Raw genomic sequence first — 55109 nt, forward strand, 5'->3', positions numbered from 1 at the left:
CCGGCGCGGTGCTCAGCTGAGTTAATGGAGGTGCCCACCTTCATTTCCGGCTATCTCTATGACGCGCTGGTGGCCGATGGCCATGCCGCATGGGGCTATCTGTCGATGACGGCGGTGAGCGTGGTTGGCCTGGTGCTGGCGATCATGCTCTGGGTGACGCGGGAACGGCCGACAGCGGCGATGGCCGCAGCCTGATCCCGGGCCTCAACTGCGCAATTCCTGTTCCGGCTGGCTGGCATATTGCGGCAGCGGGATGGCGGCGGCGGCGGCGCGCAGGGCGTTCGACCAGCGGTTGTTGAGCTCGGAATAATAGGCGTCATCGGCCTCGATGCGGTGGATCAGTTCCAGATCGGACACGCCGGTGCGGATGGTGGCAATGTCGATCGGCAGGCCGACCGCCAGGTTGGAGCGCATGGTGGCGCTGAACGAGATCAGCGCGATCTTCATCGCTTCGGCGATCGGCGTTTCATAGGTGAGCATGCGATCGAGCACCGGCTTGCCATATTTGGTCTCGCCAATCTGCAGGAACGGCGTGTCGGACTGGCATTCGATGAAATTGCCGGCGCCATAGATCAGGAACAGCCGCGGTCGCCGCCCGCCGATGCTGCCAGCCAGCAGCAGCGTGGCATCGGTGTAGACATTGTCATCCTTCACCACCCGCTCAATCTCGGCCTTGGCGTCAGACAGCGCCTGGCCGACCAGCTGGGCGGCGCGGAACACGGTGGGCACATCGGCCAGCGTTTCCTTCTCGCCAGTGTCGGGCATCACCACGCCCAGCGCGACGCGGGACAAGGCGCTTTGCGTGACCGAAAGGGAGCCGGCCGATGCGCACATGATCACCCGGTCGGGCCCATGCTCCATCACCCGCAACTTGCGGTAGCTGCTGATATTGTCGACGCCGGCGTTGGTGCGGGTGTCGGCCATCAAGACCAGCCCTTCGCGCACCAGGATGCCGATGCAATAGGTCATGTGGAATCCCCCAAAGCGATTTGCCCGAGTTTGCGCCGGCCGCGCCGGCCCGGCAAGGGGCTCAGGCCTGCGACTGCAGCTGGGTCTGGTTCGGCGCGGCCGCCGTGGTGGTGACAGCCACCGCCATGGTTTCCAGGCCGCCACCGCGCCGGGCGCCGCGCACCGGGGCGGCGTCGCGATAGTCCAGGCCCACGGCGACGCGCAGATAGGCTTCGGTGGCGCACATGCCGTTGGTGGGATCAAAGGCGACCCAGCCCAGATCGGGGATCAGCGCTTCGGCCCAGGCGTGGGCGGCCGGCTGGGTGATCAGGCCATCGCTGCGCACGAGATGGCCAGAGACATAGCGGGCCGGGATGCCAAGCGTGCGCACCACGCTGAGGAAGACATGGGCATAATCCTGGCACACCCCGGCCTTCAGTGCGAAGGCATGGGCGGCATCGCTGTGGCTGTGGGTGACATCGGGATCAAAGCTGAACTGTTCATAAAGCAGGGTGGTGAGCCGGTGGCAGGTGGCCAGCGCATCGCCGGCATCGACCTGGCGGGCGAGGGCCTGCAGCGCATCATCGGGCCGGGTGAGATCGGTCTGGCGCAGGAACACCTGGAACGGCAGCGGTTCATAGCCGCCCGACAGCACGCCATGGCTTTCCACCGTGTCCACCTCCCCCGCAACATGGAGGGACAGGCGCTTTACCGGGCCATCGGGATAGAACATGTAGGTGATGTTGCCGAACGCATCCTCGGCGCGCTTCAGATGGCCATCGACATCGGTGTCGATCCGCCAATGGACGATATGCTGCCCCTCGTGCCCCGCCGGCTGCACGCGCAGCAGCTGCAGCACGTCGCTGGCCGCATGGGCATATTCATAGACAGTGCGGTAATCGACCTTGATGCGCATCTTCGCTCTTCAGAACAGATATTGTTCGGCGATGGCCTCGCCCAGGCGGTTGTTGTCGATGATGAACTGGGTCAGGAACTCGTGCAGGCCCTGGCCAAAGATCGCATCGATGTTGCCGCCGGCCAGCCGGGCATGACCGGCACTGGCGAGGCGATGCGCCGGGCCGCGCCGGCCGCTGTGGCTGGCCAAAAGATCAAGGTGGCGCAGGATTTCGTCATAACAGGCGGCGAGGCTGCGCGGGATCTGCCGGTTGAGAATGAGCAGATCGGCGACCAGCCAGGGCTTCACACTGTCATTGTACACCCAGCGATAGGCCGTCATCGCCGAAACCGTGCGCAGGATCGTCGTCCACTGGAAATAATCCAGGCTGCCGCCCACCGGCTCGTCGCGCGGCAGCAGCAGATGATATTTCACGTCGAGCAGCCGGGCAGAATTGTCGGCGCGTTCGATGGCGGCGCCCAGATTGATGAACCAGAAGGCATCGCCGCGCAGCATGGTGCGGTTGGCGGCGCCGTCAAAGGCGGCCACAGCATGCTTCACATATTCGATCAGCTGCGCCAGCGTTTCACGGCTGGAAAGATGGGTGCCATAACGGCTGACCTCCAGCCAGGCCGTGTTGATCGCCTCCCAGGCTTCCTCGGTCAGCGCGGTGCGCACCGCCCGGGCGTTGGAGCGCGCGGCTTCGAGGCAGGAGCGGATGGAGGAGGGGTTGCCGGCGTTGAGGGTGAGAAACTCGGTTACCTCATGCTCGTCGATGGCAAGGCCGGTGGCGGCAAAGGCATCGATCTGGCAGGCGGCAGCCAGCGCCGATTCCCAGGCGTTGGACGCGCCGCCGTAAGAGGAGGGCAGGGCGGCCAGCCGCTGCGTCGCCTCGATCAAGCGGGCAGAAAAATCGGCCCGCTCCAGATAGCGGCCGATCCAGAACAGGTTTCCGGCGGTGCGGCTCAGCATGGCATCAACCGTCTATGATCCAGGTGTCTTTGGTGCCGCCGCCCTGGCTTGAATTCACCACCAGGCTGCCAGCGGTCATCGCCACGCGGGTGAGGCCGCCCGGCACGATGCGCACGCCGTCGCTGCCGGTGAGCACGAAGGGCCTGAGATCGACATGGCGGGCGGCGATGCCGCCATCGGTGGCGGTGGGGCAGGTGGAGAGCGCCAGCGTGGGCTGGGCGATGAATTTTTCCGGATTGGCCTTCAGCTTGGCGGCAAAGGCGGCGATCGTGGTTTTCGATGCGTGCGGGCCAACCAGCATGCCATAGCCGCCGGAGCCATCCACTTCCTTCACGACCAGTTCGGGCAGGTGATCGAGCACATACATCAGCGCTTCGGGCTCGCGGCAGCGCCAGGTCGGCACATTGGCCAGAATCGGTTCCTCGCCCGTGTAGAAGCGCACGATATCGGGCATGTAGCTGTAGATCGCCTTGTCGTCGGCGATGCCGGTGCCGACCGCGTTGGCCAGCGTGACATTGCCGGCGGCATAGGCCGACATCAGGCCCGGCACCCCCAGCATGGAGCCGGGGTTGAACACCAGCGGATCGATGAAATCATCATCCAGCCGGCGATAGATCACGTCCACCCGTTGCGGGCCTTCGGTGGTGCGCATGAACACGATATCGTCGCGCACGAACAGGTCGTTGCCTTCCACCAGTTCGATGCCCAGCTTGTCGGCCAGGAAGCTGTGTTCATAAAAGGCGCTGTTGTATTGGCCCGGCGTGAGCAGCACGCAGGTGGGGTGGCTGCCGCGCTGCTTGCGGGGGGACACGCTGGCCAGCGTTTCCAATAGCTTTTCCGGATAGGTTTCAACCGGCGCCACCTTCACCTGATCGAACAGGTCGGGCACCAGTTTCAGCATCACCTCGCGGTTTTCCAGCATGTAGGACACGCCGGACGGGGTGCGGGCATTGTCTTCCAGCACGAAGAATTCATCCGGGCCGGTGCGCACCAGATCGATGCCGGCGATATGCACCCACACGCCGCCCGGCGGCTGACGGCCAACCATGTGCAGGCAATAGGCCGGGTTCATCAGCACCAGCTCGGCCGGAACGATGCCAGCCTTCAGAATCTCCTGCGCGCCATAGACATCGGCCAGGAACATGTTGAGCGCTGCCACCCGCTGCTTCAGACCCTTTTCCAGCCGCTGCCATTCCGGCCGGGTGATGATGCGCGGCACGATATCGAAGGGGATCAGCCGCTCGGTCGCCTGGGCATCGCCATAGACGGCAAAGGTGATGCCGATGCGGCGGAAGAACAATTCCGCCTGTGCCCGCCGCGCCGCCATCAGTTCGGCCGGGCTGTCGGCCAGCCATTGCCGGATGGCGCGATAGGCGGCCGTCACGCCATCGGGCGACTGGCTGTTATAACCTTCGCCGGTGCCGAACATTTCATCAAAGGCTGGCAGCGCCTGCATTGCCCCTCCCGCCATGGTCTCGCCACTTTAGTGCGAAGATGAAGGCCGCAACGCAAGGATATTATTGCGTATGGTTCAGATAGCAGCTGGCTCAGATCAGGCCGGCCGCGCGCATCGAACTGTGGCCGGATGCGCCGATGATGACATGATCATGGACGGCGAGGCCCAGATGCCGCCCGGCCTCGATGATGGCGCGTGTCATCTGGATATCGTCCCGGCTGGGCTGCGGATCGCCCGATGGATGGTTGTGCACCAGCACCATGGCGGCAGCGCCCAGATCGAGCGCGCGCTTGACGATCTCACGCGGATAGACGGGGGCGGCGTTCACGGTGCCATCGTTCATCACCTCGTCGCGGATCATGATGTTGCGGTTGTTGAGGAAAATCACCCGGAATTGCTCGGTGGGCCGCTGCGCCAGGCTGGCATGGAGATAATCGAGCAGCGCCTGCCAGCCGCTGAGCACCGGTCGGTCGAGCGCCCTTGTCTTCAGTGCCCGCAGCATGACCGCCTCGACAAACTTGATCGCCGCCGCCGCGCCGTCCCCCAGGCCGTCCACCCGCTTCAGCTCTTCGGGTGTGGCGGCGATCAGCGCGGCCAGGCTGCCGAATTCATCGATCAACCGCTTGGCCAGCGGCTTGGTGTCCTGCCGCGGGATGGCGAGGGCGAGCAGATATTCCAGCAGCTCATAATCATGAAACCCATCGCCGCCGGCAGTCAGCAGGCGCTGGCGCAACCGCTCACGATGGCCGGCGGCGGAGGGGGCGTCGCTGGCCATGGCTCAGGGCGTCGCGGCTGCCGGCATCAGATCTTCGGCCAGCACCGCATCCACCAGGGCGCCGGCCTTCAACCGGGCATTGTTGCCACGGGCAAACGGCCCCCAGGGCGTGAGCGCGGCCGTGGCCAGAACGATCTGCAGCGAACCATCGCGGCCCTTGTCAGCCAGAGCATCGGGCTTCGCCGGCGCGATCCTGATCGGCCGGCCATCCACTTCGATGTGCAGCAGCCGGGTTTCCAGCTTGCCGGCCTTGCCACCCATGCCGCTGCCGCTGGCACTCACCACCTCGCCCCAGGCCTGGGCACCGCGTGGGATCACCACGGCCTCGCCTGCCACAACCGCAGTTTCAAGGCGCAACAGGAACCGGTCACCGGGCTTTGCCGTCCGTGTGCTCACCTCGTTCCACACCATGAGTTTCAAAGGCGTGCCGGTGGTGGCCAACGGGGCAGGCTGGGCGCTGGCCATGCCGGCCATCAGGGCGAGGCCTGGAACAATGAAGAATCGCATGACGAAATATTGCCCCAAGCCGGCGAAGCTGTCAGCAATTCCCTGCCGCATTGGCCAAACAGGAGAACAACATGGGATCGCATATTCGTGCCGCCCTGGCTGCAATCGCTGTCGTGATTGCTGCACCGGTGGTTGCCAAGGCACCGGCCAAGAACTTCGTGGTGGTGAATGAAACCGTTGGCGTGCCCGTGTTTCCGGGCGATTTCACCGATCGTCCCTATGATGTGATCGGCGAAGTCCAGGCCGGGGTGCGCAAGGCCACCATCTTCAGCAAGGAAGCCAGCCAGGAAAAAATCTACAAGGAGCTGTGGGAACGCGCCGAAAAGCTGGGCGCCGATGCAGTGATCAAGGCCCAATATGGCAATTCGCACGTGACGGCGATGAGCTGGGGCAAGACCAACGCCACCGGCGTTGCCATCAAATTCAAGCCTGCTCCGGCGACGCCGGCCACCCCGGCCACCCCGGCCACGCCAAACCCCTGACCTGTGCCGGCGGCGATGGCGGCGCCGCACAGGGCGCCCACCAGCACGCCGCCCGGCCCGGTGATGAAGATGCCCAGCAGCGGGCCCAGATTGCCGCCATCAAACAGCATCGGGCCGATATAGCCGCCCAGAAAGCCGATCAGGCCGCACCAGCCGGCGCCCAGCACCGCACCGCGCACGATCGGGTGCCGGCTGCCGCTGCCCAGCCAGGTCACGGCGGCCAACCCGGCGGCTGCCGCGCTGCCGACCGAGGGGCCGAGCACGATGTTGAACGCCACAAATCCGGCCAGCGCAGCCAGCAGGGAAAGGGCAAAGCGTCCAAAGCCGTGCATCGGTGCAGCATAACCGCAACGGCCGGCCGGGCCAATGCTTGCCGTCGGGAATGATCAATGCCAGTCTTGCCCGCCCGGAAAAGGAGAGCCGCCATGCACAAGGTGGACCGCGTGTTTGGGGAGAAGTTCCTCACCGCGATTGATGATTTCTATCGCTATGGCGTGCATCTGCTGTTCAACGAATGGTGGGAACAGGCGCCACAAGACGCCATCGACAAATATGTGGCGGCGATTGTCGATCATCCCGAGCAGGGCCCGCTGGCGGCGGCCGGCTGGATGGCGCCGGATTTCAGCCTCGCCATGGTTGCCGATTGCGCGCCGGGCACGCTGGGGGCGGCCTGGCATGAGCATATGATGGTGAACGGCCTGGCCGAGAAACTCGCCGCCGGCTATGCCGGGCTCATCGCCGATTTCGAAGCCAGCGGCAAGCTCAATCGGTTGCCGCCCGTGCTGAAATACAAGGTGCTGCGTGGGTATCAGACGCACGATCTTCACCATGTCCTCACCGGCTATACCACCCAGCCGCTGAACGAACTGGCGCTTCAGGCCTTTGGTCTCGCCCAATCCGATTATCCCTATGCCGCCATGACCCTGTCGGTGATCATGGGCCACGCCACGCTGGTCGATCCCTGGCTGATCCAGCCGGCGATGGATGCCATCACCGATGGCTGGGCGCTGGGCCGCCGGGCGCGCTCCATCCAGTTCGTCGATTTCGAAAACCAGATCCATCGCCCGCTGGCCGACATCCGCGCCGAATATGGCCTCACCCGCGATGCGCCGTTCGTGCCGCTGATGCCACGCGTGTCGGAACTGGTCGCGGGCGAGCTGGAGGTGCAGGAACGGATGCGCGCGGCGGCCAGCGCGGCCTGATCAGGCCGGCGGCACCTTTTTCAGCAGCCGGCACGCGCCCCCTTTCCGCAACGGCCCGGCCTTCAGCATCTCAACAACATAAGGCGCCATGCCGCCATTGTCGTGCGCCACATCGGGCACCAGCACGCAGCTCCAGCCAAAGCTGACCTTCGCGTCGGCGGCAGCGCTCGGCGCGGCGGCGAAAAACGCCATGCCGCGGGCCAGCCGGTGCGGGCCCTGGGCCATGGCTTCGGGCTGGCGCGGCAGGCTGCTGTGGTTGGGATCATTGTCGGCCGTGCCCTGCATCAGCAGCATCGGCGCCGACAGCGCCCTGGCCGGTTGCCACAGGCCATCGGGCAGGCCGGCAACGCCAAACGGCCAGCGGCCAGGGCCGGTTGGCAAGGTGTAGCTGCCGGAATTGGCCGAAATCGCGCGGCTCATCTTGGCGCCGACGCCCAGCAGCACAAAGCGGTGCACGAACTGCGCGCCAGCCGAATGGCCAAGCAGCACATAGGATTTGGCCGCCAGTGCCTCGCGCGCCACCACCCGGTCAAAGATGATGTCGATCGCCGAATAGCTCCACCGCTCACGCGGACGCAGTTTGCCCTGCTCATCGAACACGGCGCCAAAATTATAATTCAGCGTGTCGGGAAAGGCGGCGCGGGTGAACTCCGGCACCACGATCACGATGCCGGCGCGGGCCGCAATCTCCACCCATTCGGCGATGTAGCGATCGGCATCGCGGCCGATACCATGCATCACGAACATCACCGGGGCATCGGCCTTCGCGCCGGCCGGGCGCAGCAGCCACACCGGAATGGCGGCGCCGCCCCAATCATCCACCACAAACCGCTGCACCCCCGCTCTCGCCAGCGCCGCCGGCACCGCCGCAATGCCGCTATCAGGCACCCGCCGGGCCGCCGGCACCTTCTCGAAATCCTGCAGCAAGGCCTTGATATCGGCCGGTTCCGCCATGGCAGGCGCAGCAGTGAGCAACAGGGACAACATCAACAGGCGGCGCATCATCTCATTGTCCTTTCCGAACGGGCGCTGGCCATCAGGGCCAGGGCGGCGGCTTCGGCCAGCCGCCGGGTCCGTTCCGCAGGGCTGTCATCCCCCACTTCCCAGGTCAGCGCGCCAACCCCAAACCGGTCGCGCGCCGAGCTTTTCAGCACGCCATTGCCGGGATTGTGGGCCCGGTCGATGCGGATGCTGGCCCCATCCAGATCACTTGCGATGGCCTGCAGCATCGCCTCGCCCAGATCGGGCCCGCTGGGCCGTGGCGGCGCATAGACGACATCGCGCTGGGTCGAATGAAAATCGATCACCGCCAGGATCGGTGCCACCCCGGCGGCGCGCACCATCGCCTCACCCAGCGCCCGCGTTTCCGGCTGGGTGAACGGGCCCCAATCGCGGTTCAGGTCCACGCCGCCCAGATTGTGGCGCCAATGCCCCAGCACAAAACCATCGGGATTGGCCAGCGGCACGATCATCAGGGCATGGTTGGCCCGAAACGCCCGCGCCGCCACGCTGTCGCCCAGGATGAGATCGGTGAAATGGGCAAAGGCCTGGGGGCCGGTGGTTTCCGGCGGATGCTGGCGGGTGATCAGCACGATGGTGCCGCGCGCGGCCGGCGGGCGGTGCCAATAGCTGGCAATCGGCCGGCGCGCGAGGCTGTGGCCCACATCCACGCGCTGCAACTGCCCGGCGCGCACCCGCGCCTCGAACGGGGCGAGCACGTCGTCCAAGCTTTCCGGTGGCTGCGCGATGAGCAATTGCACTGGCGCTGCGGGCAGGCGGATCGTGGCGGCTTGGCCGTCGGGTGCCAGCGTCACCTGATCGGGTGCCAGACGCTGCACCGGGCTGCCCGGCTGGGCCTGCCACGGCGCATAGCGATGGCGGCCACCGTCATAATGCAGCGTCACCCGCGTTTCGCCGCCGGCGCTGTTGGCCACCACCAGGCCATATCAGGGGCTGGGGTTGATCGGGCGATTTTCGGGCCGGATCGTCACCTCGACATGGCCATCGGCACCGATCCGGCATTCGGCCAGACCGGCCCGTTCAAAGCCGGCATGCACGGCCCGGCCCTGGCCTTCACAGGCTGGCCGGCCGGCAGTGGCAGCGGCAAACCAGCTGTCGGGCAAGGGCTGGGCCGCCGTTGGCAGCGCCAGCCCCAGTGCCAGCAGCAAGGCCGCCACCCGCCGCATCAGAAGGTGCCGCGCAGCTGCACGTGGAATTCGCGGCCCCCATCTGGTGGAAATCGGGGCGATAGCCCAGCGATTCATCCACCAGCGGCGGCGGCGCATCCAGCACATTGTTCACGCCCACGCGCAGGCGCAGAACCTGGCCCTTCTTGATCACCATCTTCACATCGCCAAACAGGTTCACCCGCCAATCCTCGCGCACCTGCCAGAACTGGGTGGCGCCATTGACCAGGATATCGGCATTGGTGTCGGTGAAGCCATCAATATAGCGCACCGAGCCGCCCAGGCCGAAAATGCCCTTGTTCCAGCTGAAGGTGGCGCTGCCGCGCCAGCGCTGGTTGCCATCCAGCCGCACGCGATCCACCTGCAGAATCGTGAAATCATTGCCAAAGGCGCCGGTCGGGTTGGTGGCCAGCGAATTCAGCAGCTCGTTGCGCTGCACATCAAGGGTCATCAGATAGGTGGCTTCGACATTCAGGCGGAAATTGCCCAGCTTGCCGGCGTTGAAGCTGGTGTTCAGGCTGAAATCAAAGCCGTCTGCGACCTGCTTGTCGAGATTGATATAGGGATCGCGGATGAACAGCACGGCGCCGGCCACGGTGCGCTGATCATTGGGGTTGGCCGCGTTCCAGGCGGCAAAGGCGGCAATGTCATCGGCGGTGGGATCGGCGCGCACGACATTGGGGTTGTTGCGGCCCTGCTTGCGTTCCAGGAAGTCCAGCGCCAGCGCCTCGCGGTCACCAAAGGCGCCCACCAGGCCGGTCTGTTCAAAGCGCCAGTAATCCACGCTGAAGGTGAAGCGCTTCACGCTGGGGCTGTCGAAGACCTTGGCCAGATCCAGCACGCCGCCGACCACGATGGTCTTGGTATCCTCATTGCGCAGATTGGGGTTGGACTGGCGCACCGACGGCAGATAGGCATCCCCGGTCGACCCCGGATCGCGCGTTACGTCCGACCGCCAATAATCCTCCACGCCCAGGTTCAGGCGGGAGATGTCGCCCCGGTTCAGCTGCACCATGTTGGGCACGCGGAAGCCTTCCGAATAGGCGGCGCGCAGATTGAAGGCGCGCACCGGGAACCAGCTCAGCGCCACCTTTGGCTTGACCGCGCTTGCCTTCAGATCATCGAAATGCTCGGCGCGCACCGCCATCTGCAGGTTGAGCTTGTTGTAGAACCAGCCGTCATTGCCCTCGATCAGCGGCACCAGCGCTTCGGCAAAGGCGGCATAGGCATTGCGGCTGGCCGAGCTGTCGTTGGTGGGCGAAACCCCCACCACGTCGGATCGGCCGGACACATTGGCGGTGTTGAAGATGATGGTGCCATCCAGGCGCGGGTCGCGATCCTCCAGATAGGATTCGCGCCGCCATTCGACACCGGCGGCGATGCCCACCGGCCCGGCCCACAATTCAAAGGCATTGTTGTTCGAAATGCGGAAATCGCCGGTGGTCAGCGTGGTGCGGCCGCGGTTCAGGCTGGAAATCCGCACCCGGTCCCACTGCGCCTGGCTGTTGGCGTTGGGCCCGCCAAACGGATTGATGGCATCAGGCGTGGACTTGGCCAGTTCGGCCTGCAGCAACGTCTTGGAAATGCAGTTACTTTCCTCGTCCGTCGTCAGGTTCGAGCTGTTGGCGATGGCGCCTTCCCATTCCCAGCTGCCGAAATTGCCGCGCAGGCCGGCCATCACGCGATAGGTTTCGGTGAAGGTGGAAATGAAGCGCGGGCCAAGCTCGGTCGGCCGCCAGTTCTGCAGCAGCACATTGACGCCGCCGGTTGGCACATCGGTGGTGTTCAGGCCGGGCAGCCGGTTCGGGCTGGTGGTGGCGCCAAACGGGTTCCAATAGTTGGAGGCCGGCACGATCAGGAAGGCGAGGCCCGAATCCAGCGGCTGGGTGGCGCGGTTGGAATTGGTGGTGGCGCGATAATAAAGGCCTTCGGCAAAGAACTGCAGATTGCTCGAGAATTCATGTTCGAACTGGCTGTAGACGTTGATGCGCTCCGCATCGGAAATCAGCTAGCGGCCGCGTGCCGAAACCGCGTCATTCTGGATGCGCACCCCTTCGTTCAGGGCGTTGTTGGGCTGGTTGGCGTTGAAGTCATAACGCAGCGCGGTGTCCAGCGAGCCATCGTCAATGCCCATGCAGCCTTCTGGCCGGCTGCCCAGTTCCGCCAGCGTGCCGGCAAAGCCGCAGGGCTGGATGTGGAACACGCCCGTCGTGCTCGTCAGGTTGCGGGTGCCTTGGCGGATGCGCCGGCCGACGAACACGCCCTGGGCGTTGACCGCGCCGGCCTGATACTGGCCAAACGGCGAGGAGGTGGAGGTGTTGCGGCAATCGGTGGTGGTGGTGGCAAACGGGCTGTCACCCAGCACGCCGCGTTTGTCGACCGTGTTGAACTGGCCATCCAGTTCCTGGGCATAAAGCCCGTTGCGGCGGAAATAGCCGCCGGTGAACATCAGCCGGGTCTTGCCCTGGTTGCACTTGAAGCCAAAGGCAACATCGGCCTGCAGTTCGTCGCTCCCGGTGCCTTCCACACCCGAATAGCGGATGGTGGCGCGCAGCTTGTCGAACTTGGCATCCAGAATGGTGTTCACCACACCGGCCGTGGCATCCGAACCATAAAGCGCCGAGGCGCCGTCGCGCAGCACTTCCACCCGGTCGATCCCGGCGGCGGGAAAGGCGTTGACGTTGGTGATCTGGCGCGGCGTGGAGCCGATATCCTGGTTGACCGCGTGGGCGGCGATGCGGCGGCCGTTCAACAGCACCAGCGTGTTGCCGGTGCCCAGCCCGCGCAGGTTGATGGTGGCGACATCGCCGCGCGCATCATTGGGGCCATCGGCCGCGCCATTGATTTCGGCCGCGCCGGCCTGGGCAATATTTTCAAAGATTTCGCCAGTGCTGTCACGCCAAAGGCGGCCAACTGATCGGCATCCAGAACCGTCACCGCAATCGCGCCGCTGTCGGTGGCGCCACGGATGTTGGACCCGGTGACGATGATCATCTCGCTTTCCTTGGCCTCCACCACGGCGGTGGCGGCCGGCGCGGGGGCTGGCGCGGTTTGGGCCAGGGCTGGCCCGGCCCACAGCGCCACGGCAAGGGCGGAAAGGCTGGTGCTGGAATTGATGCGCATCGTTGGTCTCCCCATTGGTGTCGGGCCGGCTGGCCTCAATCCGGATCGGCTTCGGGGCCCGGCGTGGTGCCATCGGGCCCGAACTGGTGGTTGGTGAACACGGCGGCAAAGCGCGCCTCGTCGATGCCACGCTCCCAGCGCGACACGACGATGGTGGCAACCGCATTGCCGATGAAGTTGGTCAGGGCGCGGCACTCGCTCATGAACCGGTCGATGCCCAGGATCAGTGCCATGCCGGCAATCGGCACGCTGGGCACGATCGACAGGGTGGCCGCCAGCGTGATGAAGCCCGCGCCGGTCACCCCGGCGGCGCCCTTGGAGCTCAGCATGGCCACCCCGAGCAGCAGGAGCTGGTCAGCGAGGCTCAATTCGATGCCGGTGGCCTGCGCGATGAACAGCGCGGCCAATGTCATGTAGATGTTGGTGCCATCCAGGTTGAAGCTGTAGCCGGTGGGTACCACCAGCCCGACAATCGGGCGCGGGCAGCCGGCGCGCTCCATCTTGTCCATCAGGCTGGGCAGGGCCGATTCGGAACTCGAGGTGCCCAGCACCAGCAGCAGCTCCGCCTTCAGATAGCGGATCAGCGTGAAGATGGAAAAGCCGGCGCCGCGTGCCACCAGCCCCAGCACCACCACCACAAACAGGATGGAGGTGAGGTAGAAAGTGGCGACCAGCGCGGCGAGATTGGCAATGGAATCAATGCCATATTTCCCGATGGTGAAGGCGAACGCCCCCAGTGCGCCAATCGGTGCCGCCCGCATGAAGATGGCCACCAGTGTGAACATGGCGGCGCCCACCGCCTCCAGCAATTTCACCACCGGTTGCGCCGCGGCACCGCCCATCGCCAGCGCAATGCCGAAGCTGATGGCGATGAACAGCACCTGCAGCAGATTGCCGTCGACAAAGGCGCCCAGCATGGTTTCCGGGATGATGCCCATCAGGAAGGCCGTGATGGTCTGGTCCTTCGCCTTGCTGACATAGTCATTGACCGCACCCGTCTCCAGGCTGGCCGGATCGATGTTCATGCCGTGGCCGGGCTGCACTAGATTGGCCACGATCAGGCCGACCACCAGCGCCAGGCTGGAAAAGCACAGGAAATAGGCAAAGGCCTTGCCGGCCACGCGGCCCACCGATCCCAGATCGCGCATCCCGGCAATGCCGGTGACGATGGTGAGAAAGATCACCGGCGCAATGATCATCTTCACCAGCCGGATGAAGGCATCGCCCAGCGGCTTCATTGCCACGCCGGTTTCGGGCGCGAAATGGCCGATCAGGCCGCCCACCGTGATGGCAAGCAGCACCTGGGCATAAAGCTGGGCATAGACCGGCTTGGTGCGTGCCGGGCTGCCCGTCGAGGCCGACGGCGTGATGATGATTTGCTCCCCGTGACCAGCCCACCCCCAGCGCCGGTCATCCCCCTCAATCGCGCGAGCAGCCATCCCCTGCAACCGGCCGGTCGCATCCGCCAAACCGGCCCAAATCAGGCAGTTGCGCCACCACAGCCTGCAATTATGTGCGGAAATCCGCACAAATGACGCAATTCCTGTGCGGAAATCCGCACATTTTGCTTGCGCGCCGGCGGCCGCCTGCCATGCTGCCGCCATGTCGCCGTCGTCCGGTTTTCCGGCTCTCACCCCCGCCCGGCGCTGGTTGCTGCTGGCCATCCTGGTTGGCCTGGCGGCCAGCTGGGCCGCTGCCATCCTTGCCACCGGCCGCGAGGATGCGGCCCTGCGCCGGGAAGCAAGCGTGGCCGCCAATCTGTTCGAGGCGGTGCTGGGCAACGAGCTGGAACGCTATCGCGCCCTGCCGCTGGTGCTGGCCGGCGATGCCGCGGTCGATGCCGCGCTGCGCGATCCGGCGGCCCGTCCCGCGCTCAATGCCCGGCTGGCCAGCCTGGCGGCCCGCACCCGCGCCGCGGCCATCTATGTCATCGCCGCCAACGGCCGCACCATCGCGGCCTCCAACGCCGGCCAGCCGCTCAGCTTTGTCGGCCGCGATTTCACCTATCGCGACTATTTTGCCCGCGCCATGGCCAGCGGGCGCGGCGAACAATTCGCGTTGGGCACCACCACCAACCAGCCAGGCCTCTATCTCTCGGCTCGGGTCGATGCCGGCGGGCGCCCGCTGGGCGTGGTGGTGACCAAGATCGATTTTTCCGAAGTGGAACGCCAGTGGCGCCAATCGGCCACCCCGGTGTTCGTCACCGATCGGGCCGGCATCGTCATCATCACCGGCGTGGAGGCCTGGCGCTTCCGCCAGGAGGCATCGCTGGGCCTGGCGGCCAATTCCAGCCATCCTGCCCATGTGGATGCCCGCCTGCCGGGCGTCGGCGAGGCGGAATATGTGCGGGTGCGGGTGCCCACCGGCATGGCGGGCTGGACGCTCAACCTGTTGCAGCCGGCCGGCCCGGCGGTGGCGGCGGCGGCCACGGCGGCCAGCACCCTCACGCTCATCATCGCCAGCCTGATCATCGCGGCCGGCTGGTGGATCAACCGCCGCCGCACCCGTGATGCCCGGGCCGCTGCGGCCCGCGCCGCCGCCCAGGCCCAGCTGGAAGCGATGGTGGCTGATCGCACCGCCAAGCTGACCGCCGAGATGGACGAACGCCGCCGCGCCGAAGCCGCGCTGTTGCAGCTGCACCTGGAACTGGAACAGGCCAACCGGCTGACCACGCTGGGCCAGATCGCCGCCGGCGTCACCCACGAGATCAACCAGCCGGTGGCGGCCATCGCCACCTGGGCCCACACCGCCACCAGCCACCTGGCGCGCGGCCAGCCCGATCAGGCCGGAAAGGCCCTGGCCACCATCCAGCAGTTGACGGAGCGTATCGGCCATATCACCGGCGAGCTGCGCGATTTCGCCCGCAAATCCGATGGGCCGCCGGTGCGCGTGGTGCTGGCCGATGCCATTGCCGGCGCCCGTCTGCTGGTGCCCGACGGCAAGGGCCGCAACCGGCCCCGCATCGACAGCAGCGCCGTGCCCGCCGATCTGGCCGTGCTGGCCGATCGCATCCGGCTGGAACAGGTGCTGGTCAACCTGTTGCGCAATGCCCAGGAAGCCGGCGCCCAGCAGATCCGCGTTGCGGCCAGTGCCGCGGCCGGCGCGGTGGCCATCACGGTTGCCGATGATGGCCCCGGCCTGCCATCGGCCATTGCCGCCAGCCTGTTCACCCCGTTCCAGACCAGCAAGCCGCGCGGGCTGGGCCTCGGCCTCGTCATCTCCCGCGATATCTGTCGCGCCATGGCGGGCGATCTGGTGCTCGCGCCCACCGCCACCGGCACCAGCTTCTGCATTACCCTGCCAGAGGCGGCATGACCAGCACTGCCCCCAATCCCGGCCTTGGCCCCATCATGCTGGTCGATGATGATCCCGATCTGTCCGCCGCGCTGGCCGCGAGCCTGGAATTGGCCGGCCACCAAGTGATCGCGCATCAGGATGCGGCGGCCGCGCTGGCCGGGCTGGATCGCCGCTTTCCCGGTGTCATCATCTCCGATCTCAGGATGCCGGGGCTCGATGGCTGGCAGTTCTTTGCCGCCGTGCAGGCGCTGGACGCCGATCTGCCCATCATCTTCATCACCGGCCATGGCAATATCGATGAGGCGGTGAGCGCGCTGAAGACCGGCGCCTATGATTTCCTGGCCAAGCCCTTTGATCCGGATCGCCTGCTGGCCAGCGTGGCGCGCGCGCTGGAAAAGCGCCGCCTGGTGCTCGACAATCGCCGGCTGGCCGCCATCGCCGCCAACGCGGCGCCGGATCCGCTGGCGCATCTGCTGGCGCTGGCCGGCGATGATCCCGCCATGCTGGCGCTGCGCGATCGGCTGACGGCGCTGGGCGATGCCGATATCGATCTGCTGATCCTGGCCGAACCGGGCTGTGGCCGAGATCGCGTGGCGCGCGCCGTGCATGATCGCAGCCGCCGCCGCGCCCGCGCCTTTGTCGCGGTCAATTGCGCCGCGATTCCCGCAGAAGCGCAGGGCCTTGAGCTGTTTGGCCAACCCGGCCCGCGCGGGGCACGCGGCCGGCTGGCCCAGGCCGAAGCAGGCAGCCTGTTTCTCGACAATGTCGATGCGCTGGCCCCAGCGGTGCAACTGCGGCTGGTGGCAGCGCTCGACACGGCTGATGTGCGCCTGATCGCCGCCGCCACCGCCTGGCCCGACCAGTTGCAGCCTGATCTCCAGATCCGGCTGGGCGGCGTGCGCCTCGCCATCCCGCCGCTGCGCCAGCGCCGCGACGATGTGCTGATGTTGTTCGGGCAACAGGCGGCGCAGGCTGCCCAGCGGTTGGGCCAGCCACTGCCGCCAATCAGCGCCAGTGTGCGCGCCCATCTCATTGCCCATGATTGGCCGGGCAACCTGGCCGAGCTTGACAATTATGCCCGGCGCTTCGTGCTCGGGCTGGCCGATGATGGCCCCGATCTGGCCGAGGCGCCGGGCACAAGCCTGGCCGAACGGCTCGCCCGCATCGAAGCCGGCCTGCTGCGCGAGGCGCTGGAGCGGCACGGCGGCCGCATCGAGGCGGTGACGGCCGCCCTGTCACTCCCGCGCAAGACGCTGTACGACAAGCTGGCCCGCCACGGCATCGATCCGCGCCGTTATCGCCGGCCGGGCACGTCCCGCCCCCCGCTGCCTTGATCGCCGGACTGACTTCCGTCCTTTAGTGTCTCAGGCCAGCGCATCGACACGATCTCCACCTCCTGCCCGGCCAGCATCACCACATCGCCCACCTGCCGCCCGCCCACCGCGCGGGCAAAGGGGGAGACGTGGGAGACGCTGCCCTGCGCCGGGTCGGCTTCGTCATCGCCAACGATGGCATAGGTCTGGCGCCGGCCGTCGGCGCGCTCGATCCCAACTTCGGCGCCAAAACCGATCGTGCCATCCGTCGGCCGGCGATCAACCAACTGCGCCGTCGCCCGCCGCGCCGACCAATAGCGCAGGTCGCGGGTGGCCCGCGCCATGGCCGTGCGGTCGCTGCTGATCGCGTCGCTGGCCTGCGCCGCGGCATAATCCGCCTTGGCCGCTGCCAGCGCCGCCTCGATCCGGGCGAGGCCGGCGGCTGTCACCAGATTGGCATGGGTCGGGATCGGCCGGTCCGGCAGATCGGCCGCCACCGCCTCGGCATCATTTTCCTTGGTGAAGGCAACGCTCATCCCAAATCCATTAGACCCGATTGCGCCGTGCTGGAATCCCAAGCTCGGCATGAGCGGTTCAATCAAACAGCAACCAAGTCTAGGGCAGCAACAGGCTGCCGTCGCCATAGCTGTAAAAACGATATTCCTTTTCAATGGCATGCGCGTAGGTCTTGCGCATCACGTCCAGCCCCATCAGCGCGCTGACCAGCATGAACAGGGTCGATCGCGGCAGGTGGAAATTGGTGATCAGGCCATCAATTGCCTTCAGCCGGTACCCCGGATAGATGAAGATGCTGGTGTCGCCGGTGAATTCGCGGATTTCGCCCGTCTCGCTCACACAGGATTCAAGCAGCCGGAGCGAGGTGGTGCCCACCGAGATGATGCGCCCGCCGGCGGCGCGGGCGGAGTTCAGCCGGGCGGCGGTGGCGGCGTCGATGCTGCCCCATTCGGCGTGCATCTTGTGGTCCTCAACCTTGTCCGCCTTCACCGGCAGGAAGGTGCCGGCTCCCACATGCAGCGTCACCGTCTCGCGGGTGATGCCGGCCGCCGCCAGCGCTTCCCACAGCCGGGGCGTGAAGTGCAGGCCGGCGGTGGGGGCGGCGACGGCGCCATCCTTGGCGGCATGCAGCGTCTGGTAATCGGCGGCATCCTGGGCATCGGTGCCGCGCCGCCGGGCGATATAGGGCGGCAGCGGCATCTGCCCCACCCGCTCCAGCGCCTGCTCCAGCGTCTCGCCGGGCAGTGCCGAAAACCGCCACAGCACGCCGCCTTCATCGGCCTTGTCCAGCACTTCGCCCGCAAGGCCGGGGCCAAATTCCACCCGGTCTCCCGGCTTCAGGCGGCGGGCATTCTTCACGAAACTCCACCACTGGTCGGCCGTTTCGCGCTTGTGCAGGGTCACGCCGATATGGGCCTGGCCCTTCAGCGCATGCAATTGGGCCGGGATCACCCGTGTGTCGTTCACCACCAGCACGTCGCCGCGCCGCAGCCGGCCGGGCAGATCCAAGAAGCTGAAATCACCGAGCGTGCCGACATCACGGCCGGTCACCGTCAACAGCCGGGCGCTGTCACGCGGATTGGCGGGGCGCAGCGCGATGCGCTCTTCAGGCAAATGGAAATCGAAATCATCAACCAGCATCGGGGGAACAGCCCTTGTTGGCGTGGCAGGGAAGGGGGCAGCGATTATTTGGGCGGGATTGGCCCCGCTGCCGGCGGCGGCAGGTTCAGCGCGCCGGCCGGAATCGGCGTGGCGGCGGGCTTGATCGCGGCGAAATCAGGCGCGGGCACCTTGTCGGCCGCGATGCTGGCCTTGATGATCTTGCTGGGGTTGTCAGGCGGCTCGCCCTTTTCGATGGCGTCGACATATTTCATGCCCTCCACCACCCGGCCCCACACGGTGTAGGTACGGTCCAGCCGCAGCACCGGCATCAGCACCACATAAAATTGGCTGTTGGCGCTGTCGTCGCTCTGCGAGCGGGCCATGGCCACGGCGCCGCGCACATGCGGCAGATCGTTGAACTCGGCCTTCAGGTCGGGCAGCTTGGATCCACCCTGGCCGGTCGCCGTCGGATCACCGCCCTGGGCCATGAAGCCATCGATCACGCGGTGAAACACGGTGCCGTCGTAAAAGCCTTCGCGCACCAGCGTCTTGATCCGCTCGACATGCTTGGGCGCCACATCCGGGCGCATCACGATCTTCACCCTCCCGCCGGTCGACAGATCGAGCAGCAGGATATTCTCGTCATTCACCTGCGCGAGCGTGCCCGCCAGATTGGAAGGGCCGGCCATTTCCGGCAGCTTGGGCGGCGCCTTCAGATCCTTGGGGTCGATGCGCTGCTGCTGCGCCAGCGCCGGCGCGGCCATCAACATTGCAGCGGCAATCAGGGTGGAAAATCGCATCATTGGCCCTTCAATCCATTCGCCTTCACCCGTGCCACCACCTCATCGGCGATGTCCGGTGTCACGAACTTGCGGATGTCGCCACCATAAACAGCGATTTCCTTGACCAGACGTGAAGCAATCGGCTGCAAGGCCACATCGGCCATCAGGAACACCTGCTCGATGTCATCATTCAGGGCCCGGTTCATGCCGGTCATCTGGAACTCATATTCGAAATCGCCGGCCCCGCGCAGGCCGCGCACGATGATCGTGGCGCCCAGCCGCTCGGCAAACGACATCAACAGCTCGTCAAACTCCGTCACTTCCACATTGGGAATGTCGGCGGTTTCGCGCACGATCTGGGCCTTGCGCTCGGCCAAAGTGAACATCGGCGATTTCGATGGATTGGTCGCCACCCCGATCACCAGCCGGTCCACCAGCCGCGCACCGCGGCGGATGATGTCCAAATGCCCCAGCGTCATCGGATCGAAGGTGCCGGGGTAAACGCCGATGCGGGTCATGGGCTTTCCCCTCAATTGTCGCGTTCAACCGCGAACCGGGCAATGGCGCGCAGCAGATCGGCTTCCGGCCCGTGGCCGGAAAGATGGCCGATCGCCTGATCAATCAGGGCATTGGCCTGCGCCCGCGCCCGCTCCAAGCCCAGCAGCGACACAAAGGTCGCCTTGCCGGCGGCGGCGTCCTTCTGCACGGCCTTGCCTGTCTTGGCCGATGTGCCTTCCACATCCAGCAGGTCATCGGCAATCTGGAACGCCAGGCCCAGATCGCGGGCATAGGCGCGCAGCGCCTTGCGCTGGCCTTCCGAAGCCCGGCCCATGATGGCGCCGGCCTCCAGGCACCACTGGATCAGCGCACCCGTTTTCAACTGCTGCAGCCGGGTGATGCCGGCCAGATCATAGGTGACGTCGCCGGCCACCAGATCCATCATCTGGCCACCGGCCATGCCGGCCGGGCCCGATTGCACCGCCAGTTCGGTCACCAGCTCCAGCCGGGCGAACGGGTCTTCGTGGGTGGCGGGATCGGCCAGAATCTCGAAGGCGATATCGTGCAGGCAGTCGCCGGCCAGCACGGCGGTCGCCTCGTCAAAGGCCTTGTGCACCGTGGGCTTGCCGCGCCGCATGTCGTCATCGTCCATGCACGGCAGATCATCGTGGATCAGGCTGTAACAATGGATGCACTCGATGGCGAGCGCGACGCGCAGCGCCCGGTCACGCTCGACATGGAACAGGTCGCAGGCCGCCACCACCAGCAGCGGCCGCATGCGCTTGCCGCCGCCGATCACGGCATGGCGCATCGCTTCATACAGGCGGGCGCGGCTGTCGTCCGGCACCGCCAGCAGCTTGTCGAACCGCTGGTCGATGGCCTTGCCGATGGCGTCCAGCGCCGGCTTCAGCATCACGGGAGAGGGAACCATTGGCCTGGCCTTATTGCGCGTCGAGAGGGCGGGTGGCAACAGGCTCGCCGGCGGCATTCTGCTGGATCAGCTCGATGCGCTGGCGGGCATCGGCCAGCCGCGCCTCGCACAGCGATTTCAGCCGCTGCCCTTCCTCATACAGGTTGATCGATTCATCCAGGCTGCGTTCGCCCGTTTCCAGGGCGCGCACGATTTCCTCAAGGCGCTTCAACGCCTCTTCAAAGCTCAGCTCGGTGGCAGGATCTGTGGTCATCGGCGCCGTAATTGGACGGGCCGCGACACTTGGTCAAGCGCCTGCCGCAGACCCTACCCGGCCAGCCGCCACCGCTCATGCCATTTCAGCGACTTGGCACCCCGTCGCCCTGCCAAATCATGGCGGTTGCGTTGCCCTGCGCCGGGGCCGACACTGCGACGCAAAACAGGGGACCATCGCCATGCCGATCACCACCACCGCCGCGATTCTGCGGGCCCGCGGCGCCCCCTTCAGCCTCGAAACCGTCACGCTGGCCGATCCGGGGCCGGGGCAGTTGCTGGTCAAGCTGGCGGCCTGCGGCATCTGTTTCACCGATGTCGGCGTGCAGCGTTATGAACAGGGAACGCCGCTGCCGCACGTGCTCGGCCACGAAGGCGCCGGCACGGTGATGGCGGTGGGGGCCGGCGTGGAACATGTCGCCCCCGGTGACCGGGTGGTCTTGAGCTATGCCAGCTGCGGCCACTGCCCCAATTGCGCCTCACACCACCCGCAATATTGCGCCAGCTTCATGGCTCTAAATTATGGCGGCGTGCTGCCCGATGGCGCGGTGCCGATGCACCAGGGCGATGCGCCCGTCTATGGCGGCTTCTTCGGCCAATCCAGCTTTGCCGGCCACGCCATCGCCTATGCCCGCAACACGGTGAAGCTGGCCGATGATGTGCCGTTCGAACTCGCCGCGCCGTTCGGCTGCGGCCTGCAGACCGGCGCCGGCACCGCCTACAACACGCTCGACGTGCAATCGGCGCACAGCTTTGCCGTGATCGGCGCCGGCAGTGTCGGCCTCGCCGCCATGTTGGCCGCGGTCGACCGCGATTGCCACACCATCGTGGCGGTGGACCGGGTGGCGGACCGGCTCGATCTGGCCCGCCGCATGGGGGCGACCCACGCCATCAACAGCAATGGCATGGCTGCCGCCGATCTGGCGCTGGCCCTGCGGGCCATCGTGCCCACCGGCATCGACCGGATTGTCGATACCACCGGCGTCTCGGCCGTGGTGCGCGGCGGGTTGGAGGGGCTGGCGGCGCGCGGCCAGATGGCCCTGCTCGCCGTCACCGCGCCCGGCACCGAAATCACCATCAACCCCAACACGCTGCTCGGCGGCCGCCGCCTTGTTGGCGCGGTTGAAGGCGATGCTGATCCGCAAAGCTTCATCCCCTGGCTGTTGGGCCGCCACCGTGCCGGCCGCTTCAACCACGCGCCGCTGGTGCAAACCTATGCGTTCGCGCAGATCAACGAGGCGGTGGCCGACATGGCCGCCGGCCGGGCAGTCAAGCCCGTGCTGCTGATGGACTGAAGCGCAAACCAGATCCTCCCCCGCTGGGGGAGGTTGCAGCCGCAGGCTGACGGAGGGGGCAGCGCGTTCCCGGCCCTTATTTGCCGGTGAACTGCGCCGGCCGCTTCTGCAGGAAGGCACTCACCCCCTCGACGAAGTCGGCGGTGCGCCCGGCCTGCAGCTGGTTGCGCCGCTCCACCATCAGGCCTTCGGAAAGCGGCTTGTCCAGGCACTCGCGGATGCCCTGGCGGATCAGCGCGTAGGACCGGGTCGGCCCCTTGGCCAGCTTTTCGGCGACAGCGCGGGTGGCGGCGGCCAGCTCGGCATCATCGACCACCTTGTACACCATGCCCCAATCCAGCGCCGTCTCGGCCGGGATACGCTCGCCCAGCATCATCATCGCCTGCGCCCGCGCCCGCCCGGCCAGCCGCGGCAGCAGCCAGGTGGAGCCCACATCCGGCACCAGCCCGATGTTGACAAAGGCCTGCAGGAAATAGGCGGATTTGGCCGCGATCACGATGTCACCGGCCAGCGCATAGGAACAGCCGGCCCCCGCCGCCGGCCCGTTGACCGAGGTGATGAACGGCACCGGCAGCGCGAACAGCCGCTCCAAGAGCGGGTTGAAATGACTTTCCAGCACGGCGCCGGCATCGGGCGGACCAGAGCGGCGCGCACCGCCCCCAGCCCCGCCGCCGGCCAGATCAGCGCCCGAGCAGAAGGCACGGCCGGCACCCGTCAGCACCAGCACCCGCGCCGTGCCCTCGTCACGCACCCGGTCCACCGCGTCGATCATCTCGGCAATCACGCCGATGTGCAGCGCGTTCAGCGCCTGCGGCCGGTTGATGGTGATGGTCGCGATGCCATCGGCTTCGTCAAACAGGATATGCTCATAGGCCATGGTCGGTCTCCTCTTGGCGGCCACGATATGGGGGTGCCCGTGGCCCGTCACCCCATCATTCAGCCAAGGTCGGGCAACGTCTCCAAGATGGCCGCCAGGCAATCCCGGCCCAGCTGCATGGAGCGCGCCGGCGACCAGCCGAAGCGGGGGCAGGGCAGGTCATCATTGTCCTTGAACGGCATTTCCAGCGTCATGGCCAAGCAGCCAAAGCGCTCGGCCAGCTGGTTGGTGCTCATGGCCAGATTGGCGGTGCCCGGCCGCGCCACCGGATAGCCCTTGGCGGTCTGGAAATCCGGGCTGATCCGCGCCAGCCGCGCCTTGTAATCGTGCAGCGCCTGCAATTGCCGCTCGGTGATCGACGGGATGCCTTCGAACCCGGCGATGAACACCTGCGGGATGGCCTCGTCGCCATGCACATCCATGGCAAGGTCGCAGCCGGCCTTGTCCATCGCGGCCAGCACGCACAGCACCTCGGGCGATTTCTCTGCCGACGGCGCATGCCATTCCCGGTTCAGGTTCACACCCGCCGCATTGGTGCGCAGATGCCCGCGAACACTGCCATCCGGGTTCATGTTGGGCACGATGTGGAAGGTCGCTTGTCGGCGCAATGTCCGCGCCACCGGATCGGCCGGATCGGTCAACCGTTCAGCCACGCCCTCCATCCACCATTCCGCCATGCTCTCGCCCGGATGCTGGCGGGCATAGAGCCAAACCGTCTTCGGCCCATCACCCAGCACCAACCGGTCAATCGGCCGGCCATCCAGGCTGTGGCCCAGCACGTCCGCCGTCACGCCGGGCCGGGCGGCGATGCGGGCCACCAGATCATGGTGCCGCTCCAGGCTGTAGGGCGCGAAATAGGCCAGCCACAGCTGGTCCACCTCCGGCGTGACGATGATCGTCAACGTGCCGTTGGCCTGGGTCTTGTCAAAGCTGGTCTCGGCCCGGGTCCAGGTCTGCCGGTCAGCCGAGACACAGGCGCGATAGCCTGGCCAGCCATCGGGATAGGCCGAAAAATTCAGATCGATGATGCGGATGATGCAGCGCTGGCCCCGTCCGCCGGACAGGCGGAAATGGAACCATTGGTAAAATTCGCTGTGGGCATCGCGGTTGATCGACAGCACGATCTCGTGCGGTCCGGCGATGCGTTCCACCTTGATATTGCCGGAATCAAAGCCGGCATCGATGCGGATCACTGGTCATGCTCCCCGAAAACTGCGGCCCCGTTGCTGGCAGAGCCGCCGCGATCAGGCAAGCTCAGGCAACGGCGGTGGCCTCAAGCTCGATCATCACCAGCGGATCGAACAGCCGGGCCACCCCCAGCAGCGTGCACACCGGCTGCACCCCATCGGCTGCAAAGATCGGCACAATCTGTTCGGCCCGCAGCATGAACTGGTCCACATCCGTGGTATAGATGTTCAGCCGCACCACATCGCCGGGCACCATGTCGGCCCCGGCCAGCGCATCCTTCACATTGGCCCAGGCGGTGGCGAACTGTGCCACCAAATCGTCTGGATGCAGGGTGCTGCCGTCCGCGGCTGTCGATGTCTGCCCTGAAAGATAGAGCGTGCGGCTGCCGCCCTTCACCTCGATGGCGTGATTCATGTTGTAGTGGGTCAGCCAGGGGGTCGGATTGATGGCACGGCGTTCCATGGCGGCGCTTCCCTTGTTGCCTTTGATCCGGCACAGCGTTCCACAGCGACAAGGGCTTGGCAATTGCCGCCCGCGCGGTTGACAAAGCGCCCGCCCTCCCTTAGCTCGCGGCCTTCGAAACGCCACCGATTCACACCGGAACCGACCATGAAGATCCGCAACAGCCTCAAGAGCCTCAAGGGCCGTCACCGCGATTGCCAGGTGGTGCGCCGCCATGGCCGCACCTATGTGATCAACAAGACCAACCGTCGCTTCAAGGCCCGCCAGGGCTGATTGCGGGCAGACCGGCGATCGCGCCGGTCGCTGTGGTGAGACCCCTGCCAGCCGGCGGGGGTTTTGCTGTTTGGGGAAACGCCGATGGTCCGTGCGGTCGTCTTCGATGTCGGCAATGTGCTGGTCGATTGGAATGTCCGCGCCTTCTATGCGCCGCAAATCCCCGATCCCGCCCGTCTGGATTGGTTCCTTGGCCATGTCGTGACGCCGGCCTGGCATTTCCAGCATGATGCCGGCCGGCCCTTTGCCGAAACCAGCGCCGAGCTCATTGCCCGCTTTCCAGCCGAAGCCGATCTCATCCGCCAGTTCGGCCCGCGCTTCAACGAAACCATCACCGGGCCGATCGCCGGCATGCCCGAACTCGTCGCCCGGCTCGCCGCCGCCGATGTGCCGATCTATGGCATCACCAACTTCTCCCACGAATTCTGGCCGCCGTTCCGGGCACAATGGCCGCTGTTCCATCATTTCCGCGACATCATCGTGTCGGGCGAAGAACGGCTGACCAAGCCCGACCCGGCCATCTACCAGCTCGCGCTGTCCCGCTTCGGCCTGGCGCCGGGGGAGGGGTTTTTCATCGACGACCGCGCCGACAATGTGGAGGCTGCCGCCGCCAACGGCTTTGTCGCCCACCAGTTCCGCGATGCACCAACCCTGGTCGCCGAACTGCACCGGCTCGGCCTGCTGGGCTGACGCCAGCCTTCCCCGAACAGATTCTCGTCATGCTGAACTTGTTTCTGCATCCATGGGATCACGCCCCAAAGGGCGCGAATGTCGGGGCGCACGGCCATGGATGCTGAAACAAGTTCAGCATGACAGCGTGTTACCAGTTCAATAATTCTTCAGCTCATCCCCGGTCAGCCGCACGACATGCACCACATTGGTGGTGCCCGGCGTGGAAAACGGCACCCCGGCGATCAGCACCAGTGGGTCGCCGCCCTTGGCGAGATGGGCCCGCAGCGCCATGCGCTTGGATTTGGCCACCATCTCTTCAAAGCTGCCGACATCGCGGGTGACAACGGCATGCACGCCCCACACCAGCCCCATGCGCCGTGCCGTCGCCAGCGCCGGCGTCAGGCACAATACCGGCACCGCCGCGCGTTCCCGCGCGGCCCGGCCGGCGGTGGAACCGGAAATGGTGAAGCACACGATGGCCCGCGCGCCGATGGTGCGGCTGATGTCCGCCGCGGCGGCCGTGATGGCCGACGCCGTCGAACGCCCCGTGGCGATTTCGGTGTAATGCACCCGGCCCTGGTAACCGGGATCGGCCTCCACCTCGGCCGCAATCGCGTCCATCATGGCGACGGCCTCCACCGGGAACTGGCCGGCGGCACTTTCGGCGGACAGCATCACCGCATCAGCCCCGTCATAGATGGCGGTCGCCACGTCCGACACTTCGGCGCGGGTCGGGGTGGGGGCGGTGATCATCGATTCCAGCATCTGGGTCGCCACCACCACCGGCTTGCCCATCATGCGGGCGGTGGCGACGATGCGCTTCTGCGCCGGCGGCACCGCCTGCGGCGGCAGTTCCACGCCCAGATCGCCGCGCGCCACCATCACCGCGTCGGCCAGTTCCAATATCTCGTCCAGTCGCTCCAGCGCCGCCGGCTTCTCGATCTTGGCCAGCAGCGCAGCGCGGCCACCGATCAGCCGTCGCGCCTCGGCCACATCCTCGGGCCGCTGCACGAAGCTCAGGGCGATCCAGTCCACCCCGCAATCCAGCGCAAAGGCCAGATCGGCGCGGTCCTTCACTGTCAGCGCCGGCAGCGGCACCACCACATCGGGCACATTCACGCCCTTGTTGTCCTTGATGGTGCCCGGCACCTCGACCACGCAGTCAATCGCATCGGCCGAAACGCTCTGCGCCCGCAGCACGATCTTGCCATCATCCACCAGCAGGCGGGCGCCGGGGCGCAGGGCGGCGAAAATCTCCTTGTGCGGCAGGCAGGCGCGCGTCGCATCCCCCGGTGCCGTCTGCCGATCCAGCCGGAAGGCGGCGCCCTTCACCAGTTCGGCACTGCCGCCGGCAATGCGGCCGACGCGCAGCTTGGGCCCCTGCAGGTCGGCCAGAATCGCAATCGGCCGGCCATTGGCCTTTTCAACGCTGCGCACCGCCTGGATCAGCGCGGCCTGGCCTTCGTGGCTGCCGTGGCTCATGTTCACGCGAAAGGCATCGGCCCCGGCCTCGTGCAGGCGGGCGATCATCGCCTCGCTGGCCGAAGCCGGACCCAGCGTGGCAAGAACCTTGACCCGGCGACCACGGGGCTCAAGATGACGCGACATGAAAATGGCCTCTGTATGGCTGCGACTGGGAACGTTCGTTTTGCGGTTGATAGCCTGACATGCGGCGCATTGCCACAGGAGAGCGACGGAAACATGACGATTTTGGCCGATGACAATGTGCGCGAACAGCTTGAAGCGGCGGCCTTTCGCCGGCTGATGCTGCATCTGCGCCAGCGCAGCGACGTGCAGAACATCGATCTGATGGGTTGGAGCGGTTTCTGCCGCAACTGCCTGGGCGACTGGCTGCACGAGGAAGCCGAACAGCGCGGCCTCGCCCTGTCGAAAGACGAAGGCCGCACCCATGTCTATGGCATGAGCCAGGCCGAATGGAAGGCGCTGCATCAGCAGCCGGCCACCCAGGAACAGCTGGATCGCATGGCCGAATCGCTGGCGAAGAATGACGCTGTCCGGTAACCCGCAGCCTCACGCCTCCAGACTTTCAGGGACACACATGAGCGACGAAAATGTCTCCGCCAGCCAGTTGCGCCTGTTCATCGAGCGCATCGAAACGCTGGAAGAGGAAAAGAAGGGCATCGCCGACGACATCAAGGATGTCTATGCCGAAGCCAAGGCCACCGGTTTTGACATCAAGACGATGAAAACGCTGGTGCGTCTGCGCAAAATGGAAACCCAGGCCCGGCAGGAAGCCGAGGCGCTGCTCGAAACCTACAAGGCCGCCATTGGCCTCTGATCGGGGAACGAACCACATGATCCTGTACGGCGGCAAACTCTCTCCCTTCGTGATGCGCCCGCTGCTGGTCAGCCGCGCCAAGGGGGCCGAAGTGGCCCTCGCCAGCTTTGAAGGCGGCATCAAGTCGCCGGAATATCTGGCGCTCTGCCCCACCGGCAAGATGCCGCTGCTGGTCGATGGCGATCTGGCGCTGCCGGAAAGCCAGGTGATCGCCGATTATCTGGATCAGGTGCTGCCCGGCCCGGCGATGGTGCCGGCCGATGCGCGCGGCGCCGCCATGGTGCGGCTGCTCACGCGCCTGGTTGATACCTATATGGTGCCCAGCCTGGGCGGCCTGTTCCGCGGCCGTGAAAACCCGGCCGGTGTTCCGGCCGCCATGCAGGGCATGGGCGACGCGCTTGGCTATATCGAGCATTATCGCCAAGCCGGTGATGAATATGCCTTTGGCAACAGCTTCACCATGGCCGACGCCGCGATGATCCCGGTGTTCTTCTTCCTCGATGCGCTGGATGGCCCGATGCCGACCAAGGCGCTGGTGGCTGCCCGCCCGGGCCTCGCCGGCTGGTGGGATCGCGCCAAGGCCAGCCCGCTGGGCGCCCAGGCCGTGGCCGAACAGGCCGAAGGGCTGAAAGCGATGATGGCGGCGCGCGCGCAAGGCTGATAGGCTGGCCGCAAGACAGGGGAGACGCCATGCAGATCAAGCTGAGCATCAACGGCCAGGCCCATGATGTCGATGTGCCCGCCGCCAGCCTGCTGGTGGAGGTGCTGCGCGACACGCTGGCCCTGACTGGCACCCATATCGGCTGCGACACCAGCCAGTGCGGTGCCTGCAATGTGCTGGTCGATGGCGTGGCGGTCAAAAGCTGCACCATGCTGGCCGCCCAGGCCGAAGGCGCCGCCATCACCACCATCGAAGGGCTGGGCAGCCCGGAGGCGCTGCACCCGATGCAGCAGGCCTTCCGCGAGGCCCACGGCCTGCAGTGCGGCTTCTGCACGCCGGGCATGGTGATGGCCGGGCTTGAAATCGTGCGCAAGCATGGCACCCGCCTCACCCCCGAACTCGTCACCCACGAGCTGGAGGGCAATCTCTGCCGCTGCACCGGCTATCTCAACATCGTGAAGGCGATCGTGGCCGGCGCTGCCGGGATGGAGGCCGCCAATGCGTGATTTCGCTCTCGTCCGCCCCGCCAGCCTGGCCGATGCCGCAGCCGCCTTCTCGGGTGGCGGTGAAGCCGCCTATCTCGCCGGCGGCCACACGCTGATTCCGGCGATGAAATCGCGCCTGCGCATGCCCGATGCCCTGGTTGACCTGTCGGGCCTTGGCCTGTCGGGCATCACCCGCGACGGCAACCGCCTGTGGATCGGCGCGATGACCCGCCATGCCGATGTCGCCACCGGCGCCACCGCCATTCCGGGCCTTGCCGCGCTGGCCAGTGGCATCGGCGATGCCCAGGTGCGCAACCGCGGCACCCTGGGCGGCAGCGTGGCCAACAATGATCCGGCGGCCGATTATCCCGCCGCCTGCCTCGCGCTGGACGCCCTCATCGAAACCGATCGCGGCAGCCACACGGCCGATGATTTCTTCCAGGGCATGTTCACCACGGCGCTGGCTGATGGTGAGATCATCACCCGCATCGGCTTTTCGATCCCGGCCAGATCGGCCTATGCCAAGTTCCGCCACCCGGCCTCGCGCTATGCGGTGGTGGGTGTCTATGTCGCCGATCATGGCGGCCAATGGCGGGTCGCCGTCACCGGTGCCGGCCCCGGCGTCTTCCGCTGGGCCGAGGCCGAAGCCGCCATCGCTGCCGGTGGCGCCCTGCCGGCGATGCCGGCCGATGATCTCAACAGCGACATCCACGCCGGGCCCGATTATCGCGCCCATCTGTGCGGCGTGATGCTGAAACAGGCGCTGGCCTGTCTCGCCTGATTGCCGTGCCGGCCGGCCGTTGCTAAGGCCGCTGCCATCAACCCTGCAGCGAACGAAGCACCATGGCCGGCCACAGCAAATTCAAGAACATCATGCACAGGAAGGGCGCGCAGGACAAAAAGCGCAGCGCCCTCTTCTCCAAATTGTCCCGCGAAATCACCGTCGCGGCCAAGATGGGCATGCCCGATCCCGCCAACAATCCGCGCCTGCGCGCCGCCATCCTGGCCGCCCGCGCCGAAGGCATGCCGAAAGACAATATCCAGCGCGCCGTCGACAAATCGCAGGGCGGCGACACGGCAAACTATGAGGAGGTGCGCTACGAAGGCTTCGGCCCCGGCGGCGTCAGCCTCATCATCGAAACCCTCACCGACAATCGCAACCGCACCGCCACCAACGTGCGCACCATCATGGCCAAGAACGGCGGCAACCTCGGCGCCTCCGGCAGCGTCTCCCACGCCTTCGAACGGCTGGGCCTGATCAGCTACAAGGCCGCGGCCGGCAGCGCCGATGCCGTGTTCGAAGCCGCGCTGGAGGCCGGCGCCGACGATGTGCAATCCAGCGACGACGGCCACGAGATCTGGACCAGCATCGAAAATCTCCACGAAGTCGCCCGCGCGCTGGAACCGGTGCTGGGTGAGGCTGAAGGCACCAAGCTGGCCTGGAAGCCGGGCACCATGGTCACCGTTGGCGCCGACGATGCCGCCCAGCTGATGCAGCTGATCGACAAGCTGGACGATGATGACGATGTGGCATCGGTGTGGGGCAATTATGACGTGCCCGACGACGTGATGGCCAGTTTGTGAAACCGGGCCTGGCAGCACTGCTGATGATCATGGCTACACCCGCCGCGGCCGATCCGGTGGCCGAGATCAAGGCGGCCCGCGCCGCCTACAATGCTGCCATTGCCGCCCGCGATGTGGCGGGCGTGCGCGCCGCCTTCGGCGATGGCTATGTCGGCATTGCCGGCACCACCGGCGAAGCCATCATCGGTGCCGATGCCATGACCGATTATTTCGCCCGCGCCTTCAAGACGAGCGGCTTTCTCGGCTTTGTCCGCACGCCGGCAACCGTCACCGTCGCTGATCCGCCGGCCCGCGCGGTGGAATATGGCCACTGGTCGGGCGGCAGCACCAATGGCGTGCTCAGCGGCGACTATTTCGCCGTCTGGGTGCCCACGCCGCAGGGCTGGAAACTGCGCAGCGAAACCTTCGTCACCCTGGCCAACGGCGCGCGCCCCCGGCCATGAGCCGCACCATCATCGGCCTTGATCCCGGCCTGGCCGCCACCGGCTGGGGCGTGATCGTGGCCGACGGCAACCGCCTCAAGCATGTTGCCCATGGCACGATCAAGACGAAGGTCACCGATGCGATTACCGATCGGCTCAAGGCCTTGCACGATGATCTGATGGCCGTGATTGCCGCCCACCAGCCCGGCGAGGCGGCGGTCGAGGAGGTGTTCGTCAACACCAACCCGCAAACCACCATCAAGCTGGTGCAGGCGCGCGGTGTCGCGCTGCTGTGCCTTGGCCGCGCCCGGCTGATGGTTGCCGAACACGCCACCCGTGCCGTCAAGAAAGCCCTCACCGGCACCGGCGCCGCCGAGAAGCCCCAGGTGCAGGCCATGGTGGAACGGCTGTTGCCCGGCGTGACAATCAATGGCAGCGATGCGGCAGACGCGCTGGCAGTGGCAATCGCCCACGCGCATCTGGTGCGGAGCATGCGTGAGGTGATGATATGATCGCCCGCCTGAAGGGCCTGGTGGACAGCGTGTCGGCAGACAGCCTGGTGGTTGACGTCAATGGCGTCGGCTATCTGGTGCAGGCCTCCACCCGCACCCTCTCCAACCTGTCGGTGGGGCAGGGGCTGGCGCTCCACATCGAAACCCAGGTGCGCGAAGACGCCATCACCCTGTTCGGCTTTGCTGCCGAGGGCGAACTGGCCGCCTTTCGCGCGCTCACCACGGTGCAGGGCGTCGGCGGCCGGGTGGCCTTGAACATCCTGTCGGTCCTCACGCCGGATCAGATCGCCCATGCCGTCGCCGCCGGCGATGCCGCCAGCCTGGCCCGCGCCAACGGCGTCGGCCCCAAGCTTGCCGCCCGCATCGCCAACGAACTGAAGGGCAAGTTGGGCGCCGTCGCGCTTTCGGCCGGGGCGCCGCTGCCGATCAAGGCCGGCGCCCGCGTGGCCGACGATGCCATCGCGGCCTTGGCCGCCCTGGGCTTCCGCCCGATGGACGCCAGCCGCGCCGTCTCCGAAGCGCTGGCCGATCTGGGTGAGGGCGCGGCGCTGAATGATGTGGTGCGGGTGGCTTTAAAAAGGAGTGCAAAGCAATGACCACGGAAACTGATTGGATTTCTGTAGTTCTTTCTGGCTCCTCTCTGGCCGTCTCTATTTGGGCGGCTATCTATGCTTCGAAGTCAGACCAAAAATCAACAGCGCTCACTGAACGGCAGAATGAATTGTCAGAAATGCAAACCAAGCTCAGTAAGATATCTTGGTCTGATGAATATTTTTGCGAGTTAAATCAATGGGCGTCGCAAGTCGCGTTTCTTATTTCAGAGGCGATACATGCTGCGGAAGACCCTGGCGCACAAACCGAAAAGATAAGAGAAGTTCGATCTAAACTTAGTGCATCTATCGATACAGGTCGATTCTATTTTCCAAATAAATATGAAGAAGAATATGGAAAGGAAAAACCGTTTGCGTACCGCGGGTTTCGTCAGGATGTAATTGACTACATAGTTTTTGCATACGATGAAATTAGTAAAAAAGATGGGAAAATAGATCGAGATCAATTGGTTCAATATCAAAGGCTTTTTGTGAGCGAGGTTCAAAAACGTTTGGATCCGAAATCTAGAGAAGCAAAGATCCTTGAGGTGTTAAAGGAGTTTTCTAGCGTTGCCATTGGCAATAAGAAATGACCGCCGATCTCTCCCCCCAGCGCCGTCCGGACGATATTGACGCCGCCCTGCGCCCCAAGGGGCTGGATGAGTTCATCGGCCAGGCCGCCCTGCGCGACAATCTCGGCATCTTCATCGCCGCCGCGCGCAGCCGGGGCGAGGCGATGGACCATGTGCTGCTGCACGGCCCGCCCGGCCTCGGCAAGACCACGCTGGCCCAGATCGTCGCCCGCGAACTGGGTGTCGGCTTTCGCGCCACCTCCGGCCCGGTGATTGCCAAGGCCGGCGATCTCGCTGCCATCCTCACCAATCTCGAACCGCATGATGTGCTGTTCATCGACGAGATTCACCGCCTCGCGCCCGCCGTCGAGGAAATCCTCTATCCGGCGATGGAAGACCGGGTGCTCGACATCATGATCGGCGAAGGCCCGTCGGCGCGCAGCGTGCGCATCGATCTGCCGGCCTTCACACTCGTTGGTGCCACCACCCGCGCCGGCCTGCTCACCACCCCGCTGCGCGACCGCTTCGGTATCCCGCTCAGGCTCAATTTCTACACGGTGGACGAGCTGGAACAGGTCGTCACCCGTGCCGCCCGGCTGCTCGACCTGCCGCTCACCCCCGATGGCGCCCGCGAGATTGCCGCCCGCGCCCGTGGCACCCCGCGCATTGCCGGCCGGCTGCTGAGGCGGGTGCGCGATTTTGCCGGCGGCAAGCCGGTGGACGCGAAACTCGCCGATGCCTCATTGAGCCGGCTGGAGGTGGACCGGCTCGGCCTTGACGCCATGGACCGCCGCTACCTGATGATGATCGCCGATATCTATCGCGGCGGCCCGGTCGGCATCGAAACGCTCGCCGCCGGCCTGTCCGAAGCGCGCGACACGCTGGAAGATGTGATCGAGCCCTTTCTGATCCAGCAGGGCCTCATTGCCCGCACCGCCCGCGGCCGCATGCTGAACGGCCCGGCCTGGAAGCATCTGGGCCTGGTTGCGCCGGCCGAACAAACCATATTGCCGTTGCTTGACGAGGAATGACGCGTAACCTTTCCCGACCCTGATGCGGAGGACCCGATATGCGCACCTTCCTCACCCCGCTCGTCCTTCTCGTCGCCAGCCTGGCCGCCCCAGCCCTGGCCATTCCCGCTGTCGGCGAAAAGGCCCCGGCGGTTGCCGGCAAGGATATCAGCGGCAAGACCCGCACGCTGAAGCAGCTTGCCGGCCGCAAGGGCACGGTGCTGATGTTCTTTCGGTCGGCCTCCTGGTGCCCGTTCTGCAAGGCACAGTTGATCGCCATGAACGACAAGGCCGCAACTGCCCTCGCGTCCAGGGGCTATGCGCTGGTTGGTCTGTCCTATGACGCGCCCGATGTGCTCGCCAGGTTCGCGGCAGAGCGCAACGTGGCCTGGCCGCTGCTGTCTGACCCGCAATCACAGGTGATTGATGGTTGGCAGTTGCGCGATCCCGCCTATCCGGCCGGCAACCGCGCCTATGGTGTGCCCCGCCCCGCCGTTTATGTGATCGATCGGAAGGGCATCATCCGCGCCCGATTGATGGAAGAAAATTACCGCGTGCGCCCGCAACCCGAAGCGGTGCTTGCCGCCGTCGACGCGCTGGGCCAGTAACGACCCCGCAACCAGCGGGGAACCAGCATGATCCTGCCGATCGATACCGTACGCGCCGCCTTTCCGGCGCTGGCCCTTTGCGACGATGGCGTGCCCCGCCATTATTTCGATGCGCCGGCCGGCAGCCAGGTTGCCGGCCGGGTGATCAGTGCGATGACCGATGTGATGATCGGCGTCTGCGCCAATGATGGCGGCCTGTTTCGCACCAGTGTTGCCACCAGTGCGATTTTCGATGCCGCGCTGGCCACGGCGGCAAGCTTCTTCAACTGCGGCGATGATGAAGTGATCTTCGGGCTGAACACCACCAGCCTGTTTTTCCAGATGGCACCGCTGATCGCGCATGATTGGCGGGCTGGGGACAATATCCTTGTCACCCGAATGGACCATGATGCCAATGTCTCCCCCTGGTTGCAGGCCGCCGCCGCGCGCGGGGTGGAGGTGCGCTTCCTGGCGTGGGACCGCGAGACCTTCGCGCTAAAGCTCGAGACCCTGCCCGATCTCATCGATGCCCGCACCCGCGCCGTCGCCGTGGGCCATGCCAGCAACATGCTGGGCACCATCAACGATGTTGCCGCCGTCTGCGCCGCCGCCCGTGCCGTTGGTGCGACCAGCATTGTCGATGCCGTGCAGTCCGCCCCGCATCTGGCGCTCGATGTGGCGGCCATCGGCTGCGACCTCATGTCGGCATCGGCCTATAAATTCTTCGGGCCGCATGCGGCGATCATGTGTGTTTCAAAGGCCCTGCAGGTGCGCATCCCGCCGCTCAAGGTGCGCCCGTCGGTGGATGCCATGCCCACCCGCCTGTCCCCGGGCACACCCAGTTTCGAGGCGATGGCCGGCACCGCCGCCGCCATTGATCATCTGGCCTGGCTGGGCGAGGTGGCCGGCACGGTGACGGCTGACCAGCCGCTGCGCACAAGGCTGGAGGCCGGCTTTGCCGCCGCCCAGGCGCACGAATTGGAGCTGGCGCGGCAGTTCCTCGCCGGGCTGGGCAGCATCAAGGGCGTGACGCTGCACGGCATCGCCAACCCCAACCGGCTGCACGAGCGGGTGGCGACCTTCACCTTCGAAATCGCCGGCCACAGCGCCGATGCCATCGCCGCCGATCTGGCCGCGCGCAACATGTTCGTCTGGAACGGTTATTACTACGCCTGGGAACCTGCCGGCGTGCTTGGCCTCAAGGAACGCGGCGCGGTGCGGGTGGGCTTCACCCATTACAACAGCGCCGCCGAGGTGGAGGCGCTGATTGCCGCGCTGTCCGCCATCGCCGCCGCCTGACCATTTTGCCGCTGGATTTTGCCGCCCCGGCTTGGCAAAGCCTGCCGCCATGACCAGCAGCCCGCGCACCCTCTATCAGAAAATCTGGGACGATCATGTCGTCAAGACGCTTGATGACGGCACCGCGCTGATCTTCATCGATCGCCACCTGATCCACGAAGTGACGACGCCGCAGGCATTCGAAGCGCTGCGCCTCGCCGGCCGCAAGCTGCGCCGCCCCGATCTCACGCTGGCCGTGCCCGATCACAATGTGCCCACCACCGCCAGAGTCCTCAATGGTGTCCGACTGCCGATCGTTGATCCGATGTCAAAGGCACAGCTGGAAGCGCTGGTGACCAATTGCGCCGAATTCGGGGTGGAACTCTACAGCATCGATGCGCCGGAACAGGGCATCGTCCACGTGATCGGTCCGGAACAGGGTTTCACCCTGCCGGGCGTCACCATGGTCTGCGGCGACAGCCACACCGCCACGCACGGTGCCTTTGGTGCCTTGGCCTTCGGCATCGGCACGTCGGAGGTGGAGCATGTGTTTGCCACGCAAACCCTGCTGCTGCGCCAGTCAAAGGCGATGGAAGTCCGTGTCACCGGCACGCTCGGTTTCTCGGTTTCGGCCAAGGATGTGGCACTGGCCGTGTGCGGCGCGCTCGGTTCGGGCGGCGGCGCTGGCTATGTGATTGAATATACAGGCCCGGTCATCGAAGCCCTGTCAATGGAAGGCCGGATGACCCTGTGCAACATGGCCATCGAAGCCGGCGCCCGTGCCGGCCTGGTCGCGCCGGATCAGAAGACCTTCGATTATGTGCAGGGCCGCCCGCGCGCGCCCAAGGGCGATGCGTGGGACAAGGCATTGGCCTGGTGGCAGACGCTGAAGACCGATGCCGGCGCGGTGTATGACCGGGTGATCGAAATTGATGGCAGTGCCATCGCCCCGCTCGTCACCTGGGGCACCAGCCCGGAAGATGTCGTGCCGATCACCGGCACGGTGCCCGATCCGATGAGCTTTGCCGATCCGTCCAAGCAGGCTGCCGCGGCCAAGAGCCTTGATTACATGGGCCTCACCCCCGGCACCCGCATGGCGGATGTGAGCGTCGAGAATATCTTCATCGGCAGTTGCACCAACAGCCGCATCGAGGATCTGCGCGTTGCCGCTGCCGTGGTGCAGGGCCGCAAGCTCGCCGGCAATGTGCGCCAGGCGCTGGTGGTGCCGGGCTCCGGCCTCGTCAAGCGCCAGGCCGAGGCCGAGGGGCTGGACCGCATCTTCATCGAAGCCGGCTTTGAGTGGCGGGAGCCGGGCTGTTCCATGTGCCTGGGCATGAACCCCGATCAGGTGCCGGCCGGCGAACGCTGCGCCAGCACCTCCAACCGCAATTTCGTTGGCCGCCAGGGCCCGGGGTCGCGCACACACCTCCTGTCCCCGGCCATGGCTGCCGCTGCAGCTGTCACTGGCCGCCTGGCCGATGTCCGCGAACTCATGGGGTGAAGCGTCGGCCTTCAACGCTCAACCACTTGTCAATATTGACTGCCAATTTGAAACGAATGGGGCCGGATTGGCAATTGCATAACGAATCCTAAAGCAATTTGTGCCAGACCGACGCTTGCGAGGGTCAAACGTCGGAGCCAGTTGGGGGTGAATCACCGCCTTGGTCATTTTCTGCGCGTGATGAAGGCGCCGGTGACTGGCCGGCGGCTGCTGGCCTTGCTTGCGCTTCTGTTTTCGATGATCACCCTGTTGGCTCCGCCAGCGGCCGCAGCCACGCACCGCCTGCCATTCCACACCATGAACTGCCAGGTGGAGACCTGCCCGGCCACGCCGCCGGGCCGCTGGACCTGGTTCGCCGTCGACATGACCAACGCCGGTGATCTGGAGCCTGATTGGCAATTGCTGGTCGACAACACCCGCTTCAGCAGCATCGATGTCAGGGTCCAGCACACGGGCGGCACACTCTTGTTCCAGCGTGACCAGTTCAACCTCGATGAAAACTGGTCGTTGGGCAACAATCTGCGCTTCGCGGTGCCCATTGCCGGCAAATCGATCACCGCCGTTCGTGTGGGTTTCAAGGATATTGATGCACCCAGCATGGTCCGCACCGTGAAGGCCATGGACAAGATAGACCATGCGCTGTTCGTTCAGGACTGGACGGTGCTGATCGCCATCGTGATGGGCGTGCTGTTTGCCGCCTTCACCTACAATGTCTTCCTGCTGTCTTGGCTGCACATCCCGTTCCAGCGCTGGTATGTCGTGTGGGTTGCAGCCGCGCTCACCTATCTGCTGATCTGGTCGGGCAAGATCCTGCAATTCTTCCCGTTTCTGGCCGGCCCGGCATCGGCGCGCACGTCGTTTCTGCTGGTCGGGTTGCTGGTGGTGTCGGGCGCATCCTTCTTCTTCACGCTGATTGAAAAGGGCAAGCTGCCCCAGCGGCTGATCGACATCGGGCAGGTTGCCGGCATCCTTGTTGCTGTCACCAGTGTTGTTGCGTCCTTCGATACGGTGTTTGCCGCGGCCTACACCGATCGCATGTTCAACCTGGCGATGATCATCGTCACCGGCCTGCTGGCAGTGGGCAGCGTCTATGCCGTGGTGCGGCGCAGCCGGGCGGTGTGGTTCTATCTGATCGGCTGGCTGCCGGCGCTGGCGCTGCTGGTGGCGCGCATCCTGCGCAATTTCGGGTTCCTGCCCCAGGATGATGGCGTCGATCAGGCCGGTTTTGCCGCCATCGCCTGGGAAGCGCTGCTGCTCAGCCTCGCCATCGCCGATCGGTTCCGCCAACTGCGGCTGGAAGCCGACGCCACCGACAAGGAGCGCCGGGTCCTGCTCAAGGCCGCCACCACCGATCCTCTGACCGGGCTTGGCAACCGGGCGCTGTTCCAAAGCCTGCTGGAACGCACCGCAGGCCGCAGCAGCGGGGTTGATATTGTTGCGGTTGATATCGATTTCCTGAAACAGACCAACGATATGGCCGGCCATGATGCTGGCGATGCCCTGATCATCGCGGTGTCGGAACGGCTTGCCGCCGCCGCCGGTCCGCACGCCACCATTGCCCGCATTGGCGGGGATGAATTCGTGATCGTGCTGGAAGGGGAAGCGCGCGCCCGGCTGCCGGCGCTCCGCCAGATGATCGCCCTTTCGGCCGGGGTGCCGCTGCGCCACGCCGGCTATGATCTCACCATTTCCATCTGCGCCGGCCATGCCAGTGATGATGGCAGTTCCAGCCTGCAGGCGGTGCACAAGCTGGCCGACATGGCGCTCTATCGCGCCAAGGCCGCCGGCCGGGGGTGCTGGCGCAGCTTCGATGCCAACATGGCCGACGAGGCAGTGGCCCGCAGCCGCATGGTGAGCGAGGCGCGCAGCGGTCTGCCCGCTGGCCAGTTCCTGCTGCATTATCAGCCCATTGCCAATGCCAACGGCCAGCTGGTCGCCTATGAAGCGCTGCTGCGCTGGCAGCATCCGGAACTGGGCCTGCTGCTGCCGGACCAGTTTGGCGAGGTGATGCGCGAAGCCAGCCTTGCCTTGCTGTTGAACCAATGGGCGCTGGAACAGGCCATCACCCAGGCTGTGGCCCTGCGCCGTGAACATCCCAACGTGGCGGTGGCGGTCAACTGCATCACCAGCCAGTTGCAGGGCCCCAGTGCCGCCATCGCCATCCTGGATGAGCTGGCCCGCCAGGGCCTGCCGGCCACGGCGCTCATCATCGAGATCACCGAAGCGGTTGCCACCGGCGGCCTCGGCAGTGCCCTGTTCGAATGCCTGGAATGCCTGCGCGATTCGGGTGTGCGGGTGGCGCTGGATGATTTCGGCACCGGCAATGCCAGCCTGATCAGCCTGCGCGATGTGCCCAGCGATCTCATCAAGATGGATGCCAGCTTCATTTCCAGCCTCACGGCCAGCACCGGCAGCCAGCAGGTGGTGCGCGCCATCATCGATCTGGCCCACAGCCTGGGCAAGCGGGTGGTGGCACAGGGTGTGGACGGCGAACCGCAGCGCCGCGTGCCAGTCGAAATGGGCTGTGATTGCGGCCAGGGTGAGGTGTTTGGCACCCCGATTGCCATCCCGCTGCAGTCGGCTGCCGCCTGATCAGCCTTCCCGGCCCTGCACCGGGTCCAGCACCGTATCAACCGCCGCATCAGCGAGCCCGGGATAATCCGTGCTGAAATGCAAGCCGCGGCTTTCCTTGCGCCGCCGGGCGGACCGCACGATCAGATCGGCCACGGTCACCAGGTTGCGCAGCTCGATCAGATCGGCGGTCACACGGAAATTGCCGTAATAATCCTGCACTTCCTTGCGCAGATTCTTCACCCGGTGCGCCGCCCGCTCCAGCCGCTTGTCGGTGCGCACGATGCCCACATAATCCCACATCGTCCGCCGCAACTCGTCCCAATTGTGGGCGATCACCACTTCCTCGTCGCTGTCGGTCACCCGGCTTTCGTCCCACGGCTTCACCTCGGGAACCGGCGCATCGCTGCGGCTGGCGGCGATATCGTCGGCCGCAGCCTGGCCAAACACCAGGCATTCCAGCAGGCTGTTCGATGCCAGCCGGTTGGCGCCGTGCAGGCCGCTCTGCGTCACTTCCCCAACCGCCCACAGGCCATTCAGATCGGTGCGCCCGGCCAGATCCACCATCACCCCGCCGCAACTGTAATGCGCCGCCGGCACCACCGGGATGGGCTGTTGCGTGCAGTCAATGTCCAGCTCCAGCAGCCGGGCATGGATGGTCGGAAAATGGCCGCGCACGAAATCGGCATTGAGGTGCGACAGGTCAAGCAGCACATGCTCCAGGCCCAGCCGCTTCATCTCGGCGTCGATGGCCCGCGCCACCACATCGCGCGGCGCCAGCTCCAGCCGCTCATCATAGCGCGCCATGAACCGGCTGCCATCGGGCAGCTTCAGATGCCCGCCCTCGCCGCGCGCCGCTTCGGTGATCAGGAAATTGCGCACCTGCGGATGATAAAGGCAGGTCGGGTGGAACTGGTTGAATTCCATGTTGGAAACCCGGCAGCCCGCCCGCCAGGCCATGGCAATGCCATCACCCGTCGCGCCATCGGGGTTGGTGGAATAAAGATACACGCGGCTGGCCCCGCCGGTCGCCAGCACGGTCGCCGGCGCCACAAAACGCACCACATGGCGCGTCGCCACATCCAGCGCATACACGCCATGGCAGCGCCGCTGCGGAAACCGCTCCCCCAGCACATGGCGGTGGGTGATCAGGTCCACCGCCGCCATGCCCGGCACCAAGGTGATGTTGGGATGCGCCGCCGCCGCCTTGATCAGCGCGCTCGAAACCGCCCAGCCGGTGGCATCATCCACATGCACGATGCGGCGGTGGCTGTGCCCGCCCTCGCGCGTCAGGTGCCAGCGTTCCGAAACCGTTTCGCCCGGATTGAACGGCACGCCCAACGCCGCCAGCCGGTCAATCGCGGCGCTGGCATTGCTCGCCACAAACTCCACTGTCGCCCGGTGGTTCAGCCCGGCGCCCGCCACCATCGTGTCGTCCACATGCGCGTCCACCGTGTCGCCGGCGTCCAGAACGGCGGCGATGCCACCCTGCGCCCAGGCGGTCGATCCATCGGCCAGCCCGCCCTTTGCCAGCACGGCCACGCGGCCATGCTCGGCCAGGTTCAACGCCGCGGTCAGCCCCGCCGCGCCCGATCCGATCACGATGGCATCGAAATGGCGCGCCTCAGGCGGCGACGGTCTTGCCACTGGTCAGCTCCAGGAACACATCTTCCAGATCGGCCTCGCGCGTGGAAACCTCCACCACGCCCAGGCCCGCCGCCGCCACCATCGCCAGCACGGCACCGGCATTGTTGCTGCGCTTGTCATAGGTGATGACCAGCGTGCGCGCGCCCTTCAGTTCCACGCCCTTGCAGCCTTCCAGCGCCGCCGGCACGCCCGCCAGGTCGCGGTCCACCATCACCTCCAGCACCTTGTCGCCGGTGGTGCCGAGCAGCTTTGCCGTCTCGTCATTGGCCACCACCTGGCCATGGTTGATGATGGCGATGCGGTCACACAGGCTTTCGGCCTCTTCCAGATAATGGGTGGTCAGCACGATGGTGGTGCCGCGCGCATGAAGCTCGCGCACATAATCCCACAGCAATTGCCGCAATTCGATGTCCACGCCCGCTGTCGGCTCGTCCAGCACCAGCACCGGCGGCGCATGCACCAGTGCCTTTGCCACCAGCAACCGCCGCTTCATCCCGCCCGACAGGGTGCGGGAATAAACATGCGCCTTGTCGTCCAGCCGCACCGCCTTCAGCAATTCCATCGTCCGGCGCTCTGATTTGGGCACGCCAAACAGCCCGGCCTGCAGTTCCAGCGTCTCGAACGGCGTGAAAAACGCATCGAACACCAGCTCCTGCGGCACGATGCCGATGCTGGCCTTGGCGTTGCGCGGGTGCTCGTCGATGTCAAAGCCCCAGATGCGCGCCGTGCCGCCGGTCTTGTTCACCAGGCCGGCGAGGATGTTGATCGTGGTCGATTTGCCAGCGCCGTTGGGCCCGAGCAGGCCAAAGATGCTGCCGCGCGGGATATCCAGATCAATCCCCTTCAGCGCCTGCTTGCCGCCGGCATAGGTCTTGGTGAGGCCACGGAGGCTGATCGCGGATTCCGACATGGCGCAAGGGATAGACCTGCGCAGGGGAGGGAGCAAGGCAATCTCGCCCAGATCCTCCCTACTGGCAAAGGCTGCACGCGCATTGTCGGGCGACAAAATCAGTCCTCGCCCTCTGGGGGAGGTGCCGACCGCAGGGAGGCGGAGGGGGCAGGCGCTTGCCGTTCGCCACAAAGAGACGCAACAAGCAGCAGGCAGCGCGTGGCAGAGCCACGCCATCGAACGACACAAGCAAAGGGCGGCCTGTTGTGGCCGCCCTTGCCTGGTCGCCGGCCGATCTTGCCGGGCTCGGCGCGCGGCGCGCGCGCTCGCCCGGCGGCGATCAAAACCGCACCACCGCCTCCACCCCGAACAGCCGCGGCAAACCGCGAATGAAGGTCGGGATGCCAAACGCCCCGCCGGTGTTGCCGGCATCCAGCAGATAGCGTTCGTTGAACAGATTGCTGGCAAAGCCGATCACTTCCCACTTGCCTTCGGGATGGCGCACCCCGGCGCGCAGATTGACCAGCGTGACGGGGCCTTGGGCGGTCACCGGATTGTTGGGCAGTTCGAAGAACAGGCTGGAGCGGTGGGTGACATTGGGGTTGGCAAACAATTCCAGCTTGGCGGTCAACGGCACCCGGATATTGGCGCCGGCTGCGCCCTGCCATTCCGGCTGCAGACGGAAGCGGTCGCCCGAAAAATTGCCAAAGCGGGGATCATCATTCAGCCGGGCGTCGATATAGCTGCCGTTGGCATAGAGCGTGATCATCTCGGTCACCGCCGCGTTGATCTCCGCCTCGATGCCCTTGTTGGTGGCATCGGCGTTGACGATCAGCGCCGGCGCTCCCTGCTGCGGCACCGAAATCTGGAAATCCTTGTATTTCATGATGTAGGCGGCAAGGCTGAAGTTGACCTTGCCGATATTGCCCTTCACGCCCACTTCGTAATTGGTCAGCAGCTCCGCCGGGAAATTGCGCACGCCGGGCACCACCTGGCCGGCCACGCGCGCCGCGCTCACCTGCACCACTGGCGAGCGCCGGCCGCGCGACCAGGTGGCATAGACGTTCACATTGTCGGTGACGCGATACAGGATGTTGGCGCGCGGCAGGAAGGCATCGAAATTGCCTTCGCCGGTCAACACCGCGCCGCCGGTGCTGATGCCGCCGGGGATCAGGCTGGCGCCCGTGATGCGCGTGTTGGGGATGTTGCTGGAAAACCCGCTGAAGCGATTTTCGGTCAGCCAGCGGCCGCCAATGTTGAGTTCCAGCCCGTCAACCGGGATCACGGTCACATCGGCAAACAGGCTGAACGTGTCGATGGTGGCCGAATTGCGGAATTGTTCCGAGGCATAGGGCAGGCGGGTGAAGGCGCCGCGCGTCAGGATGGCCGTGGCTTGGGCGGCCTCCACCACGCCCGTTGCATTGTTGATGCAGGCCAGCCCCGGCACCAGCCGCGCCGCGCACTGCAGGAAAATCCCTTCTTCCGAAACGAACGGCACGCGCTGGAAGCCGGTTTCCCAGAAATAATTGGCCCCGGCAAAGGCGCGCACCTTGTCGCTGGTGAAGTTCACGCGGCCTTCAAAGCTCAGCTGCTCGCCGCGCGCGTCTTCGGCGAATTCCAGATAATGCGCCTGGGTCCCGTCGGCGTCGAACACCTCCAGGCTGTCGAAATTGCGATAGCCGGCAATGGCCGTGAAGCTGAACTGGTCATCAACCTTGTAGCTGCCGGTCAGGTTCAGGTCATAGACATTGCGCTTCAGCCCCGGCTGGTCGAGGCCCAGCGTCGCCAGGCTGTCCGGCGCGCCGGCCACTTCCTTGAAGCTGTAGGGGCTGGTGGTGCCGCCGGTGGGGGCAAAGGTGCCGCTGGAAAAGGCGGTGCCCGGCGCGCGCTGCCCGTCATAGGTGCCAACCAGATCAAGGGTGAGGTCAGCCGACGGCGTGTAGCGCAGCGACACGCGCGCGCCATATTGGCCCTGGCCGTTCAGATCATCGATGCGCGGGCCATTCGGCGTCTGTGATCCCGGCCGCCCGGCGATATTGGGCACCACGCCGTCGCGCAGCTTGATGGCGCCCGCCACCCGCAGTGCCAGCGTGTCGTTGCCGATATTGACGAAGCCATCGATGCGGCGCTGGTCATAATTGCCATAGCCCACGCGCAGCTCGCCCGATGTGCCGGCCCTGGGCTTGGCGGTGATCACGCTCACCACACCCACGGCGGCGGCGGTGCCGAACAGCGTGGATTGCGGGCCCTTCACCACCTCCACCCGCTCCAGATCATACAGGTCAAAATAGGATCCGCGCGACCGGCTGACGTCGATCCCGTTCAGATAGACGGTGACCGCCGGCGACCCTTGCGATGATCCGGTGTCCGACGTGATGCCGCGCACGACAAAGCCCGGGTTGTTGGGCGATTGTTCCTGCACGTTGAGGCCGGGGACATAGGCCGAAAGCTGGTCAAACTGCGTCACGCCAATCTCGCGCAAACTGCGCCCGGTATAGGCCGTGATGGTGATCGGCACATCGACCAGCTTCTGCTCGCGCTTCTGCGCAGTCACCACAATCTCCTCGCCAATCGATTCGGCGATCTGCTCGTCCGCCGCAAAGGCGGGCAGGGCGGGCAGCAGGCTGGCGGTGGCAAGCAGGATCAGACGGCGCATGATGAAGTCCCCGGTTGGTGATGGTCACTGGCCGGGGCCCACTGCCCGCCGTTGGTTGCATCGGCATGGCAACGGCGTGACAAACGCGTTGCAGCCGCTGCGGCATAGTGACTTTGGCCCGGCAGCCTGATAATCCAACGCCATGACAGCCCCGCGCGCCCTGGCGATTCCCGCCCCCGAAACCTATGTCACCGATACCGCCCGCGTGTTTTGCGACGGCGACGAACAGGGAGGCGATGGCCACCCGCGCGTGTGGATCCAGATCGACGCATCAGGCTTTGCCGATTGTTCCTATTGCGACCGCCGCTTCATCCTGGCCGGTGGCCCGGCCGACCGGCGATGAGGGCGCTCGCCGCCGGTCTGGTGCTGGCGCTGCTTCCCGGCGCCGCCCATGCCGCCAAGCCCAAGGCGCCGGCCGCGCTCACCCTGAAGATCAGCGACAACGGCAATCCCTACATGCCGGTTGTCGTCAAGAACGCCACGCTCAACACCCGCATCGCCCTCAGCTATGATCAGGGCCTGCTCTTGAACCCCTCCGCAGTGGCAAGGGCTGGGGTGAAGCCCTTTCCGATCATCGGCAAGTTCAGCCTGAACAACACGCCCTTTGCCAGCGGCAAGACGGTGATCCGCTTCACCATCAGCACCGCCGCCCCGCAGGGCCTGGCCGGCCGCAAGGTGCCCATGGCCTGGCTGGAAACCCCCACCGCCGCCGATGCCGACGCGATTCTGCCGGTCGGGTCGCTGGCTGCAGACCGCATCGATTTCGTGCGCGGCGAAACGCCCGCCGGCAGCCAGACCTATATCATCCCCAAGAAGGGCAAGGGCGAGGCCATGATCCGCACCCGCATCGGCGGGGAAGAGGTGAACATCAGCCTCGAGCTCAACATCCCGACGACGGTGATGAGCGCCCGCGCCGGGGAAGCGCTGATCCAGGCCGGGCTGGCCAGCCGCATCGCCGAAATCGGCTATTGGCGGCCGTTCCCGGCGGTTTCGTTGCCGATGCAGGGTTTGGCTGGCAAGCCTGGCCTCACCATCGCCGGCCTGCCGATGCGGCGCATGTCGGTGCGCGTCTCGGAATCCGAGGCCCGTGCGATCGATGCCCGCGCCAAGGGCACCTCCACCGAAGAGGATGATGAAGACACGATCACCGTTTCGGCCGACCGCACCCGCAAGAAGCGCGGGCGCGATCCCTGGATCCTGATCGGCCGCGACGTGCTGGATGATTGCAGCCGCATCAGCTTCGACCGGCCGGGCGAGCGCTGGGTGCTGACCTGCAAGTTCAGTTGAGCGGACGCGAGCGCGCACCCCTTTCGCTTTTTCGGCACATGGCCCATATCGGTCACCATGAGCCAATTTGATGCCACCAAACTCTTCTATTCCGACACCGGGCTGGACCCTGCCGCCACCGAGCGCCAGGTTGCGGCCGCACTTTCGGGCTGTGACGACGGTGAGCTTTATCTGCAATATGTCGTCTCCGAGAGTTTCAGTTTCGACGACGGCCGGCTGAAGGCCGCCAGTTTCGACACGCAAAAGGGCTTCGGCCTGCGCGGTGTTGCGGGCGAGATGACCGCCTTTGCCCATGCCACCGAACTCTCCTCGGCCGCCATTGCCCGCGCCGCCGACACGGTGCGTCTGGTGAAGGATGGCCATTCCGGCACCATGGCGCTGGCGCCGATGCCTACCAACGCCCGCCGGTATAGTGACGACAACCCGTTGGCCGGGATCGATTTTTCCGCCAAGGTCGCCCTGATGCAGAAGATCGACGCCGCCGCCCGCGCTCGCGATCCGCGCGTGGTGCAGGTATCGGCCAGCCTGCTTGGCAGCTGGAGCGTGGTGGAAATCCTGCGCGGCGACGGCACCCGGGTGCGCGACATCCGCCCGCTGGTGCGCCTGAACGTCCAGATCGTCACCGAAAAGAACGGCCGCCGCGAAACCGGCTTCCACGGCCTTGGCGGCCGCACCATGTATGATCGCCTGTTCGAGGATGCGACCTGGGAACGCGCCATTGATATCGCCTTGAATCAGTCACTTACCAACCTCGACGCCGTCGATGCCCCGGCCGGGGAGATGACCGTGGTGCTCGGCCCCGGCTGGCCCGGCGTGCTGCTGCACGAAGCCGTTGGCCACGGCCTTGAAGGCGATTTCAACCGCAAGGGCACCAGCGCCTTTTCCGGCCGCATCGGTGAGCGCGTTGCCGCCCCCGGCGTCACCGTCGTCGATGATGGCAGCCTCGACCAGCGCCGCGGCAGCCTGACGGTTGACGATGAAGGCACCCCCACTGGCCGCACCGTGCTGATCGAGGATGGTATCCTCAAGGGCTATATGCAGGATCGTCTCAACGCCCGGCTGATGGGCGTGGTGGCCACCGGCAACGGCCGGCGCGAATCCTATGCCCACGCGCCGATGCCGCGCATGACCAACACCTTCATGCTGGGCGGCAACGAAGACCCCGGCAACATCCTGGCCAGTGTGAAAAAGGGCATTTTCGCCAAGAGCTTCGGCGGCGGCCAGGTGGACATCACCAGCGGCAAGTTCGTGTTTTCCTGCACCGAAGCCTATGAGATCGAGAATGGCCGTCTCGGCCGCCCGCTGAAGGGCGCCACGCTGATCGGCAATGGCCCCGATGTGCTGACCCGGGTGAAGGCCATCGGCAATGATCTGGAGCTGGATGAAGGCGTCGGCATCTGCGGCAAGGCCGGGCAGAGCGTGCCGGCCGGCGTCGGCCAGCCCACCTTGCTGGTCGAAGGCTTGACCGTGGGCGGGACAGCGGCCTGAACCAGGGAGGCGGGAATGTCGGAGTTCTTTGACCATATCACGGAAAAACAAGCCGAATTCATCGCCCGCCAGCCGGTCTTCTTCGTCGCCACCGCCGCCGCCGATGCGCGCATCAACCTGTCCCCCAAGGGCATGGACAGTTTCCGCCTGCTCGATGGCGGCCGGGCCTGCGCCTATCTCGATTACGGTGGCAGCGGCAACGAAACCCATGCCCATCTCGCCGCCGATGGCCGCATCACCATCATGTTCTGCGCCTTTGATCAGCCGCCGCTGATCTATCGCATTTATGGCCATGGCCGCGCCGTCCTGCCCCAGGAAGCGGAATTCGCCGCGCTGGCCAGCCATTTCACCATCGAACGCGGCGTGCGCCAGATCTTCCGGATCAGTGTTGAATCCACCCAGGAAAGCTGCGTCTGGGCGGTGCCCAAAATGGCCATGGTCGAAGAACGCCAGACCCTGCGCAAATATCACGCCCAGGAAGATCCGGCGGTACGCCTCGCCAAATATCAGGATCGCAACCGCTCCATCGATGGCCTGCCGGTCACCCCGCCCTCGGTGCTGCCCTACAGCTGATGGCGCTCGTCTGCGTTGAAACCCTGTTTTCGCCGGTGGAGGCGGAAATTGCCCGCACCCGGCTGGAAGCCGCCGGCATCGATGCCCTTTTGTTCGACGCCGGCATCGCGAGCCTGATCGGGCCCGGCGTCTCGGGCATCCGTCTGATGGTCCTGGCCGAAGACGAAGCCAGCGCCCGCCGTCTGCTGGCCGATCCCGCCTGAACCGCGCACCGTCAAACGCCTTATGTCTCGGGGCCCTGCCGTGCGGCAGGTTGCAGGCCTTGCACCATCGACAGGGAGGGCAGGCATGAAGCTTATCACGGCCATCATCAAGCCATTCCGGCTGGACGAGGTGCGACAGGCGCTGTCTGGCGGCGGCGTGCAAGGCCTGACCGTTACCGAAGTGCGCGGCTTTGGCCGCCAGAAGGGCCACAGCGAGGCGTATCGCGGCGCCGAGTATAATTTCAACCTCGTCCCCAAGCTGAAGATCGAAGCGGTCGTGGAGGATGATGACGCCTTTCGCCTTGCCGATCTGATCGCCCGGGCCGCCCACACCGGCAACATCGGCGATGGCAAGATTTTCGTTTCCCACATCGAAAACGCGGTGCGGATCCGCACCGGAGAGCTTGACGAAACCGCGCTCTAACCGGGCGCTGCTGAAAGGGGCTGGCAACCGGCTGCGGGCCTGCTAAACCGCCGGCCATGCCCACGCTCGTTCTCCTCCGTCACGGCCAAAGCCAGTGGAACCTTGAAAACCGCTTCACCGGTTGGTGGGATGTCGGCCTCACCGATCAGGGCACGGCCGAGGCGCTGGATGCCGGCCGGCGGATGGCTGAAGCTGGGCTGGATTTCGATATCGGCTTCACCTCCGTCCAGAGCCGGGCGATCAAGACGCTCAACCTGGCGCTGGCCGCGATGGACCGGGTGTGGATCCCGGTCATCAAGAACTGGCACCTCAATGAACGCCACTATGGCGGCCTCACCGGCCTGAACAAGGCCGACACGGCCGCAAAATATGGCGAAGAGCAGGTCAAGCTGTGGCGCCGCAGCTTTGATGTGCCGCCACCGCCGATGGAGCCCGGCTCGCCCTTCGATCTTTCGACCGATCGCCGTTACGAAGGCGTGGCCGTGCCCGCCACCGAAAGCCTGAAAGACACCATCGCCCGCGTCCTCCCCTATTTCGAGGCCGAAATCGCCCCGCAGTTGAAGGCCGGCAAGCGCGTCATCATCGCCGCCCACGGCAACAGCCTGCGCGCCCTCGTCAAACATCTCTCCGGCCTGTCAGACGAGGCGATCATCCACGAGGAAATCCCCACCGGCCAACCCATGGTCTATGATCTGGCCGACGACCTCAGCGCCATCGCCCGCCGCTATATCTGACGACGCAGCCCACGCCGCCGGCCCGTTCATGCGACACACGTGACACATCGAGCCCGATGTCACGCCGACCACCACTGCCCCTGAGCGCCATTTGTCACTTTTGACGATTCTGCCGGGAATCGGAAAAATTCGTGCGTGATTTCAAGGGCCGCCAAAGCTTGTGACCATAGCGCAGACCAGGCCTGTAGGACAGAGGCAGACCGCCAGCGCCGCCAGATCGCCGGGCACGCCGGCTTGACGCGGGCAGGATCGCGGCTGGAGGGACGTGCGGACAGGACGGGGTGAAGAGGGGGGGCTCCGCCCCGGATCACGTCCGGGTGACATGGGCAGGGGCGCGGCGGGCGTGATCGCACCCGTTTACTGTATCACCCTCTTCAGTTATAGATCGTTTTAATGACGGGACGGCGAGTCGAGTATAGCCGGCAGGCGGCCAAAACTTTGATGCGGATCGACGCCGCAACCTCAGCGCGCATCCGGTTGAAGATCAGGCAGCTGGCGGGCGATCCCGCTGCCCAAGCCAACAATATACTGCCCATGAAGGGCTGCGAGGGACTGTTTCGGCTTCGGGTGGGTGACTGGCGGGTGGTCTACACCGAAACGCTGGTGATCGTGTCGGTGATCCGGATCGGCCCACGCGGAGACGTCTATGACTAGGAGGCGGACATGAACATTGAGGTGCAGCGTTTCCGGACGCCGGAAGGCACTGAAATGGTGGTGCTGCCGGCAAAGGACTATGACCGGTTGGCCGCGCTGGCAGCGGACGGCGAAGACCTTGCGGACGCCCGCGCCACGCTGGCGCGGATTGATGCCGGCGAAGGCACGATGCCGGGCGAAGTGCTCGGCGCCATCCTCGACGACGGCCTCCACCCCATCGCCGCCTGGCGTCGTTATCGTGGCCTGTCCCAGGCCGAACTCGCCCGCCGCACCGGCCTCAGCCAGGTCTGGCTGAGCCGGATCGAAAATGGCGGCGGCACCGGTTCGGCGGCGACGCGGCGCAAGCTGGCAGAGGCGCTGGAGGCGCCGGTGTGGGCGTTGGATGGAGGGGAATGAGTATAATATTCCCGGAACTTGGAACAGGTGTCAGTTAAAGGCTCGCACATGAGTGACTCCTTCCTTCCAGGTTTCCCACCTATTATAGCCCTTAAGGGGGAGCCAATTATGGTTGCGCCAGAGTTTGGCTTAGCCTTGGCTGCCATTGTGATTGAATGGTCGCGAGTCGAAATCGGATTTGACATGGACTTGAACAGCCTGCGCCAGTTTCCAGGCATTGCCGAATTGTCCCCTGAAATGCCGAGAAGCTTCAATAAGAAGGTAAAGCTTTGGCGGCGCTCTGTAAAAACCATAGCACCCGCTATCGAGGCATATCAGGCCTATGCAGATCATATTCGGGATAGCGCCTTAAAGCTTGCGCTAATTCGCAATCTGCTCGTTCATGGGCTGTGGCGGATTGACGGCCCAGAGCCTGATGGTAAATGGCCCGTTCAAAGCCAAAAACAAACAGCAGATGGCTTTCAATTGATAAAGGCCGCCCCAAATGCGGCAGATCTTGAAGAAACCTTGGCAGATATCATGAAATTAGCCGGTGACATCAATGGCTTTCATCTTTCTCGCATGCTTCATCAACAGCGTGGAATATTGACGGTAAATAGGGGATAGAAACTCGATGAGTTCGATAAGAATTTCAGGGGAATGCTGGAGATAGTTTACGCAAATTCCAGCACCTACCACGCGGCGTGCGGCCCGATATGCCCAGCCCCGTGTCGAGCACTGGACGACGGTGGGCGCTGCAGGGCTGCCCCAACGAAAGTGGGTGCAGGGGCTCAGCCCCTGCCCGCCGGAGGCCCCACTTTCTGTTGGCTTGGTTCGCGGCGCCTCACTCCGCCGCTGGCAGGTAGATCGCGCTGCCTTTCGCGCGGAACTCGGCGCTCTTTTCCGCCATGCCGGCTTCCAGCATGTCGGTGCTGTTCTGCTTGGCGGCGTAGTCGCGGACGTCCTGGGTGATTTTCATGCTGCAGAATTTCGGGCCGCACATGGAGCAGAAGTGTGCCACTTTCGCGCCTTCGGCCGGCAGGGTTTCGTCGTGGTAGGCCATGGCGGTTTCGGGGTCGAGCGACAGGTTGAACTGGTCGCGCCAGCGGAATTCGAACCTCGCCCGGCTCAACGCGTCGTCGCGGAGTTGGGCGCCGGGGTGGCCTTTGGCGAGGTCGGCGGCGTGGGCGGCGAGCTTGTAGGTGATGACGCCGACCTTCACGTCGTCGCGGTCGGGCAGGCCGAGATGTTCCTTGGGGGTGACGTAGCAGAGCATGGCGGTGCCGAACCAGCCGATCATGGCGGCGCCGATGCCGCTGGTGATATGGTCATAGCCGGGTGCGATGTCGGTGGTGAGCGGCCCGAGGGTGTAGAAGGGGGCTTCGCCGCATTCTTCGAGCTGTTTTTCCATGTTGATCTTGATCTTGTGCATCGGCACGTGGCCGGGGCCTTCGATCATCACCTGGCAGTCCTGCTCCCACGCGATCTTGGTGAGCTCGCCCAGGGTTTCGAGTTCGGCGAACTGGGCGCGATCATTGGCGTCGGCGATGGAGCCGGGGCGCAGGCCGTCACCCAGCGAGAACGACACGTCATAGGCGCGCATGATCTCGCAGATCTCGGCAAAGTGGGTGTAGAGGAAATTTTCCTTGTGGTGGGCGAGGCACCATTTCGCCATGATCGAGCCGCCGCGCGAGACGATGCCGGTGACGCGGTTGGCGGTGAGCGGGACGTAAGCCAGGCGGACGCCGGCGTGGATGGTGAAATAATCCACGCCCTGTTCGGCCTGCTCGATCAGCGTGTCGCGGAACACATCCCAGGTGAGATCCTCGGCGATGCCGCCGACCTTTTCCAGCGCCTGGTAGATGGGGACGGTGCCGATCGGAACGGGCGAGTTGCGCAGGATCCATTCGCGGGTGTTGTGGATGTTGCGGCCGGTTGAAAGGTCCATGATCGTGTCAGCCCCCCAGCGGGTGGCCCAGACCATTTTTTCGACTTCTTCGGCGATGGAGGAGGCGACGGCCGAGTTGCCGATGTTGGCGTTGATCTTCACCAGGAAGTTGCGGCCGATGATCATCGGTTCGGCTTCGGGGTGGTTGATGTTGGCCGGGATGATGGCGCGGCCGCGGGCGATTTCGTCGCGCACGAATTCGGGGGTGACGTGGTCGGGGATGGCGGCGCCAAAGCTTTCACCATCGCGGGCGCGCTCCATGGCGGCGGCGCGGCCCATGTTCTCGCGGATGGCGACATATTCCATTTCGGGCGTGATGATGCCGCGGCGGGCATAGGCGAGTTGGGTGACGGCGGCGCCGGCCTTGGCGCGCAGGGGCGTCTTCACGACGTTGGGGAATTCGGCGACGTCTGACTTGCCGCCGGGGACGTTCACCACGCCATTGTCTTCCGGCTTCACCTCGCGGCCGGGGTAGCGCTCCACATCGCCGCGCGCTTCGATCCAGGCGGTGCGCAAGGGGGGCAGGCCGGCGGCGATATCGATGCTGGCGGTGGCATCGGTGTAGGGGCCCGAGGGGTCATAGATGCGCACCGGCGGTTCCTTGGCCGACGGGTCGAACGCGACTTCGCGCATGGCGACGCGCAATTCCGGATGGATGACGCCGGCGACATGGATCTTGCGGCTGCCCGGCAGCGGGCCGGTGGTGACCGGCATTTCCAGTTTCGAATTGATATCGGCCATGGCGTGCATCCTTTCCAAATGATCGGAATGGACGGGGCGCGCCTGCCTCACACGCTCCCTCCCTCCGCCGGTCTTACCCGGATCAGGTTCAGCGGGTTGCGCGGGCGCGCTCTCAGCCAGTTGCCTGGCACCCCGGGGAATGGCCCGGATTACGCCCGCTCGCCCCACTTGGCAAGGCCGCGATCGGTGCCGCACACCTTGTCCCAGAAGCGGAAATAGAGGCCATAGTTGCAGGTGTAGAAGCGGTGGTGCGCTTCGTGGTGGCTGGCCGAGATGATGTGGCGGCCCCACCAGCCGTTCACCCAGCGGGCGGGAAACATTTCCCAGCCCATGTGGTTGGTGACGCCCATGATGGTGGCGATGAGCATCACCACGCCGAGCGCGCCGATGTGGATGGGCAGGATGAAGACCATGGCCGGGATGAAGATGGCGCCGGAGATGGCTTCCCACGGGTGGAAGCTCATGGCGGCCCAGGCGGTGGGCGGGCGGCTGGCGTGGTGGACGGCGTGGGCGGCCTTGAACAGGCGGGGCTGGTGCATCCAGCGGTGCGTCCAATAGAACCAGGTGTCGTGCGCGAAGAGATAGGCGAGGATGGAGAGCGGCCACCAGGCGGCCTGCAGCGGGGTTTCGACCGTCCACATCAGCTGGGTCCACCCCCATTGGCGGAAGGCTTCGACGGCGAGCGCGGCGGGGATGCCATAGATGGCGGCCGAAATCAGGCTCCAGCGGATTTCGGCGCGGATCTGGGTACGGCGCTTGGTGGGATCGGCCGGACCATCGTGGATGCCGCGCCGGCGGGTGAGCCAGGCAAAGCCGCCGGAGACGGCAAGGTAGCGCACGGCGATGATCAGCGTCATCGAAACGGTGGCAAGAGCGAAGGTGAGGCTGGTGGACACGGGCGTGGTTTAGCCGGCTGGGCCGCCCGCGCCAAGCGGCAGGCGGTCGCGGAGGGGAGGCGGCGGGCTGTACCGGAGAAACAGCGCGGGGCCGGTCAGCCAATTTGTTTGCATGCTGGCAAAGCGGATCCGGCCATAGCCGCCGCGCCCCCAATCCGGCCCCCAGCTGCTGCGCAGGAAGAAGAGCTGACGGCGGCGGTCAAAGCCGGTGAGGACGACAAAATGATTGGGGAATTGGTCTCGCGCGTCGCCGTCGGGCACCAGGCCCGGCACGGGCTCGACAAGGCCATCGTCGCGCCAGCCGGCCCGGTTGTGGGGAAAGGCGAGGGCGACGATCAGGGGGGTGCGGAGCAGGCGGCGCTGCAAGCTTTCCAATCTTGTGTCAGGTATTTGCAATGGGGCGAACGCAAGCCGTCGGCCGATGGCCAGCAGCGCTGGATCGGGCCCCTGGACCAGTTGGCCGGCGGGCGCCTGCGAGCGATAGGGCCGGGCGGCGGCGGGCACCATGCCGTCGTTCGC

General features: G+C 65.6%; 61 protein-coding genes and 1 riboswitch (1 of these 62 running past the window's edge). Of the genes, 33 read left to right on the plus strand and 28 right to left on the minus strand.

Annotated features, from left to right (window positions below; genetic code table 11):
• The coding region (locus CHU93_RS17615; protein ID WP_207759285.1) for a hypothetical protein at positions 1 to 195 on the plus strand (195 nt) is incomplete at its 5' end.
• A gap of 9 nt (positions 196 to 204) precedes the next feature.
• Here CHU93_RS17615 and CHU93_RS13960 read toward each other — a convergent pair.
• The 6 genes from CHU93_RS13960 to CHU93_RS13985 all read right to left on the minus strand — a co-directional run bounded on the left by CHU93_RS13960 (position 205) and on the right by CHU93_RS13985 (position 5553).
• Positions 205 to 969, minus strand: coding sequence for a proteasome-type protease (locus CHU93_RS13960; protein ID WP_094474781.1), 765 nt, complete (start codon positions 967 to 969; stop codon positions 205 to 207).
• Between the two features lie 61 nt (positions 970 to 1030).
• Complete coding sequence (locus CHU93_RS13965) at positions 1031 to 1864, minus strand: transglutaminase family protein (RefSeq protein WP_094474782.1); 834 nt, start codon at positions 1862 to 1864, stop codon at positions 1031 to 1033.
• 9 nt (positions 1865 to 1873) lie between these two features.
• Positions 1874 to 2815 (minus strand): alpha-E domain-containing protein, encoded by a 942-nt coding sequence (locus tag CHU93_RS13970; RefSeq protein ID WP_086116599.1) that lies wholly within the window; start codon positions 2813 to 2815, stop codon positions 1874 to 1876.
• Positions 2816 to 2819: 4 nt separating this feature from the next.
• The gene (locus CHU93_RS13975; RefSeq protein ID WP_207759286.1) at positions 2820 to 4271 is read right to left on the minus strand and encodes a circularly permuted type 2 ATP-grasp protein; all 1452 of its coding nucleotides are present in this window, start codon (positions 4269 to 4271) and stop codon (positions 2820 to 2822) included.
• A 91-nt stretch (positions 4272 to 4362) separates the two neighbouring features.
• The gene (radC, locus tag CHU93_RS13980) at positions 4363 to 5046 is read right to left on the minus strand and encodes a RadC family protein (protein WP_094474783.1); all 684 of its coding nucleotides are present in this window, start codon (positions 5044 to 5046) and stop codon (positions 4363 to 4365) included.
• Positions 5047 to 5049: 3 nt separating this feature from the next.
• The gene (locus CHU93_RS13985) at positions 5050 to 5553 is read right to left on the minus strand and encodes a hypothetical protein (RefSeq protein WP_133064411.1); all 504 of its coding nucleotides are present in this window, start codon (positions 5551 to 5553) and stop codon (positions 5050 to 5052) included.
• 71 nt (positions 5554 to 5624) lie between these two features.
• On the opposite strand from CHU93_RS13985, the gene CHU93_RS13990 reads away from it, so the two are divergent.
• Complete coding sequence (locus tag CHU93_RS13990; protein ID WP_094474940.1) at positions 5625 to 6035, plus strand: heavy metal-binding domain-containing protein; 411 nt, start codon at positions 5625 to 5627, stop codon at positions 6033 to 6035.
• A gap of 425 nt (positions 6036 to 6460) precedes the next feature.
• On the plus strand, positions 6461 to 7237 hold the full coding sequence (locus tag CHU93_RS13995) for a Coq4 family protein (protein WP_165768753.1): 777 nt from the start codon (positions 6461 to 6463) through the stop codon (positions 7235 to 7237).
• On the opposite strand, the gene CHU93_RS14000 is transcribed toward CHU93_RS13995, so the two are convergent.
• The 6 genes from CHU93_RS14000 to CHU93_RS14020 form a co-directional block, all read right to left on the minus strand.
• Positions 7238 to 8242, minus strand: coding sequence for an alpha/beta hydrolase family protein (locus CHU93_RS14000; protein ID WP_133064412.1), 1005 nt, complete (start codon positions 8240 to 8242; stop codon positions 7238 to 7240).
• Positions 8239 to 9171, minus strand: a complete 933-nt coding sequence (locus CHU93_RS14005; RefSeq protein ID WP_165768754.1) for a M14 family metallopeptidase — start codon at positions 9169 to 9171, stop codon at positions 8239 to 8241. Before CHU93_RS14005 ends, CHU93_RS14000 begins: the two co-directional genes overlap by 4 nt.
• A gap of 139 nt (positions 9172 to 9310) precedes the next feature.
• Positions 9311 to 11275: a TonB-dependent receptor domain-containing protein gene (locus tag CHU93_RS18035; protein WP_243375696.1), complete on the minus strand. Its 1965-nt coding sequence runs from the start codon at positions 11273 to 11275 to the stop codon at positions 9311 to 9313.
• 156 nt (positions 11276 to 11431) lie between these two features.
• The gene (locus CHU93_RS18040; RefSeq protein ID WP_243375707.1) at positions 11432 to 12268 is read right to left on the minus strand and encodes a TonB-dependent receptor plug domain-containing protein; all 837 of its coding nucleotides are present in this window, start codon (positions 12266 to 12268) and stop codon (positions 11432 to 11434) included.
• Positions 12172 to 12546 carry a hypothetical protein gene (locus tag CHU93_RS18045; RefSeq protein WP_243375711.1) on the minus strand — a complete coding sequence of 125 codons (375 nt, stop codon included), beginning with the start codon at positions 12544 to 12546 and terminating at the stop codon, positions 12172 to 12174. Before CHU93_RS18045 ends, CHU93_RS18040 begins: the two co-directional genes overlap by 97 nt.
• A gap of 35 nt (positions 12547 to 12581) precedes the next feature.
• Positions 12582 to 13916, minus strand: a complete 1335-nt coding sequence (locus CHU93_RS14020) for a dicarboxylate/amino acid:cation symporter (protein ID WP_423825911.1) — start codon at positions 13914 to 13916, stop codon at positions 12582 to 12584.
• A 232-nt stretch (positions 13917 to 14148) separates the two neighbouring features.
• Here CHU93_RS14020 and CHU93_RS14025 point away from each other — a divergent pair, with 232 nt between their 5' ends.
• Positions 14149 to 15861, plus strand: a complete 1713-nt coding sequence (locus CHU93_RS14025; RefSeq protein WP_094474790.1) for a sensor histidine kinase — start codon at positions 14149 to 14151, stop codon at positions 15859 to 15861.
• The gene (locus CHU93_RS14030; RefSeq protein ID WP_094474791.1) at positions 15858 to 17177 is read left to right on the plus strand and encodes a sigma-54-dependent transcriptional regulator; all 1320 of its coding nucleotides are present in this window, start codon (positions 15858 to 15860) and stop codon (positions 17175 to 17177) included. Before CHU93_RS14025 ends, CHU93_RS14030 begins: the two co-directional genes overlap by 4 nt.
• Here CHU93_RS14030 and greA read toward each other — a convergent pair.
• The 6 genes from greA to CHU93_RS14060 form a co-directional block, all read right to left on the minus strand.
• Positions 17138 to 17692: a transcription elongation factor GreA gene (greA, locus tag CHU93_RS14035; RefSeq protein ID WP_094474792.1), complete on the minus strand. Its 555-nt coding sequence runs from the start codon at positions 17690 to 17692 to the stop codon at positions 17138 to 17140. The genes CHU93_RS14030 and greA overlap by 40 nt on opposite strands.
• Positions 17693 to 17771: 79 nt before the next feature.
• On the minus strand, positions 17772 to 18812 hold the full coding sequence (queA, locus tag CHU93_RS14040; RefSeq protein ID WP_094474793.1) for a tRNA preQ1(34) S-adenosylmethionine ribosyltransferase-isomerase QueA: 1041 nt from the start codon (positions 18810 to 18812) through the stop codon (positions 17772 to 17774).
• A gap of 44 nt (positions 18813 to 18856) precedes the next feature.
• On the minus strand, positions 18857 to 19576 hold the full coding sequence (locus CHU93_RS14045) for a peptidylprolyl isomerase (RefSeq protein WP_094474794.1): 720 nt from the start codon (positions 19574 to 19576) through the stop codon (positions 18857 to 18859).
• Complete coding sequence (coaD, locus tag CHU93_RS14050; RefSeq protein ID WP_094474795.1) at positions 19573 to 20073, minus strand: pantetheine-phosphate adenylyltransferase; 501 nt, start codon at positions 20071 to 20073, stop codon at positions 19573 to 19575. Before coaD ends, CHU93_RS14045 begins: the two co-directional genes overlap by 4 nt.
• A gap of 11 nt (positions 20074 to 20084) precedes the next feature.
• Complete coding sequence (locus CHU93_RS14055; RefSeq protein ID WP_094474796.1) at positions 20085 to 20984, minus strand: polyprenyl synthetase family protein; 900 nt, start codon at positions 20982 to 20984, stop codon at positions 20085 to 20087.
• Positions 20985 to 20994: 10 nt separating this feature from the next.
• Positions 20995 to 21237, minus strand: a complete 243-nt coding sequence (locus CHU93_RS14060) for an exodeoxyribonuclease VII small subunit (protein ID WP_094474797.1) — start codon at positions 21235 to 21237, stop codon at positions 20995 to 20997.
• Between the two features lie 181 nt (positions 21238 to 21418).
• Here CHU93_RS14060 and CHU93_RS14065 point away from each other — a divergent pair, with 181 nt between their 5' ends.
• On the plus strand, positions 21419 to 22531 hold the full coding sequence (locus CHU93_RS14065; protein WP_207759287.1) for an NAD(P)-dependent alcohol dehydrogenase: 1113 nt from the start codon (positions 21419 to 21421) through the stop codon (positions 22529 to 22531).
• A gap of 76 nt (positions 22532 to 22607) precedes the next feature.
• Here CHU93_RS14065 and CHU93_RS14070 read toward each other — a convergent pair whose 3' ends face one another.
• From CHU93_RS14070 to CHU93_RS14080, 3 genes are all read right to left on the minus strand, one after another.
• Complete coding sequence (locus CHU93_RS14070) at positions 22608 to 23408, minus strand: enoyl-CoA hydratase-related protein (RefSeq protein WP_094474798.1); 801 nt, start codon at positions 23406 to 23408, stop codon at positions 22608 to 22610.
• Positions 23409 to 23467: 59 nt separating this feature from the next.
• On the minus strand, positions 23468 to 24601 hold the full coding sequence (locus CHU93_RS14075) for a M14 family metallopeptidase (protein ID WP_094474799.1): 1134 nt from the start codon (positions 24599 to 24601) through the stop codon (positions 23468 to 23470).
• 61 nt (positions 24602 to 24662) lie between these two features.
• Positions 24663 to 25058: a RidA family protein gene (locus tag CHU93_RS14080; RefSeq protein WP_094474800.1), complete on the minus strand. Its 396-nt coding sequence runs from the start codon at positions 25056 to 25058 to the stop codon at positions 24663 to 24665.
• Between the two features lie 147 nt (positions 25059 to 25205).
• On the opposite strand from CHU93_RS14080, the gene ykgO reads away from it, so the two are divergent.
• On the plus strand, positions 25206 to 25331 hold the full coding sequence (ykgO, locus tag CHU93_RS14085; protein WP_086116581.1) for a type B 50S ribosomal protein L36: 126 nt from the start codon (positions 25206 to 25208) through the stop codon (positions 25329 to 25331).
• An 84-nt stretch (positions 25332 to 25415) separates the two neighbouring features.
• A complete protein-coding gene (locus CHU93_RS14090; protein WP_094474942.1) occupies positions 25416 to 26021 on the plus strand; it encodes an HAD family hydrolase in 606 nt (201 codons plus the stop codon).
• A gap of 138 nt (positions 26022 to 26159) precedes the next feature.
• On the opposite strand, the gene pyk is transcribed toward CHU93_RS14090, so the two are convergent.
• Positions 26160 to 27611: a pyruvate kinase gene (pyk, locus tag CHU93_RS14095; RefSeq protein WP_094474801.1), complete on the minus strand. Its 1452-nt coding sequence runs from the start codon at positions 27609 to 27611 to the stop codon at positions 26160 to 26162.
• Positions 27612 to 27704: 93 nt separating this feature from the next.
• Here pyk and CHU93_RS14100 point away from each other — a divergent pair, with 93 nt between their 5' ends.
• The 15 genes from CHU93_RS14100 (at position 27705) to CHU93_RS14170 (ending at position 40096) form a co-directional block, all read left to right on the plus strand.
• Entirely contained in the window at positions 27705 to 28025 is a 321-nt protein-coding gene (locus tag CHU93_RS14100; protein ID WP_094474802.1) for a DUF1244 domain-containing protein, read from the plus strand.
• A 37-nt stretch (positions 28026 to 28062) separates the two neighbouring features.
• Positions 28063 to 28302, plus strand: coding sequence for a DUF2312 domain-containing protein (locus CHU93_RS14105; protein ID WP_086116578.1), 240 nt, complete (start codon positions 28063 to 28065; stop codon positions 28300 to 28302).
• Positions 28303 to 28318: 16 nt separating this feature from the next.
• Positions 28319 to 28963 (plus strand): glutathione S-transferase family protein, encoded by a 645-nt coding sequence (locus tag CHU93_RS14110; protein WP_094474803.1) that lies wholly within the window; start codon positions 28319 to 28321, stop codon positions 28961 to 28963.
• A 29-nt stretch (positions 28964 to 28992) separates the two neighbouring features.
• On the plus strand, positions 28993 to 29469 hold the full coding sequence (locus CHU93_RS14115) for a (2Fe-2S)-binding protein (protein WP_094474804.1): 477 nt from the start codon (positions 28993 to 28995) through the stop codon (positions 29467 to 29469).
• Positions 29462 to 30229, plus strand: a complete 768-nt coding sequence (locus CHU93_RS14120; protein WP_094474805.1) for an FAD binding domain-containing protein — start codon at positions 29462 to 29464, stop codon at positions 30227 to 30229. The genes CHU93_RS14115 and CHU93_RS14120 overlap by 8 nt, the downstream gene beginning before the upstream one ends.
• Positions 30230 to 30291: 62 nt before the next feature.
• Positions 30292 to 31032 carry a YebC/PmpR family DNA-binding transcriptional regulator gene (locus CHU93_RS14125; RefSeq protein ID WP_094474806.1) on the plus strand — a complete coding sequence of 247 codons (741 nt, stop codon included), beginning with the start codon at positions 30292 to 30294 and terminating at the stop codon, positions 31030 to 31032.
• A 29-nt stretch (positions 31033 to 31061) separates the two neighbouring features.
• The gene (locus tag CHU93_RS14130; RefSeq protein WP_165768755.1) at positions 31062 to 31475 is read left to right on the plus strand and encodes a DUF4440 domain-containing protein; all 414 of its coding nucleotides are present in this window, start codon (positions 31062 to 31064) and stop codon (positions 31473 to 31475) included.
• Positions 31472 to 31966, plus strand: a complete 495-nt coding sequence (ruvC, locus tag CHU93_RS14135; RefSeq protein WP_094474808.1) for a crossover junction endodeoxyribonuclease RuvC — start codon at positions 31472 to 31474, stop codon at positions 31964 to 31966. The genes CHU93_RS14130 and ruvC overlap by 4 nt, the downstream gene beginning before the upstream one ends.
• Complete coding sequence (gene ruvA, locus CHU93_RS14140; RefSeq protein ID WP_094474809.1) at positions 31963 to 32562, plus strand: Holliday junction branch migration protein RuvA; 600 nt, start codon at positions 31963 to 31965, stop codon at positions 32560 to 32562. Before ruvC ends, ruvA begins: the two co-directional genes overlap by 4 nt.
• Positions 32559 to 33149, plus strand: coding sequence for a hypothetical protein (locus CHU93_RS17350; protein WP_133064414.1), 591 nt, complete (start codon positions 32559 to 32561; stop codon positions 33147 to 33149). The genes ruvA and CHU93_RS17350 overlap by 4 nt, the downstream gene beginning before the upstream one ends.
• Positions 33146 to 34159: a Holliday junction branch migration DNA helicase RuvB gene (ruvB, locus tag CHU93_RS14150; protein ID WP_094474811.1), complete on the plus strand. Its 1014-nt coding sequence runs from the start codon at positions 33146 to 33148 to the stop codon at positions 34157 to 34159. The genes CHU93_RS17350 and ruvB overlap by 4 nt, the downstream gene beginning before the upstream one ends.
• A gap of 38 nt (positions 34160 to 34197) precedes the next feature.
• A complete protein-coding gene (locus CHU93_RS14155; protein WP_094474812.1) occupies positions 34198 to 34746 on the plus strand; it encodes a peroxiredoxin family protein in 549 nt (182 codons plus the stop codon).
• A gap of 27 nt (positions 34747 to 34773) precedes the next feature.
• Positions 34774 to 36024 carry a cysteine desulfurase-like protein gene (locus CHU93_RS14160; protein WP_094474813.1) on the plus strand — a complete coding sequence of 417 codons (1251 nt, stop codon included), beginning with the start codon at positions 34774 to 34776 and terminating at the stop codon, positions 36022 to 36024.
• A 49-nt stretch (positions 36025 to 36073) separates the two neighbouring features.
• On the plus strand, positions 36074 to 37504 hold the full coding sequence (gene leuC, locus CHU93_RS14165) for a 3-isopropylmalate dehydratase large subunit (protein ID WP_094474814.1): 1431 nt from the start codon (positions 36074 to 36076) through the stop codon (positions 37502 to 37504).
• A 147-nt stretch (positions 37505 to 37651) separates the two neighbouring features.
• Positions 37652 to 40096 carry a putative bifunctional diguanylate cyclase/phosphodiesterase gene (locus CHU93_RS14170; protein WP_133064415.1) on the plus strand — a complete coding sequence of 815 codons (2445 nt, stop codon included), beginning with the start codon at positions 37652 to 37654 and terminating at the stop codon, positions 40094 to 40096.
• On the opposite strand, the gene nadB is transcribed toward CHU93_RS14170, so the two are convergent.
• The 3 genes from nadB to CHU93_RS14185 all read right to left on the minus strand — a co-directional run bounded on the left by nadB (position 40097) and on the right by CHU93_RS14185 (position 45267).
• A complete protein-coding gene (nadB, locus tag CHU93_RS14175) occupies positions 40097 to 41722 on the minus strand; it encodes an L-aspartate oxidase (RefSeq protein ID WP_094474816.1) in 1626 nt (541 codons plus the stop codon). It lies immediately after the preceding gene.
• Positions 41700 to 42632: an ABC transporter ATP-binding protein gene (locus CHU93_RS14180; protein ID WP_094474817.1), complete on the minus strand. Its 933-nt coding sequence runs from the start codon at positions 42630 to 42632 to the stop codon at positions 41700 to 41702. The genes nadB and CHU93_RS14180 overlap by 23 nt, the downstream gene beginning before the upstream one ends.
• A gap of 319 nt (positions 42633 to 42951) precedes the next feature.
• Positions 42952 to 45267 carry a TonB-dependent receptor gene (locus tag CHU93_RS14185; protein WP_094474818.1) on the minus strand — a complete coding sequence of 772 codons (2316 nt, stop codon included), beginning with the start codon at positions 45265 to 45267 and terminating at the stop codon, positions 42952 to 42954.
• A 142-nt stretch (positions 45268 to 45409) separates the two neighbouring features.
• On the opposite strand from CHU93_RS14185, the gene CHU93_RS14190 reads away from it, so the two are divergent.
• From CHU93_RS14190 to CHU93_RS17355, 10 genes are all read left to right on the plus strand, one after another.
• Positions 45410 to 45610, plus strand: coding sequence for a zinc-finger domain-containing protein (locus CHU93_RS14190; protein WP_086116563.1), 201 nt, complete (start codon positions 45410 to 45412; stop codon positions 45608 to 45610).
• Positions 45607 to 46554, plus strand: coding sequence for a hypothetical protein (locus CHU93_RS14195; protein ID WP_094474819.1), 948 nt, complete (start codon positions 45607 to 45609; stop codon positions 46552 to 46554). The genes CHU93_RS14190 and CHU93_RS14195 overlap by 4 nt, the downstream gene beginning before the upstream one ends.
• Before the next feature lie 57 nt (positions 46555 to 46611).
• Positions 46612 to 48042, plus strand: a complete 1431-nt coding sequence (tldD, locus tag CHU93_RS14200; protein WP_094474820.1) for a metalloprotease TldD — start codon at positions 46612 to 46614, stop codon at positions 48040 to 48042.
• 15 nt (positions 48043 to 48057) lie between these two features.
• Entirely contained in the window at positions 48058 to 48615 is a 558-nt protein-coding gene (locus CHU93_RS14205; RefSeq protein ID WP_094474821.1) for a pyridoxamine 5'-phosphate oxidase family protein, read from the plus strand.
• The gene (locus CHU93_RS14210) at positions 48615 to 48818 is read left to right on the plus strand and encodes a putative signal transducing protein (protein ID WP_094474822.1); all 204 of its coding nucleotides are present in this window, start codon (positions 48615 to 48617) and stop codon (positions 48816 to 48818) included. The genes CHU93_RS14205 and CHU93_RS14210 overlap by 1 nt, the downstream gene beginning before the upstream one ends.
• Before the next feature lie 85 nt (positions 48819 to 48903).
• Positions 48904 to 49242, plus strand: a complete 339-nt coding sequence (locus CHU93_RS14215) for a P-II family nitrogen regulator (protein WP_094474823.1) — start codon at positions 48904 to 48906, stop codon at positions 49240 to 49242.
• Between the two features lie 56 nt (positions 49243 to 49298).
• A complete protein-coding gene (gpmA, locus tag CHU93_RS14220; protein ID WP_094474824.1) occupies positions 49299 to 49976 on the plus strand; it encodes a 2,3-diphosphoglycerate-dependent phosphoglycerate mutase in 678 nt (225 codons plus the stop codon).
• 393 nt (positions 49977 to 50369) lie between these two features.
• The gene (locus tag CHU93_RS14225; RefSeq protein WP_094474825.1) at positions 50370 to 50630 is read left to right on the plus strand and encodes a type II toxin-antitoxin system RelE family toxin; all 261 of its coding nucleotides are present in this window, start codon (positions 50370 to 50372) and stop codon (positions 50628 to 50630) included.
• Between the two features lie 9 nt (positions 50631 to 50639).
• Positions 50640 to 51026, plus strand: coding sequence for a helix-turn-helix domain-containing protein (locus tag CHU93_RS14230; RefSeq protein WP_094474826.1), 387 nt, complete (start codon positions 50640 to 50642; stop codon positions 51024 to 51026).
• 48 nt (positions 51027 to 51074) lie between these two features.
• Positions 51075 to 51632 carry a hypothetical protein gene (locus CHU93_RS17355; protein ID WP_133064416.1) on the plus strand — a complete coding sequence of 186 codons (558 nt, stop codon included), beginning with the start codon at positions 51075 to 51077 and terminating at the stop codon, positions 51630 to 51632.
• A gap of 217 nt (positions 51633 to 51849) precedes the next feature.
• On the opposite strand, the gene thiC is transcribed toward CHU93_RS17355, so the two are convergent.
• The 3 genes from thiC to CHU93_RS14245 form a co-directional block, all read right to left on the minus strand.
• The gene (gene thiC / locus CHU93_RS14235; RefSeq protein ID WP_094474943.1) at positions 51850 to 53694 is read right to left on the minus strand and encodes a phosphomethylpyrimidine synthase ThiC; all 1845 of its coding nucleotides are present in this window, start codon (positions 53692 to 53694) and stop codon (positions 51850 to 51852) included.
• Positions 53695 to 53736: 42 nt separating this feature from the next.
• A riboswitch (TPP riboswitch) is annotated at positions 53737 to 53839 on the minus strand.
• Positions 53840 to 53843: 4 nt separating this feature from the next.
• The gene (locus CHU93_RS14240; protein ID WP_094474944.1) at positions 53844 to 54551 is read right to left on the minus strand and encodes a sterol desaturase family protein; all 708 of its coding nucleotides are present in this window, start codon (positions 54549 to 54551) and stop codon (positions 53844 to 53846) included.
• Positions 54552 to 54599: 48 nt separating this feature from the next.
• A protein-coding gene (locus CHU93_RS14245) for a C1 family peptidase (RefSeq protein ID WP_165768756.1) crosses the window boundary here: on the minus strand, positions 54600 to 55109 show its 3' portion. Its footprint extends 327 nt past the window's final position; only the last 510 of its 837 coding nucleotides appear in the window; its start codon lies beyond the right edge, outside the window; its stop codon occupies positions 54600 to 54602.

The organism is Sandarakinorhabdus cyanobacteriorum (assembly GCF_002251755.1).
Lineage (GTDB): Bacteria > Pseudomonadota > Alphaproteobacteria > Sphingomonadales > Sphingomonadaceae > Sandarakinorhabdus > Sandarakinorhabdus cyanobacteriorum.

Bases quoted from the DNA above. Each gene is read 5' to 3' on its own strand.
- CHU93_RS13960 (WP_094474781.1), bottom strand. From the start codon at position 969: ATGACCTATTGCATCGGCATCCTGGTGCGCGAAGGGCTGGTCTTGATG.
- CHU93_RS13965 (WP_094474782.1), bottom strand. From the start codon at position 1,864: ATGCGCATCAAGGTCGATTACCGCACTGTCTATGAATATGCCCATGCG.
- CHU93_RS13970 (WP_086116599.1), bottom strand. From the start codon at position 2,815: ATGCTGAGCCGCACCGCCGGAAACCTGTTCTGGATCGGCCGCTATCTG.
- CHU93_RS13975 (WP_207759286.1), bottom strand. From the start codon at position 4,271: ATGCAGGCGCTGCCAGCCTTTGATGAAATGTTCGGCACCGGCGAAGGT.
- radC (WP_094474783.1), bottom strand. From the start codon at position 5,046: ATGGCCAGCGACGCCCCCTCCGCCGCCGGCCATCGTGAGCGGTTGCGC.
- CHU93_RS13985 (WP_133064411.1), bottom strand. From the start codon at position 5,553: ATGCGATTCTTCATTGTTCCAGGCCTCGCCCTGATGGCCGGCATGGCC.
- CHU93_RS13990 (WP_094474940.1), top strand. From the start codon at position 5,625: ATGGGATCGCATATTCGTGCCGCCCTGGCTGCAATCGCTGTCGTGATT.
- CHU93_RS13995 (WP_165768753.1), top strand. From the start codon at position 6,461: ATGCACAAGGTGGACCGCGTGTTTGGGGAGAAGTTCCTCACCGCGATT.
- CHU93_RS14000 (WP_133064412.1), bottom strand. From the start codon at position 8,242: ATGATGCGCCGCCTGTTGATGTTGTCCCTGTTGCTCACTGCTGCGCCT.
- CHU93_RS18045 (WP_243375711.1), bottom strand. From the start codon at position 12,546: ATGCGCATCAATTCCAGCACCAGCCTTTCCGCCCTTGCCGTGGCGCTG.
- CHU93_RS14025 (WP_094474790.1), top strand. From the start codon at position 14,149: ATGTCGCCGTCGTCCGGTTTTCCGGCTCTCACCCCCGCCCGGCGCTGG.
- CHU93_RS14030 (WP_094474791.1), top strand. From the start codon at position 15,858: ATGACCAGCACTGCCCCCAATCCCGGCCTTGGCCCCATCATGCTGGTC.
- greA (WP_094474792.1), bottom strand. From the start codon at position 17,692: ATGAGCGTTGCCTTCACCAAGGAAAATGATGCCGAGGCGGTGGCGGCC.
- queA (WP_094474793.1), bottom strand. From the start codon at position 18,812: ATGCTGGTTGATGATTTCGATTTCCATTTGCCTGAAGAGCGCATCGCG.
- CHU93_RS14045 (WP_094474794.1), bottom strand. From the start codon at position 19,576: ATGATGCGATTTTCCACCCTGATTGCCGCTGCAATGTTGATGGCCGCG.
- coaD (WP_094474795.1), bottom strand. From the start codon at position 20,073: ATGACCCGCATCGGCGTTTACCCCGGCACCTTCGATCCGATGACGCTG.
- CHU93_RS14055 (WP_094474796.1), bottom strand. From the start codon at position 20,984: ATGGTTCCCTCTCCCGTGATGCTGAAGCCGGCGCTGGACGCCATCGGC.
- CHU93_RS14060 (WP_094474797.1), bottom strand. From the start codon at position 21,237: ATGACCACAGATCCTGCCACCGAGCTGAGCTTTGAAGAGGCGTTGAAG.
- CHU93_RS14065 (WP_207759287.1), top strand. From the start codon at position 21,419: ATGCCGATCACCACCACCGCCGCGATTCTGCGGGCCCGCGGCGCCCCC.
- CHU93_RS14070 (WP_094474798.1), bottom strand. From the start codon at position 23,408: ATGGCCTATGAGCATATCCTGTTTGACGAAGCCGATGGCATCGCGACC.
- CHU93_RS14080 (WP_094474800.1), bottom strand. From the start codon at position 25,058: ATGGAACGCCGTGCCATCAATCCGACCCCCTGGCTGACCCACTACAAC.
- ykgO (WP_086116581.1), top strand. From the start codon at position 25,206: ATGAAGATCCGCAACAGCCTCAAGAGCCTCAAGGGCCGTCACCGCGAT.
- CHU93_RS14090 (WP_094474942.1), top strand. From the start codon at position 25,416: ATGGTCCGTGCGGTCGTCTTCGATGTCGGCAATGTGCTGGTCGATTGG.
- pyk (WP_094474801.1), bottom strand. From the start codon at position 27,611: ATGTCGCGTCATCTTGAGCCCCGTGGTCGCCGGGTCAAGGTTCTTGCC.
- CHU93_RS14100 (WP_094474802.1), top strand. From the start codon at position 27,705: ATGACGATTTTGGCCGATGACAATGTGCGCGAACAGCTTGAAGCGGCG.
- CHU93_RS14105 (WP_086116578.1), top strand. From the start codon at position 28,063: ATGAGCGACGAAAATGTCTCCGCCAGCCAGTTGCGCCTGTTCATCGAG.
- CHU93_RS14110 (WP_094474803.1), top strand. From the start codon at position 28,319: ATGATCCTGTACGGCGGCAAACTCTCTCCCTTCGTGATGCGCCCGCTG.
- CHU93_RS14115 (WP_094474804.1), top strand. From the start codon at position 28,993: ATGCAGATCAAGCTGAGCATCAACGGCCAGGCCCATGATGTCGATGTG.
- CHU93_RS14120 (WP_094474805.1), top strand. From the start codon at position 29,462: ATGCGTGATTTCGCTCTCGTCCGCCCCGCCAGCCTGGCCGATGCCGCA.
- CHU93_RS14125 (WP_094474806.1), top strand. From the start codon at position 30,292: ATGGCCGGCCACAGCAAATTCAAGAACATCATGCACAGGAAGGGCGCG.
- CHU93_RS14130 (WP_165768755.1), top strand. From the start codon at position 31,062: ATGGCTACACCCGCCGCGGCCGATCCGGTGGCCGAGATCAAGGCGGCC.
- ruvC (WP_094474808.1), top strand. From the start codon at position 31,472: ATGAGCCGCACCATCATCGGCCTTGATCCCGGCCTGGCCGCCACCGGC.
- ruvA (WP_094474809.1), top strand. From the start codon at position 31,963: ATGATCGCCCGCCTGAAGGGCCTGGTGGACAGCGTGTCGGCAGACAGC.
- CHU93_RS17350 (WP_133064414.1), top strand. From the start codon at position 32,559: ATGACCACGGAAACTGATTGGATTTCTGTAGTTCTTTCTGGCTCCTCT.
- ruvB (WP_094474811.1), top strand. From the start codon at position 33,146: ATGACCGCCGATCTCTCCCCCCAGCGCCGTCCGGACGATATTGACGCC.
- CHU93_RS14155 (WP_094474812.1), top strand. From the start codon at position 34,198: ATGCGCACCTTCCTCACCCCGCTCGTCCTTCTCGTCGCCAGCCTGGCC.
- CHU93_RS14160 (WP_094474813.1), top strand. From the start codon at position 34,774: ATGATCCTGCCGATCGATACCGTACGCGCCGCCTTTCCGGCGCTGGCC.
- leuC (WP_094474814.1), top strand. From the start codon at position 36,074: ATGACCAGCAGCCCGCGCACCCTCTATCAGAAAATCTGGGACGATCAT.
- CHU93_RS14180 (WP_094474817.1), bottom strand. From the start codon at position 42,632: ATGTCGGAATCCGCGATCAGCCTCCGTGGCCTCACCAAGACCTATGCC.
- CHU93_RS14185 (WP_094474818.1), bottom strand. From the start codon at position 45,267: ATGCGCCGTCTGATCCTGCTTGCCACCGCCAGCCTGCTGCCCGCCCTG.
- CHU93_RS14190 (WP_086116563.1), top strand. From the start codon at position 45,410: ATGACAGCCCCGCGCGCCCTGGCGATTCCCGCCCCCGAAACCTATGTC.
- CHU93_RS14195 (WP_094474819.1), top strand. From the start codon at position 45,607: ATGAGGGCGCTCGCCGCCGGTCTGGTGCTGGCGCTGCTTCCCGGCGCC.
- tldD (WP_094474820.1), top strand. From the start codon at position 46,612: ATGAGCCAATTTGATGCCACCAAACTCTTCTATTCCGACACCGGGCTG.
- CHU93_RS14205 (WP_094474821.1), top strand. From the start codon at position 48,058: ATGTCGGAGTTCTTTGACCATATCACGGAAAAACAAGCCGAATTCATC.
- CHU93_RS14210 (WP_094474822.1), top strand. From the start codon at position 48,615: ATGGCGCTCGTCTGCGTTGAAACCCTGTTTTCGCCGGTGGAGGCGGAA.
- CHU93_RS14215 (WP_094474823.1), top strand. From the start codon at position 48,904: ATGAAGCTTATCACGGCCATCATCAAGCCATTCCGGCTGGACGAGGTG.
- gpmA (WP_094474824.1), top strand. From the start codon at position 49,299: ATGCCCACGCTCGTTCTCCTCCGTCACGGCCAAAGCCAGTGGAACCTT.
- CHU93_RS14225 (WP_094474825.1), top strand. From the start codon at position 50,370: ATGACGGGACGGCGAGTCGAGTATAGCCGGCAGGCGGCCAAAACTTTG.
- CHU93_RS14230 (WP_094474826.1), top strand. From the start codon at position 50,640: ATGAACATTGAGGTGCAGCGTTTCCGGACGCCGGAAGGCACTGAAATG.
- CHU93_RS17355 (WP_133064416.1), top strand. From the start codon at position 51,075: ATGAGTGACTCCTTCCTTCCAGGTTTCCCACCTATTATAGCCCTTAAG.
- thiC (WP_094474943.1), bottom strand. From the start codon at position 53,694: ATGGCCGATATCAATTCGAAACTGGAAATGCCGGTCACCACCGGCCCG.
- CHU93_RS14240 (WP_094474944.1), bottom strand. From the start codon at position 54,551: ATGACGCTGATCATCGCCGTGCGCTACCTTGCCGTCTCCGGCGGCTTT.